Raw genomic sequence first — 56,812 nt, 5'->3', positions numbered from 1 at the left:
GCTGTCTTCTCCCCCGCCGGGAAGCGGCCTGGTGTGGACACCGGGCGTGGTCGCCCCGCTGGTGCTCGCCGCCGTTCTCGCCTTCCCGCTGCTCGGGCCGCTGCTCCACCTGGTTCTCTTCGTGGGTGTCGGGGCCGGTCTGGTCGGCCCGCTCTCCGCCCAGAGCGGGCTCGGTTGGTGGAGTGCCGCCGGTTGTGTCGCCGTCGCCGGGGCCGGGCTCGGTCTCGCCGTGGAGACCGTTCGGCGTGTCGTCGTGAGGATCAGCGCGACCGAGGCACAGGAGTCGATCGCATGAACGGTTTCCTGCTCTGGGCCTGCGTGCTCGGTGCTGCGCTGTTGGCCGAAGGCCTCCTGGCCCGCTACGAGTTGCTGGCCTACGGCGCCGGCTGGCGCACCCCTTCCGACGAGCTCCCGGACGGAGTTCCCTACGCCCGGGGTGCGGCCCCCGAGCGTCCCCCGGGTGCCTACCTGGTCTACCTCGACGGCATCGGCAAACGCCGCATCCGTGACAGTCGGGACGGTGGCCTGCTGGTCGAGGCCCTGATCGCCGGCGCGCCGGAACTCCGGGTGCTGGGACAGGTGCAGCCCTATTCACCCCTGGCCGACCCGCTCGCCGATCGGCCGGTGTGGGCCTGGCTGCGCCGCCACTTCGGGCTGCTGCTGTTCCTGCACAACGTCGTGCAGACCTTCGTCGCCGCCGACCATCGCTACCGGCCCCTGTACAACCGGGCCGTCGGTTCTCAGATCGCCACTCAGCTCCGGCTCGCCGGCTACCGGCCCGACAGCGGTGTGCCCGTGGTGCTGCTCGGCTACAGCGGCGGCGCCCAGGTCGCCACCGGAGCGGTCGAGGAACTGCACACCCGACTGCGCTGCCCGCTCCTGCTGATCACCCTCGGCGGGTTCCACAACGGAGCCAACGACCTCACCCACGCCGAGCACCTGCATCAGCTCACCAGCACGAACGACCGGATCGAGCAGATCGCCACCTGGATCTTCCCCCAGCGCCGGCGGCTCGTGCGTCACAGCGGATGGAACCGGGCCGTCCGCGCCGGGAAGATCACCGTCCATTCGCTCGACCCAGCCGCGCACTTCGGCCCGCGGAGCTACATCAGCCCGACGGCTCGGCTGCCCGACGGCCGCAGCCACCTCGACCGAACCGCCGACACGGTGATCGAGGTGATCCGCGCCCGCTCCGCGAGAGATCGCGAAAATGCTTCGTAGCCCCGATGAGAAGATCACCCTGCGGCTCCCAGGTCGACCCGCTCCGCTTCACGCCCAGCGTGCACGTGGCCGACCCTGATGTAGCGGGAGTACCTGCTCGACCGGGAGGGCGGCTCCCACGCGGCGGAATGGCCCGAAACGGCGGCACGCTTACGCAAGACTTTCGCACGCGCCGACCCCGCGTTCAGCTTCCAGTCGGCGTGAGCACCACGAAGTCCGCCTTCCACGGATCGAGGCACACCGCCAGCCTGCCCACGCCCTCCGCGTCCGCCGGTCCCATCTGCACGCTGCCGCCGTTCCCGGTGACCGCGGCGACGGCCGCGTCGCAGTCGGTGACCGCGAAGACCGGGTGCCAGTACGGGCGTCCGTCCGCCAGGGAGAGGTCTTTGGTGGTGAGCTGCATCAGGCCGCCCTGCATGCGGTCCTCGGACAGTCCGGCCGGGGTGATGAGGGTGTACGTTCCCCCGCCGCCCGGTAGCTCCATGTCGCCGAACTGCCAGCCCAGAACGCCGCCGTAGAACTCCCTCGCGGCCGCCGCGTCGGTCGTGTACAGCTCGGTCCAGGACAGCGAGCCCGGCTGGTCCACCAGTTCGGCGCCCTTGTTGGTGCCCGGCTGCCAGACGGCGAACTCGCCGCCCAGGGGGTCGCTGTACTGCGCCATTCGGCCCCACTCGCCCAGGTCCCGCGGCGCCACCCGCACTGTGCCGCCGAGCCGCTCCACGGCCCCGGTCGTGGCGTCCGCGTCGGTGACGCTGTAGTAGATCATCCAGGCGGGGCGCGCGCCGTCCTCGGTGAGCTTCCCGAGCCCGGCGACGACCTTGCCGTCCTTGCGGAACATCCCGCCTTCCATGTCCTCGTTCTCCCCATGGACTCGTAGTCCCAGCCGAGCACGGCGCCGTAGAAGGCCGCGGCGCCCCGGACGTCGGGGGCGCCGAGGTCGAGCCAGCAGGGGGACCCGGGGGCGAAGTCGGTGGTGATCACGGTGGTTCCCTTTCGCAGAGGTCGTACGAGTTCAGCCTGGCACCGAGTCCCGACCGGCGCCCGTCGGCGACGGTGGGCGACGGTGGGCGTCAACGGCCGGCCAGTCGCGGGCAAAGGCCGAGGCAAGAAACTCCGTCTTGACCAGCCCCTTGTGACTCAACGGCCTGCTGGAAACACAGCGTTCACCCAAAGTCCGCCGCGTAACGCCAGGGTGCCCCCGTCGACAGCTCAACAGCTTGTCCGGGAGGGGACCATGAGCGCACAGACAGGGACATCGGACGGCACACCGCAGGGGGCTGCCGAGGGGGTGGGCAAGGGGGTCAGCAGGCGTCACGCGCTCGGCCTGCTCGGCACCGCGGGGGCCGGCGCCGCCGTCGCGCCGATGCTGACGGCGGGGACGGCGCAGGCCGCACCGCTCGGCGCACCGGCCTTCCACATCACCCCGGACTCGGCGGGCGCGCCGCCCGTCCAGGGGCTGCATCTGACCTTCGGGGCCGATCCGAGCAGCCAGATGACGGTCTCGTGGATCACGGACAAGCCGGTGTCCAGACCCGTGGTGCACTACGGCACCGTGGAACACGGCTTCGGCTCCAGCGCGAAGGCCCGGACCGTGACCTACGTGGACGGCACCTCCAGCCGTACCGTGTACGTCCACCACGCCTCGCTCAACCGGCTCGCCCCGGGCACCGACTACCTCTACTTCGCCGGCCACGAGGGGACCACGCCCGACGCAGGCACCTTCCGGACGGCGCCCCGCGGGCGGCAGCCGCTCACCTTCACCAGCTTCGGCGACCAGTCCGCCCCGCAGGTGACCTGGGCGGCCGACGGCACGGTGGCGCTCGACGCCAACTCGACCCCGGCGACGAAGGACATCGTCACCGGCATCGAGCAGGTCGCGCCGCTGTTCCACCTCCTCAACGGCGACCTGTGCTACGCCAACCTGGACGTCGACCGGGTCCGCACCTGGAACAACTTCTTCGCCAACAACAGCCGTTCGGCCCGCTTCCGCCCCTGGATGCCGGCGGCCGGCAACCACGAGATCGAGAAGGCCAACGGCCCGCTCGGCCTCGGCGCCTACCAGTCGTACTTCACCCTCCCCTCCACCGAGACCGACGCCGAACTCGCCGGTCTCTGGTACGCGTTCACGGCCGGTTCGGTCCGGGTGATCGTGCTCCAGAACGACGACAACTGCCTCCAGGACGGTGGCGACATCTACATCAGCGGCTACTCCGGCGGCCGCCAACTCGCCTTCCTGGAGAAGGAGTTGAAGGCGGCGCGGGCCTCCCGCGACATCGACTGGATCGTCGTCGCCATGCACCAGGTGATGGTCAGCTCCTCGGACGCGAACGGCGCCGACCTGGGCCTGCGCCAGAAGTACGGTCCGCTGTTCGACCGCTACGGCGTCGACCTGGTCCTGTGCGGCCACGAGCACAACTACGAGCGCTCACTGGCCGTCCGCGGTGTGGTGGGCGGCAGCGAGACGCTCACCCCGAATCCGGTCTCGCAGGCCACCGACTCCATCGACACCGGCCTCGGCACCGTGCACATGATCCTCGGCGGCGGCGGGGTCTCGGGCACGACGAACCAGAAGTTCTTCACCGACGGCTCGGCCAAGGTGATCACCGCCGTGTCGGCGACCGCCGGCTCCAACGGCAAGCGCACCTCCACCTACGCCAAGGAGCAGGCGGTCTGGTCCGGCGTCCGGGACGTCGAACACCCCTACGGATTCGCCGCGTTCACGGTCGACCCCGGCCGCCACGCCGGTGACACCACCCGCATGCACGTGACCTACTACAACGTGAACAAGCCGCACGGCGAGCTGTCGGTCTTCGAGGAGTTCACCCTCCACCGCAAGCGCTCGGACGGCCACGCCTGACGACAGGATCGGGGATGCCCCACCGGTGTGGGGCATCCCCGGCAGCCGGCTGTCACCCCAACACGGCGAGCAACGCCTCCGCGGGCAGCGGGTGGCGGGTGTCCCCGCGCGGGCCCGTCGTGGCCGTGGCGGTCAGCAGCGAGTCGAGGACGGCTTCCTCCACGGCGTCGAGTACGGCGACGAAGAGTGCGTCGAGCGAGTCGTCGGGTACGACGGCGGGTCCGGCCGGCGTGCCGGGGCGCCGGGTGCCGAAGGCCAGGCCGTAGTCGCCGCTGCCGTGCGCGTAGGCGGCGCCGACCCTGCCCAGTGCGTAGACGGCGCGGCGGGCGAGCCGGGTCAGCTGGCGGGCGTCCAGGGGCGCGTCGGTGGCGGCCACGACCATGCAGGAGCCGTCGTCCGGGATGGGCTCCGGAGTGGGAAGCCCGACGTCCGACGGGGTGACCGTGCGGCCCAGGACCCGCAGGGTGCCGCCGAAGTTCGCCTGGACCAGGACCCCGAGGGTCGCCTCTTCGCCCGCGAGCCGCACGCGCCGCGACGAGGTGCCGATGCCGGCCTTGAACCCGAGGGCGACCGTTCCGGTGCCCGCGCCGACCGACCCCCCGGCGACCGGCCCGTCCGACGCGGAGTCGAGAGCGGCCCGTACGTGCTCCTCCCGCACCGGGCGCGACCGGATGTCGGACAGCAGCCCGTCGTTGCACTCCCCCACCACGGGATTCAGACTCCGTGCGCCCGCCCCCTCGGGCCGCTCCAGCATCCAGCCGACCAGCGCGTCCGCGACCCGGAACGCGGACAGGGTCGAGGTGAGCAGGACCGGGGTCTCGATCGTGCCCAGTTCGGCGATCTGGGTGGTGCCGAGCAGCTTGCCGTAGCCGTTGCCCGCGAACACGCCGGCCGGCAGCGGGCTGCCGGGACCGACCCCTGCGGGCACGATCGCGGTCACCCCGCTGTGCACGCGCGGCGGACGGCTCAGCGTGGTGTGCCCGACCCGGATGCCGGGCACGTCGGTGAGGGCGTTGTGCGGTCCGGTGGGCAGGTCGCCGACGGTCAGACCGAGTTCGCGGGCTCTGCGGGAAGCGGTGGGTGGGGCGTGCATGACCGGCACATTAGCCCCACCGTCCGACGCCGGCGCACCGTCCGTCAGTCGGCCGCGAAGTCCCGTAGCCCGTCGGCGGAGCCGTTGTACCGGTCGTGGTCGCCGACCGTCTGCCCGGACGAGGTGTACTGCCACATGGTGTACGACGACCAGCCCGCCGGGAGTGTCCCGACCGAGGAGGCGTACCGGGCGACCCAGAGGGGGTTGGTCGTCCCGAAGCCGGTGTAGCCGCCGGTGCAGCTGGTCCACCAGGAGGTGGAGGTGTAGATGACGGCCGCGCGGCCGGTGCGGGCCTTGTACCGGTTCAGGAAGTCGCGGATCCAGGCGACCATCTCGCTCCGGGACAGGTCGTAGCAGGAGTCGCCGTAGGGGTTCCACTCGATGTCGAGGGCGCCCGGCAGGGTGCGCCCGTCGCCGGACCAGGCGCCGCCGTGGTCGACGAAGTAGTCGGCCTGTGCGGTGCCGCTGCCGGAGTCGGGGGTGGCGAAGTGGTACGCCCCGCGGACCATGCCGGTGCCGTAGGCACCGTCGTACTGTCCGGCGAAGTACGGATTCGTGTACGACGTGCCCTCGGTGGCCTTCGTGTAGGCCCACCGGACCCCGCTGCTCCACAGGGTGGACCAGGCGACGTCGCGCTGGTAGCTGGAGACGTCGACGCCCTCAGTCTGGACGGCCCGGGCCGTCGGCGGTACGGCGTCGGGGCGGCCGCCGACCACTCCGTCGTGGGCCATCACCCCGATGCCCATGTAGGCGCTGCCGCGCTCGGGTATGGACTCGCCGGAGGCCGGGGTGGCCGAGAGTACGGACAGGACGGCGAGCAGGCCGGTGAGGGCCGCGGTCAGTCGCAGGCTCGCGCGACCGCGCTGCGGGGGTATGGATCTTTGCATGCACCCCATCTGACCCTCGGTCGGGCCTGTCCGCACGTCATGCTCAGCCGACCGGCAACCCCCAGCGCGGCGCGTCCCCGTTCGGCGGTACGGGCGCGACGGTGAGGTCGGGCCGGTCGCCCTTGGCCGTGATCAGCGCCGAGTCGCCCTTCCGCAGCGCGACCTCGATCGCACCGTCGCCGGCATCCGCGTACCGCAGGGGGCGGCCCCGTCCGTCCCGTACCTCGATCGGCCCCGCGATCCCGTGCCGTACGACGCAGGGCGCGCCCGCCTCGCTGACCAGCCGCACCCAGCGGGTGGTGCCGCCCTCGCGGCGCGCGCTGAGCAGGAAGGCGCCCTGGGTGCGGAAGTCGTGCACGGATGCGTCCGCCCAGGCGGCGGGCAGGGCGGGGAAGACCCGAACGATCCCGCCCCATGACTGGCAGACCATGTCGTGCAGTGACTGGGCCGCCGACAGGGGCGTCTCGATGACCGGCCCGGACTCCTTGTACATGGTGTTGGGCTGGATGAAGCGGGTCATCAGCTGGCCGAGGTAGTTCAGCGCGTCCTCGCCCTTGCCGAGCAGGGCCGACATCGAGGCGGCGCCGGTGAAGGTGTAGCCCTGGAGGGCGCCCTCGAAGCCGACCCAGTGAGCGAGTGACTTCTCGATCAGGGCGCGTTCGTCGGGGGTGCGGCCGGTCCTCTCGTACAGCGGGTAGACGGCGAGCAGGTGCGAGTAGTGGCGGTGGGACTTCGCGAAGGGGATGTCCGCGCCGATCATGAAGCCGTTCGCGTCCGTGGGATACGGCACCCGCTTCGCCAGCACCTCGCGCCAGCGGGGCGTCAACGGGTCGTCGATGCCGAGGAGTTCGGCGGCCTGGAGCAGCGTGGTGCAGCCCCAGGTCAGCAGCATCAGGTCGTAGTTGCAGTCGCGGGAGTTGCCGCCGTACTCCGGAGAGAAGGTGGCGGGCAGGTGGAGTCTGCCGTCGGGGCCGGGCTCCAGGAAGTGCAGGTAGTAGTTGATCGCCTTGCGCAGCAGGGGGAAGAGGACGTCGCGGAGGATCGACTCGTCCATGGTGTGCCGGTAGCTGAGCCAGACATTGTGCAACGCCCAGGTCAGGTCGCCGACTTCGGGGGTCGGCGGGTCCTGGCCGGGGATGCCGACGCCGTAGCCGGTGAGGGTGCCGGCCGCGCCGTTGACCAGGTGGGGGTCGGTGGTGCGCGGGATGCCGAGCGAGTCGGCGCGGTAGGGCTGGGCGACCTCCTTCGCGAGGTTGTCCCGGTACTCGCTCAGCGCCCGTGTGATCGCGTCGAGTTCGAGGTGGTTGGAGCCGTGGACGAGCCAGTACTCCAGCTGGGCGTTGAGGTTCCACCAGGTGTTGGGCCACGGCGTCGGTTCCAGCCAGGGGCCGCTGGTCGCCATCACGGGGGCGTCGCGGCGGGCGGCGGAGGCGGCCTTGTAGAGCTGGATCCAGTAGAAGCGCTGGATGCGGGCGTCGGGGAGCGAGAGGAAGCTCTTGCGGTAGTAGGCGTGCCACCAGGTGCGGTGGGTCGCCGCGAGTGCGGAGTACGGCAGCGCGGCGGCGGTGCGGACGGCTTTGAGGGCTCGGTTCAGGGCCGTGGTCTGCGGGTACGAGTGCGCGACATGCACGTACAGGGTCCGGGTACGTCCCTTTGACCGCTCCTGCCATGCGGTGACGTGCTGCCCGCCCGACAGCAGCGGCTGTACGGCGGCGCTCACCCCGTCGTGGTCGGCGACCTCGGCGGGCGGGTTGCCCTGGTAACCGTCGGGCAGTGGCTTGAAGGCGGCCCGGGGGCTGATCGCGTCCGCCGGGTGGAAGACCCAGCGGAAGTCGCGCTCGCCCTCGCTCGGTGTCACCTCGACGGCGAGGACCGAGCGGTCGTTGTGGACCAGGGCGCGCAGGGCGAGGGTGCCCTTCTCGGTGGTGAGCGTGCCGGTCAACTCGGCGTCCCGCAGCGACAGTCGCCAGTCGAGGCCGGTGATCGCGCCGACCGGCTCCAGTGTGAAGTACCCGATCGGCAGCCGGGCGAGCCCGAAGAGGGACCCGAACTCGGGGCGGTGGTCCTGCACTTCGGAGTGCTGGACGTTGAAGCGGACGGCTGTGGAGGCGGCGCCCGGCTCGGCGTAGATGCCGGAGCCGAGGAAGCCGTTGCCGAGGAACGGGCCCTCGTACCAGGCCGTCGGCATGCGCTGCCAGACGAGGTCGGCGTCGGCGAGGACGGTGCGCCAGGGGTCGGCAGGGGTCGGGCTCTCTTCGGCCGCCGTCGCCGGGGTGGGCAGACCGGACGTCAGAAGTGCTCCGCCCAGGGCGGTTCCGGTGGCGAGGACGGTGCGTCTGGACGGGTCGGGTACGGAGGGGCAGGACACGTTGCCTCCCGGCGGCTCTGTGATGCGTGATTCATCGGAGCTATCCCGCGATGCAACATAGAGATGGGGTCATGCCGCGTCAATGGAGCGGGAGAGATCCGATGTGTCAGGACAGCATCCAAGCCCGGGTACCGAAGGAGGCGCACGCCCGCGCGGCCACCTCGGCCGCACCCCGCAGCGCCGCCACGAAGCCGTCCGCCGTCAACTGCCCCTGTACGGCGAGGTGATGGGCAAGGGCTCCGTGGAGGACATCGCCCGCGCCGAGGGTGTCGACGACGTGGACGGACGGCACCTCCACGGTGCCGCCCCCGTCGGGCCCTTCCCACACGATGGGCTCCCCGCCCCGGCTGACCGCCGCCCACCCGACCCCGTGCGCCCGCAGGAACCGCAGCACGTCCACCGGCGTGCTCGCGCCGGGCGGGCGGAAGTCGGCCGAGCAGACGGCCACGTCGATCGACGGCAGCAAGGCCTGTGTGCCGTCCTTCCAACTGCCCGCGTCGAGCAGGGTCGTGCGACCGGCGGCACGCGCGGCGCGGGCGACGGCCGTCGCCAGTTCCATGTGGTGACCGTCGAGCTCGACGATGTCGCAGGCGGCCAACAACGCCTCCAGGTCGTCGGGCGGTGCGAGCCGGTGGGCGGTGGCGTTGGTCGAGGCGACCGCGCGCTCCCCGCTCGACGCGGTGACCAGGATGGACGACACGGCGGGCGGCTCGGCCGAGTCCGCCGCCAGGTCGGAGACGTTCACACCGAACCGGTCGAGGTCCGCGGCGGCGGCGAGTCCCAGTGGGTGTGCGCCGACGGCCGTGAGCAGCCGGGCCGCTCCGCCCAGGTGCGCGAAGGCCACGGCCGCGTTCGCCGCCGGTCCGCCCGCGGCGACGGACTGCTCACGGGCCGTCAGTTTCTCGTTGGACCCCGGCACATGGTCGACGAGCTGGATGACGTCCACCGTGCACAGGCCGACGAACAGCCCTTCCGGACGCCCCTTCGCCACTGCTTCAGCCATCTGCGCCCTCTCCCCCGGTGTGTTGCTCGCCCGGCAGCCAGCGCAGGGCGAACCAGAGCTCCATCCGCACGTCGAGATCGTCCAGGTCGACGGCGAGCAACTCCGCCGTCCTGGCGATCCGCCGCCGGACCGTGTTGCGATGCAGTTCCAGAGCGGCGGCCGTGCGGTCCCAGTTGCCGTGCTGGGCCAGCCAGGTGCGCAGCGTCTCCAGCAGTACGGCCGCCCCGGGCGTGGAAGCGTCGGCGAGCGGGGCGAAACGGGCCCGCGCCAGCGCCACGGCGTCACCGGCGCCGACCAAGGAGTGCAGGCTCAGGTCCTGGACCCGGTGCTGCGCCCAGGGCGCGCCGACGGCCACGGCGTGCCGCAGCATCCGTCCGGCCTGCCGGTCGGCGATCTCCAGGTCGGCGGCGGCGACGGGGGCACTGAGCCCGAGGGTCCAGCCCAGACGGGTGACCGGCGCGAGGTCGGGCAGCGTGGAGCCGGCCGGGAGCAGTCCGCGCAGGTCGATGCCGTCGACGTCCAGGTACGGCGTGGCCAACGCGGTACCGAGGGCGGCCAGTTGGACCGGGTCGGCGCCAGGACGGCCAACGGGACCGGCATGCGAAGTCGTCAGGCGGCCGTGGATCACGATCCAGCTGTCCGGGGTGGTCCGCGCCGCCGACGAGAGCAGCGGGGCCACCTCGACCGGGTCGTGGCCGAGCATGAGGCGGACCAGAGCGGCTGCCGAGCGGGTGTCGGTGCCAAGGGCGTGCCGGGGAGTGGTCAGCAGGGACAGCAGGACGAGCGCTGTGCCGGTGACGGAGCGGTGCACGACCGTGGGCGGGCGAGCGGCGGCGATCCCGAGGACGAACACCCCGTCTGCCGTCTCCGCCGGGAGGGTGTGCACCGTCAGGTGGAACTCCGCGTGGTGTTCGACCGCCGCCGTCGGCGGCTGCGGCTTCCCGCCGGTCCTGCCCGAACGTACGCGCCCCATGGTCTCGGCGGCGAGCGCGTGCAGTTGCTCGACGACGGACTCGGCCGGACGGCTCCCGGCGGTGAGGAGCTCCTGCCCGTCCGGGTCCAACAGGACGGTCCACGCGCCCAGTTGGGAGGCGAGCCGGTTGAGCACCGCCTTGAGCGCGTCCGGGCGTGCCGCAGCGGCCGCCAAGGCGGCCTGGGCCTCCGAGATCTGCCGCAGCTCCCGGTGCCGGGCCTCCGCCATGGCCTGGTGGGCGGCGTGGTTGACGGCCACGAAGGGCGTGCCGGGTGGGATACGGAGCAGCGGCAGCCGGTGCCGGTCGCAGGCCGTGCGCAGGGCGGGCGGGACCTCGTCGTGCACGGGCGCGACCCCGAAGCCGAGCGCGGCGATGTCCGCCTCGACGAGCCGCCGGACGTAGGCGTCGACGGCCTCCTCCGTCTGCGGGAGACGAACCCCGGCGATCAGCAGGAGCTCGTCGCCGAGGAGGTACGGACCCGGGTCCGCCAGCTCCGTGGTGCCGATCGTGCCGATCAGGCGGTCCTCCCGGGGGCCGGCGATCTGTTCCAGGCCCAGGCCGGGGTCGGCGAGCAGCGTGCTCAGCGGGACGGTGGCGGTGTCGGGAGTGACGGTGGGCGGCGGCATGAGCGGTTCCTTGGATCCATGGGCAGGTTGTTTCGTCCCTTCAGGGTCAGGATATGAGATGGATCCGATACTGGGGTGCCGTGGCAGGCCCGCATACGGTTGCCGGACATCGAGCCCGAGCCCCGCCCCCAGGAGCCGCCGTCCATGGCCGTCACGACCGCAATCGCCGCGCCTCAGGCAGTCACCGAAGAGCAGCGCCTTCGGCGCGAACTGGCCGCCGTCTACCGCCTCGTCGCCCACTTCCGCATGACCGACCTGATCTTCACGCACATTTCGCTGCGGCTGCCCGGCCCCGACCACCACTTCCTCATCAACCCCTACGGCCTGCTCTTCGAGGAGGTCACCGCCTCGAACCTCGTCAAGATCGACCTGCACGGCAACCCGGTCGAGCCGACCCCGTACCCGGTCAACCCGGCCGGGTTCGTCATCCACAGCGCGATCCACGCCGCCCGGGCCGACGCGCACTGCGTGCTGCACACCCACACGAAGGCGGGCTGCGCCGTCGCCGCCCAGCGGGACGGGCTGCTGCCGGTCAATCAGATGTCCCTGGAGTTCCACGGCCGCCTCGGCTACCACGACTACGAGGGTGTCGCCCTCAACCTCGACGAGCAGCGGCGCCTCGTCGCCGACCTCGGCGACCACAGCGCGCTCGTCCTGCGCAACCACGGACTGCTCACCGTCGGCGAGACTCCCGGTGAGGCCTTCCTGCGCATGTACTACCTGGAGAAGGCCTGCGAGATCCAGGTCACCGCGCAGGCCGCAGGCGCTCCGCTCACCCTGCCGCCCGCCGACGTCTGCGAGCGCGCCGGACGTCAACTGCGCGCCGAGGACCACGGATCCGACCTCCAGGACGACCAGGCGTACGACCTGGCCTGGCAGGCCCTGCTGCGGCTGGTGGACCGTATCGCCCCCGACCACGCAAACTGACACTCCCCGATCCCCTCCACCTCCTGAAGATGATCATCCTTTGGGCTGCTGTTCGGATGGACGTCGGCCTTCCGCTCCCGCCCGTTGGCGTTCGGCTCACACCGTTCTCCCGGCATCCGCGCCGCACCGGCCGGATGTGCCGAGCCGACGAAAGGCACCCATCGTGCGCCGTCCCTCTTCGCAGTCCGTTCGCCGCGCCTGCCTGGCCGCCACCGCGGCACTGCTGCCGGCCGTCTGCTCCACCCTCCCCGCGCACGCCGCGACCTACGGCACCCCGACCATCAAGCTGTCCACCGCCTACCTGTCGGGCGCCGTCGGCGCCACCGGCGACCCGACGGTCACCGTGACCGTCGCCCAGAGCGGTGCGGACGCGAGCGCCCTCACCGTCGCCGCGTCGAAGACCAGCAAGTCGGCGGTCGCGGGCACCGCGGACGTCTCCGTCACCGGTACCGGCACCACCCGTACCGTGGCGGTCGCCGCGCACGCGCAGGGCTACGCGGACCTCACCCTCAAGGTCACCGGCCTCGGCGGCAAGACCGCCACCACCACGCTCCACTTCGCGGCCTCGCCCTCGGTCCAGTACTCCGCGGACGCCCGCTACCTGACCGGCGCCAGCGACGCCTCCGCCGGCGTGGACGTCGGCGGCGGGTATGTCGTGGTCGCCAACGACGAGGACAACACCCTGCGCCTGTACGACGGTTCGGCCTCCGGCGCGCCGGTGAAGACCTGGGACCTCGACAGCGCGCTCGACGCGGACAAGGAGGTCGACATCGAGGGCGGCACGCTGGTCGGCAGCACCATCTACTGGACCGGCTCGCTCGGCAACAACAAGGACGGCGAGTACAAGGCGGACCGCAACACCGTCTTCACGACCACCGTCTCCGGCTCCGGCGCCGCCACCTCGCTCACCTTCGGCAGCGCCTACCACAAGCTCCGCGACAACCTGGTCGCCTGGGACGAGGCCAACGGCGACCGGTACGGCTTCGAGGCGGCGACCGCCGACGGCCAGGTGCCCAAGGAGATCAACGGATTCAACGTCGAGGGCCTGGAGTTCGCTCCCGGCTCCACCACCACCGCCTACGTCGGCTTCCGCGCCCCGCTGGTCCCGCCGCAGACCGGCGGCAAGGCCCTGATCGTGCCGGTGACCAACATGAACAAGGTCGTCACCGGCACCGCCGCCACCTTCGGCACGCCGATCGAGATGGACCTCGGCGGTCTCTCGATCCGCGACATCCGCCGGAACTCCCTCGACCAGTACCTGATCCTGGCCGGTTCCTGGGCCGCGGACGACAACAGCGACCCGTACGCCCTCTACTCCTGGGACGGCGTCGCCGGACACCAGCCGGTGAAGGTGCTGGACCTGCCCACGACCGACGCGGGCGGCTGGGAGTCGATCGTCTCCGTGCCCGACCTCACCCAGTCGGGAGCCCGCGTCCAGCTGATCACGGACGACGGGGCCGCCGACCTCTACGGCGACGGCACCGAGGCGAAGGACCTCACCCACCCGGAGTGGCAGAAGTCCCGCAGCACCTGGTTCACCCTGGGCTGACCCGGCGCCGGGTCACCGGACCGACAGTAGATTGACGCCCTCCCCTCCCTGCAGGGAGGGGATTCCTGGCTCAGGCTGCCTTCGGGAGTAGCGCCCCCGAAGGTCTTACGCCCTCGACACCAGCCGGGTTGAGACCAGCCCGGACGAGCATCACACGGGCGGAGTTCTTGTCCCTGGGCGAGACGGCTCCGCACGCGGTGCAGGTGTAGGTACGCTCCGACAGCGGAAGTGCGTGCTTGGTTCTCGCTCCGCACGATGCGCAGTCCGTAGTGGTGTGCGCGGGGTGCACGAGGCGGATGTCCCGCGCGTGCTTGCGACCCATCTCGATCAGCGCCGTCTTGGTGGCACCGATCGCCGCGTCAGCGGCTTTACGGGCCATGGTGGTCTTGGCGAGGAACTTCGGCCGGAAGTCCTCGACGGCGATCGCATCGTGGTCGGTCACGACGCGCTTGGCCCACTTGCGGGCGGTGTCCTGCCGCTGCCTGGCGATCTTGGTGTAGGCCTTGGCGCGCCACCTCTTCGCCTCGCGGTAGCCCTTCGACGACGCCTGTCCCTTCTTCGGCCTGCGGCGGGCCATCATCCGGTCGTACCGGGTCAGCTTCGCCTGCGCCTTCCGTCCGTGCTGTGGGTGGGAAAGGTCGTAGGCGCCGGATGTGGTGGTGGCGGTCTCCTTGACGCCCCAGTCCACGCCGAGCACCGCGCCGGTAGCGGGGAGCGGCTGCACCTCGGTGGCGACGACGAACGAGGCGTACCAGTGCCCGACCGCATCCCGATACACGCGCACGCTGGAGGGCGCGGACGGGAGTTCGCGGGACCACACCACCGTCACCTCGATGCCGCCCGCAAGGTGGAGGCGGCCGTCCTTCAGCCGGAACCCGCGCTGCGTGTAGTTCAGCGTCGGCAGCGCTTCGCGCTTCTTCTTCGGCCGTGGCATCCCCGCGCGCTGCCGCATCGGCAGGCGCTTTTCCATGTCCTTCAGCGCCTTGGCGCGGGACTTGGCGAAGTCGCGGATGGTCTGTTGCTGCGGCACCGAAGCGCCTTCACTCAGCCACGGCGTCTTGGCGCGGGCCTCGGTCAGCATCTTGTCGAGTTGGGCCGGGCCGCACGTCAGCTTGTCGCCGGGATTGGCCCGGTTGTGAGTATGCGCGGCACGGGACTTGGCCACGGCCTCGTTCCAGACCCAGCGGCAGCGGTCCCACTCTGCGCGCAGCAGGGTGCGAGCGGTCGACGACACACGCAGACGGTAGGTGTACCGGGCAGGCCCAGCGTCCTCCAGTGTCGTCACGCCACCATTCTGCCACTACGGTTGAGCTCATGGATCATGAAGTGCGCATCACGCTCCGGCTCCCCGCCGATCTGCACACATGGCTGACCGCTCAGGCCAAGTCCGCCCGCAGGTCCCTCAACTCCGAGATCCTTCACCGGTTGGAAGCCCCGCGCTGCGACGTCTCCGTGGACGACCAGTCACCCTGACGGCGATCGCCCTTTCCTTGCCCTGCTCCGCAAGGGTCCGATTCCTCCCTGGCCTCAAGGCCGGGGCATCCTCGAAGATTTCAGGTGAACGGTCCATGCCATACGGCCGATCGCATCCATCCAGGCCAGACCCGGTGAAGGAGACACGGTGACCCTGCGCGAGGACGATCCGCGGACCATCGGCGGATACCGGATCGAAGCGCGCATCGGCACCGGTGGCATGGGCGTCGTCTATCTCGGCCGGTCGGTGTCGGGGCGGGCCGTCGCGGTGAAGGTCGTGCACGCGAAGTACGCGGAGAACGCCGAGTTCCGGGCCAGGTTCCGGCAGGAGATCGCGGCGGCCCGGCGGGTGAGCGGCGCGTTCACCGCGCCGGTCCTGGACGCCGACCCGGATGCGGAACGGCCGTGGATGGCAACCGCGTTCGTGCCGGGCCGCACGCTCGCCGACCGCGTCACCGACGACGGCCCGCTGGACTGGCCGTCCCTGCGCCGCCTCGGCACCGAACTCGCCGAGGCGCTGCGGGAGATCCACCGCGCGGACGTGGTCCACCGGGACCTCAAGCCCGGCAATGTGCTGCTGCTGGAGGGCGGCGGCGAGGACGGGGCGGTGCGGGTCATCGACTTCGGCATCTCGCGTGCGGCCAGCAGCGATGTCCATACCCAGACCGGCATCGTGATGGGCTCGCCGCCGTTCATGGCGCCGGAGCAGTTCAGCAGCCCGCGCGAGGTCGGCCCGGCCGTGGACGTCTTCTCGCTGGGCGCGGTGCTGGTGTACGCGGCGACCGGGCGCAGCCCCTTCGAGGCGGAGAACGCCTATCTGGCCGCGTACAACACCGTGCACAGCGATCCGGATCTGGGTCAACTCCCCAAGCCGCTACGGCCGTTGGTGTCCCTGTGCCTGACGAAGGAGCCGACGGCGCGGCCGACCTCGGCCGAGGTGCTGGAGACACTGGCCGCCCTGCCGGTGGAGGTGACCGACGAGGAGCCCTCGGGCAGCCCGGCTCCCGTGGTCACGGAGACGGTGACGACGCTGCCGCCCGTGGCGGAGAAGAAGAAGCCCCGGAAGAAGACGCTTTGGCTCGCGGCGGCCGGTGCGGCGCTGCTCGGCCTCGCGGGGACGGTCGTCGGGGTCAACCTGGACGACGCCCCGGCGGCGAGCGACAGCCGGAACGGCGTACGGGCGACCGGGACTCCCGCTGTGCCGGTGGGCTGGAAGCCGTGGCACAACGCGCTGAAGCCGGACGAGGACGACCCGTTGAGCATGGGTATCGGGTCGTCCTGCACGCCGGACGCTCTCGGCGTGTTCTGCTCCTCCCCGCGGGTCGCGCTGATGCGGCTCAACCCCGCGACGGGCAAGGTCGACTGGAGCAGGCCGATGAGCGACAAACAGGTCGACGGCATGTCGCTCAACGATCCCGTCGTACGCGACGGCGCTGTCTACGTCAGCAGTGCCGACCGCAACGAGGGAGTGGACGCCTTCGACGGCCGGACCGGGAAGCGGCTGTGGCATCTGGACGGTCCGGTGGGGCAGTTCGACGCCATGGGCGGCGTGCTGCTCGTGCGGATGGACAAGCTCACGCTCAAGGAGTCGGACGACGCCGCGCGCTATGCGGCGTACGAGCCGCGCACGGGCAAGGAGTTGTGGCAGCGGACGCTGAAGGCGAAGTCGGGCCAGCCCTTCTACGAGGGCTCCGACGGCGTGCTGTACGCCGACCTGCGCGGCGGCACCGGCCAGATCGCGCGCATCGACGCCCGCTCGGGCAAAACTCTGGGCACGGTCACTCCGCCGAAGGGCGATCTGTGGCTGGCCACGATCCACGACGGCACGGCGTACTACGCGCGCTGGGAGGACAACACCGGCGTCTCCGCGGCCTTCTTCATCCAGGACCTCGACAGCGGGAAGACCCGTCGCATCGACTTCCCCTGGAGCGTGCAACCGGAGGCGCCGCCGCTCGTGCGCGGCGACACCATGTACATCTTCGACTACGGCAACGAGACCCTGCTCGCTCTCGACCTCAAGCGCGGCAAGCCGCTGTGGACCAGCTCGCGCGAGCTGCGCGTTTTCAGTGAACCGTCCCTGCACGACGGGCGGTTGTACGTGAACATGCCGGACACCAGCGTGATCGCCCTCGACCCGGGCACCGGCAGGGAGATCGGCCGCACCAAGCCGTCCTTCGACACGGAGGGAACCTCGTTCGAGGAGCTCTCCCCGAGCGGGACGCCGCCGCTGCTGGTGGGCCGGGTGCTGTACGGGGTCAGCGGGCCGGGCGTCTTCTCGGTGGCCGACGTGACCTGACCGGCTGCCTGCTCACGTGGCGGTCGCCGCGGCGGCCGCGCGGCCCGCAGCACGGCCGGAGAAGAGGCAGCCCCCGAGGAAGGTGCCCTCCAGGGAGCGGTATCCGTGGACGCCGCCTCCGCCGAAGCCGGCGACCTCACCGGCCGCGTACAGACCGGGTATCGGCGTGCCGGTGGCGTCGAGGACGCGGCCGGACAGGTCGGTCTGGAGGCCGCCGAGGGTCTTGCGGGTGAGGACGTTGAGGCGAACGGCGATCAGCGGCCCGGCACTTGAATCCATGATCTTGTGGGCCGAGGCCGTGCGGCTGAGGGAGTCGCCGACGTAGGTGAGGGCGTTGCGGATGCCCATGACCTGGACGTCCTTGGTGTACGGGTTGTCGATCTCCCGGTCGCGCGCGTCGATCTGGCGTTGCAGGTCGTCCAGTTTGATCAGGTTGTCGCCGGTGAGTTTGTTCATGCCGCGCACGAGCTCCGACAGGGTGGTCGCGACGACGAAGTCGACGCCGTTCTTCTTGAACTTCTCGATCGGCTCCGGGGTCTGCCAGATCCGGGACAGCAGCTGCCAGACGTCCTTGTTGGTGAGGTCGGGGTTCTGTTCGGAGCCGGAGAGGGCGAACTCCTTGGCGAGGATCTTCTGGGTGGTGACGAACCAGGAGTAGTCGTAGCCGGAGGCGGTGATCGAGCCGAGGGTGTGCAGGGTGTCGTAACCCGGGATGTCGGGTGTGCTGAAGCGTTTGCCGGTGGCGTCGAACCACATCGAGGACGGGCCGGGCAGGATGCGGATGCCGTGGTTGGGCCAGATCGGGTCGTAGTTCCTGAGGCCCTCGGTGTAGTGCCACATCCGGTCGGGGTTGACGATGCGTCCGCCCGCCTGCTCGGTGATGCCGAGCATCCGGCCGTCCACGTGCGCGGGCACGCCGGTGACCATGGACTTCGGCGGGGTGCCGAGGCGGGCCGGCCAGTTCTGCCGTACGAGGTCGTGGTTGGCGCCGATGCCGCCCGAGGTGACGACGACGACCGGGGCGTGCAGTTCGAACTCGCCGACGACCGTGCGGGAGCTGGCCTTGCCGCGGGCGGCGTCGCTGGGCTCCAGGATCGCGCCGCGTACGCCGGTGACGGTGCCGTTGGTGGTGACGATGCCGTCGACGCGGTGGCGGAACTTGAAGGTGACCTTGCCGGCCGCGACCGCCGCGCGGACCTTCTTCTCGAAGGGTTCGACGACGGCGGGGCCGGTGCCCCAGGTGACGTGGAAGCGGGGCACCGAGTTGCCGTGGCCGTCGGCGAGGCCGCCGCCGCGTTCGGCCCAGCCGACGATCGGGAACCACTGCACGCCGAGCCCGGAGAGCCAGGAGCGTTTCTCGCCGGACGCGAAGTCCACGTACGCCTCGGCCCACTTGTAGGCCCAGTAGTCCTGGCCGGTGGGGTCGTCGACGCCCCGGTCGAAGCCGGCCGTGCCGAGCCAGTCCTGCCAGGCGAGGTCCTGGGAGTCCTTGACGCCCATCAGGCGCTGCTCGTCGGAGTCGACGAAGAACAGCCCGCCGAAGGACCAGAACGCCTGCCCGCCCAGACTGGCCTCGGGCTCCTGGTCGAGGAGCAGCACCTTGCGGCCCGCGGCGGCCAGTTCGGCGGTGGCCACCAGGCCGGCGAGTCCGTGGCCCACCACGATGGCGTCCGCGTCCTGCGTCTCGGCGCCGAAGGCGGGCACGGTCTGGGCGAGGGTCGCCGCGGCGAGGACTCCGCCGGCCACCGTCAGGGCGTGGCGCCGGGTGATCGCGGCCGGGACCGCTGCGTTCTGCATGGGCTGCCTTCCGGAGGGGACGGAGGGGACCGGGGATGCACGAAGTGCCACAGGTGCCACCGTGACGACCAGGGGTTACCGACGGTAGCCCAGAGAGTCCGGCGCCGCCAGAGTGCGCTTTCTACGAACTCCGCGGCAGGGCAGGGGAATTGACCGCAACGGACGCCGACAGGCCTCGGTGCGGACGTGGTCGGGGAATCACCCGATGCCCGCGGACTCCTCCGGGGCGTGGCTGTGATAGCGCAGCAGGAGCATCGCCGCGTCGTCGTGGGGCGGGCCTGCGGCATGCCGGACGACGTCCTCGCGCAGGGTGTCCAGCGCGCTCTGGGCGTCCGCCTCCTTCAGCAGATACGCCCGTTCGCCGAGCGGATAGAAGGTGCCGTGCTCGTCGCGCGCCTCGCTCACGCCGTCGGTGTACAGCAGGAGTTGCTCACCGGGGGCGAAGCCGACGGGAAACGGCTTGGGGCTCCCGTCCCCGTACACGCCCAGGCCCAGCGGCAACCCGTAGGAGGGCGGGCGGGGGAAGTCCGCGGTGCCGTCCTCGTGGACCACCATGGGCGGCGGGTGCCCGTAGTTGAGGAAGACGACCTTGTGGTCGGCGCCCACCTCGGCGAGGACCGCGGTGACGAACTTCTCCCCCTCCAGCACGCGGTCCACGCTGCGCTCCAGGCGCTCACCCAGCCGCACCAGGTCGGGCTCCTCGTGTGCCGCCTCACGGAAGGCGCCGAGCACCACGGCGGCCGTCTCCACCGCCGCCAGCCCCTTGCCCTGCACATCGCCGACGATCACCCGCACCCCGTGCGGGGAGGCGACCACCTCGTACAGGTCGCCGCCGATGCGGGCCTCCGCGACGGCCGAGGTGTACGACACCGCCGCCTGAAGGGGCCCCGCGGTCAGCGGCACCGGCCGCAGCAACACCTGCTGCGCGACCTCCGCGATCGACCGCACACTGGCCAGCTCGGCCTCCCGGCGGCCGCGCATCACGGCGGCCGCTATGCCGGCGCCGGTCACGCCGACCACCGACACCATCGCCATGAAGCCCCGGCGTTCCTGGAACAGCCCGTCGTAGAGACCCAGTGCCACGCACAGCATCAGCGCGGCAGCGCCGAACATCGCGGTACGGCGCCAGCCGCCGACCAGTCCGGCGAAGGCGGGCCCCAGCGACGCCAGCGGCAGGAATCCCAGCCCCGGCCCGGTGAGGACGTCACCCAGCGCCACGGTCGCCATCACCGCGACCGGCAGCCAGGCCAGCACGGTGTGACTGCGCTGCGGCTTCGTTGCGGCCATGGCGTGCTCCAAGGCGTCCCTGCGCTCAGGAGCCACCAAGGGCCCCTTCCCCACCTCTCGACGTCGAACAGCCTGCCAGTCGGTGCTGTGAACCGGTCTTCGCTTTACCCAATTGAGGCCGAGAGAGGATATTTACCGACCAACCGTCGCCAGGGTTTCGAGCAGACCGGTCGCGGCCTGCCGGAGCCGAGGGGACCCTTCCGTGGCGAACAGATGCAGGCGTTCACGCACTCGCGCGTCGTCCGGCGGCAGCGTTCCGGAGGCTTTCACCCAGCGCTTGAGACGGAGGGCGGCTTGGTAGCGGACGGACTCGTGCGGGTCCTCCAGGCCGTCGAGGAAGCGGCGTACGTCCTCGTGGGCGCTCCGGTCTCCCGCCCCGTCCGTCCTGAGGAGCGAGAGGGCGGCGGCCCGTACCTCCGCCGAAGGTGCCCGGTCCACCAGGCGCCGTACGGCCGGAAGGGCCTGGGGCAGGTTGGCCAGCGCGTTCCGGGTCCGCCAGACCTCGTCCGGCACCGACGTGAGGTGGGCGACCAGCGACTTGGCGACCGCATGACGCTCCCACGGACGCAGCCCGCCGTCGACCAGTGCGCCCAGACCGTCCATGGCACCGGCTCTGAACACCGGGTCGGCGTCGTCGAGGTGCGGGAGCAGCAGCCATACGGCGTCCCAGGCGCCCGACTCCCCGACGGCCACCGCGGCGGCCGCCCGGGTGGGGCCGGAGAGGGTGCGGTCGTCGAGGGCGGTGCGCAGCTGCCTGGCGGCTTCGGCGGTGTCGATGCCGCCGAGGGCGCACGCGGCGGAGGGGCCGGCCTCCGGGTGGTGGAGCCAGCGCACGGCCGGGCCGGTCGCGCGCCGGTCGCCGCGGTGCCCGAGCCTGTTGAGCAGCTGTGACGCCACGCCCGGGTCCCGCTCGTCCACGAGGGCGGCGGCCAAGGCGTCGGCCACCGGTTCCCCGTCGATCCTGGACAGTCTCCGCGCCGCGGCGATCCGCACCGGTGGGGACTCGTCGCGCAGCGCGTCGACCAGCGAACCCTGGACCTGTGCGATGCGGCGGACCGGTAGTGCGTCCAGGGCACGGGCGCGGGTCGGACCCGTGCCCTCGCATGCCGTGCGGAGTACTTCCGCCTCGACGGCGGGGTCGCGGAGGTGTTTGCGCACCATGCGGTCGGCACGACCCCAGACCTGGGAGTCGGGGTCGCCGAGGAGTGCGACCAGCGCAGGGACGTCACCGGGCGTGCCCAGCGCGTACAGCGCGTCCAACGCGTTGATCCGCAGGTGACGCTCGGTGTCGCCCAGCAGTCGGGCGAGTGCCTCGGTCACCGACCCGCCGCTCAGGGCCAGCCGGATCGCGGCGCGCGATGCCCTGCGCCGCACGATCGGGTCGGCATCGGCCATCAGCGCCGGCAGCACCTCCGCGCCGGCCTCCCGGTCCCCGAGCCGGCCCAGGGCTTGAGCCGCGGCCGCCCGCACCTCGGGCTCGGGGTCGCGTGTGGCCCGTACGAGATGAGCGGTGTGCTCAGGGCGGCCGATCCTGCCGAGCCCCTTGGCCGCCGCCTCGCGCCGCCGCGGGTCCGTTCCCGGGGCGGCCAACTCCCGCAGGAAGTAAGCGATCTGGTGCTCGGCCTGCATCCCGTCCTCCGCGCTCGGCCCCGCGTCCTCACCGCCGGCGGCCTGCCCGCTGTCGCCCGGCGCGTGGACTCCGCCCCGCGACTCCCGCAGCCCACTCCGGCGCCGCGTCCGCCCTCGCGCCAAGTAGGACTTGCGGGGCGGCCGCAGGTCGTGCGGGGCACGGTCCCGGTCAGCCGTCCGACGAGAGCCGCGGCCGTTTCCCGGTAAGACTCCTCGGACGCCCGGAAGTTGTTCCCGTCGCGGCCCCGGTCAAGTGTCCCACCTCGCCGCGGCCGACACCGCAGCCGCACCCATGCCCCCCGGCAAAGCTCCTACTGCACCCGGAAGTTGCACCCGTCGCCCTCCCCTTCACCCCTCCCAACTCGCCGCGGCAAGCACCGCGGCCGCCGCCCCCGTGCCCAATACCGCGCCCGCGATGACGTCCCCCGGGTAGTGGACGCCGGTGTGGATGCGGGAGTAGCCCACCGCGCAGGCCAGCAGGCCCAGCGGGACCGTGGCGGCCGGGAAGGCGGGGCCCACGGCTGCCGCGAAGGCGACGGCGGAGGCCGTGTGGCCGGAGGGGAAGGACGCGGAGGCCGGCATGGGTACGTGGCGGCCCGGGAACGGCGAGTCCTCGGCGCGGTGCGGTCGCGGGCGGCGCAGGAGGCGCTTGCCGAGGAGGTTCGCGGTCGCCGAGGCCACCGCGACGGCCCCGACGCCGAGCACGGCCGCGTGGCGCGAGCGGCCGGGGCGCAGGGCCAGCAGACCGGCGATCGCGAAGGAGATCTTGGAGTGGTCGGCCGCCGCGGACAGCCGTCGCAGGGCGGTGTCCAGGGTGGGCGTCCGGGTGACCGTCACGGCCTCGTAGAGCGCCTGGTCGAGGGCGGCGAGGTCACGCAACAGACCTCGTTCTGCCGGGTGTTCGGGCAGCGGACGGTCAGGCATCGCTGTGCTCCTGATTCTTCGCGGTCTTCTTCTCGCTGGGGAAGGGGGTACGGCCGAGCGCGAGCCGGAGCACGCGCCGCCAGTCGACGGACGGCGCGGCGTACGGGGCGCCGGGCCGGTGCCGGGGCACCCGCACCCGCAGCGCACCGGGCCGCACGGTGCAGACGACGGGCGTGGGCAGGGTGAGCGCCTCGCCGTCGACGGCCACCGGGATGAGCTCTTCCTCGGCCTCCACGACGACCTCCCGTGACGTCAACGACGTGATGCCGCCCGCCCATTCGCCGAGCAGCACCACTTCGGCGGCCTGTGCCGGGCCCTCGACCCGGACGGCGATCACACCGAGCGTGCCGTCGTCGAGCCGCGGTCGGCGTCCGCCGCCGAGCGGGTCGGCGCGCGCGTACGGGTTGTTGCTGACGAGCACGGCCTGCGGTGCGGGCAGCTCTCTGCCGTCCGCGCGGACCTCCAGGGCGGTGCCGGCCTCCCCGGCGAGCAGGTCCGGGAGCTGGTCGAGGGCGGTGGCCGCCTTGGCGTCGCGGTAGTCGGGGCTCTGCACGATCTCCGCGTACGTGCCGAAGGAGACCGTGTTGACGAAGGGCCGCCCCGACACGTCACCGAGGTCGATACGGAGTTCCACGCCGTCCGTCAGGGCGTCCAGGCCGGTCGCCGGGTCCTCCCGGTCCAGGCCCAGGTCCATGGCGAAGTGGTTGCGGGTGCCGGCGGTCAGGAGCATGAACGGCAGCCCGTGTTCGGCCGCCACCCCCGCCACCAGGGCCTGTGTTCCGTCGCCACCGGCCACGCCGAGCAGGTCGGCGCCCTCGGCGATCGCCTGCCGGGCCAGCGCCACCGGGTCGGGGTCGGAGTCGAGGTCGAGCAGGATCACGCGGGCGCCCAGTCGTTGGGCCCGCTCCACCAGGCCGTACCGGCCGACCTTCCCGGCCCCCGAACGCGGGTTCATGATGATCACCGGCCGGCGCGGCGGCCGGCTCGAACGGGAGTGCATGCCGTGCGGCTTGCGCAGCCGGCGCAGCGCGCTCCTGGCGCAGGCCAGTGCCGCCGTCCAGGACGCGAGCGCGGCGATCGCCACCACCCACAGGCCCGACACCGCGTAGAGCACCAGGACGCCCACCGGCGCGGCCACGGCCAGCAGGGCGCCGAGCAGCCGCGCCGGTCCCCGGTGGGCGAGCGCCCACCAGAGGCCCGCACCGGCAAGGGCGAGCCCGACGAGACCGAGCACCAGGACCGCCCACTGGCCGGCGGCCGCCACGAAGGCGACGGCCCCGGCGAGGCACAGCAGCGCGAGCCGGGCCAGGGCCCGCGCCCTGCCGATGTCCCTGCCGGAGCCGTCCGGCTCCCGCTCTCTCCTCGTCCGAGTCACGTCCATGCTGCGACGGGCAATGCGCCCTGCCTCCCCCTCCATCGTCGTCACGGCCGACCGCTGCGGCATCCCGGCACCATGATCCCGGACCGACCGGAGCGGTGCCACAAGGGTGGCCCGCTCTTTCCGCACCAGCTTGTGCGCCCCCGAAGCGCCCCCGTCGTCCCGAAGCCGTGCGCCGTCGGAGTTCGGCCTTTCTGTCAGTCACAGTCAGGTGTTCGACCGGTCAGACGTGCGGGTTGACAGCGCCGGCGGCCGCGTCGGCCGAGCCCGCCGGCGGCCCGGGAACAGCCCTCCGACCTGCCGATGTCCCCACGGCGACCTCTCTCGGCCCGCGCCCCGGGTGGGTGCCGTACTGCCTGATGAGACGTCACCGACGAGTTCCGGCCGGATCGGGCATGGCGTGATGGCACGTGTCCCGTGGTGACCGAAGTGACATCGCCCCGTCACGGTGCGCTTCCATTTGTGCTCGATCCATGCAGACCGCAAGGAGTACCTGTGCTGAGACGGGACGCGTTCAGACTGCCCCGCCATCCGACCTCGGTCGCCTGTGCCCGGCGGCGGGTGCGGCACCATCTCGCGGCGTGGGGGCACAAGCCCGACGACCGGGTCACCGAGGAGGCCGTGCTGCTGGTCTCGGAGCTCGCGGCGAACGTGGTGCGGCACGCGCCCGCGCCGGCCCAGGAGTTCGAGATCGCGGTGACCGCACTGGCCGACGAGTCCTGCTTCATCGAGGTCTCCGACGAGAACCCCGCGCCGCCGACGCTGCGGGCCGTGCCCTCCTGGGAGGAGGAGAGCGGCCGCGGACTGCGGCTCGTCGACAGCCTCGCCCGGACCTGGGGCGTGCACCAGCGCGGCCGGCACGGCAAGACCGTGTGGGCGCTGGTGACTTCGGCACCCCCATAGCCGTACGCCCGCAGCCACGGACGAGGACCGCGAACCTGCGGCCCCGTATGCCCCACCGGAAGGAGAAGACCATCCAGGCGCACCGCCCCGCCTCCGTGATCGCGTTCTTCGACACGGACGAGACCCTGCTCGGCCTCGAGGCAGGCCAGTTGGAAGCCCTGGCAGCACTCGGCATCGACCCGCACGACCTGCTCCGCACGCACTACCGCCTCTACGCGGGAACCCCCTGGGCAGAGCTGATGGAACAAGGACGGCTCTGGTACGACGAGTTCCACCGCGGACACCGCACCGGCCCGCCGTTCGTCACTCCGGCCCTGACCGCGCTGCGCGCCCACCAGGAGGCAGGGCACCTGACCGCGCTGGTCTCCGACTCCTTCGCCCCCCGTCTGACCCCGCTCCGCCGCGACCTGGGCGCCGACCTCGTCCTGTGCACCGAGCCCGTGCTGGACTCCGACAGGCGCCTGACCGGTGAGATACACCGGCCGATGGCGGCCAGGGCCTGCTGGCCGGCGTCGGAAACCCCACCGCCGTACGGTGGATCCGGAAAACGCCGAGGGCGCGGACGCCGACTGCCCGGCGCTCCCTGAACACACTCACTCCTCCGCGCAACACCCGCCCCCGGACACCGACTTCGCGGCCGTTTCCAGTCGGCAGAAGCAGGACGCCTCGATCGGTACGTCCGCCAGGGCCGTGGCGATCTTCAGCTGCTGGGCCACGATCCGGGCCTCGCCGTCCTTGCCGAGCCGGACGAGGCATTCGTGGAAGCCGTGCAGGGCCCAGACGTTGCCCGGATGCTGCTGGGCGCGCGGGAGTGTGCCGTCGAGGCCGAGGTCTGCGCGGTAGACCGCCTCGGCCTCCGTGACCCGGCCCTGTTCGAGGAGGAGGGCTCCGTAGGCGTGCCGGGTGGGCTGCATCCAGCCCCACGGCTCGTCGTAGGGAAGGCCGTCGTCGAGCTCGATCGACCGGCGCAGGGCCGCGAACGCCTCCTCGTAGCGGCCCTTGCGGTACTCCAGCTCTCCGTCGAGCATCGCCGCGGCGATCGCCAGCAGGTCGGCGCAGGTGTTGTTGAACAGCATCCGCGTCTCGGGCACCCGGGCGGCCGCCGCCCGGAACAGCTCGCGCTCGGCGTCGGCCTCGTCGACGCGGCCGGTGGCGGAGAAGGCGACTCCGCGCGCGTAGTGCTGCATCGCGGTGGTGACGGCGTAGAGGCGTGGGTCGGCGGGGAGCGGAAGGCGCAGGAGGTCGTCCCAGCGGCCGAAGCGGATGAGCGCGTGCACCCGCATGGCGAGGAAGCCCTCCAGCCAGTCCGCCATCGGCGGGCTCTGCACGCGCAGCAGCTCCTCGGGTACGGCGGCTTCGAGCCGGTCCACCGAGTCCATCGCGACCTGGTGGCGGCCGAGGAACATCGCGCCGTAGATCTTGAAGTGGTGGTTGTGGCATCGGTAGAGGGTGTAGAAGTTCATCGCCCCGGCCCTGGCGAGGTACTTCTCGTCGGCTTCGATCGCGTCGGTGTTGTCGGAGATCACCCGCCGGTAGTCCCCGCAGAGCACCTCCAGGTGTGACGGCATGTGCTGGAGGTGCCCGGCGTCCGGCACCAGACCGCGCAGCCGGTCGCCGGCCGGGAGGGCGGCCTCGGGGGTCGGGGACATCTCCATCAGGTGGATGTACAGGTGGAGCAGGCCCGGGTGGAGGGCGCCCGCGTCCGTGGCGATCGCCCGCTCCAGCACGGCCCTGGCCTCGGTGGTGCGCGAGCCCGGTGCCGGAGTGCCGGTGCGGATGTCCCACAGCTGCCAGGGGGTGAGGTTCATCATGGCGTCCGCGTACAGGGTGGCCACGTCGAGGTCGTCGGGGGCCAGCAGGTGGACGTCCCGCATGCTGTCGGCATAGGAGGCGTTCCAGACGGAGCATGTCTCGACGGCCGGGGCCCGCTCCTGCGGGTACCGGGCGCGCAGGGCGCCGATGAGGGCCTGCTCGACCGGCGTGGCGCCGGCCGCCTTCGCGTGGGCGCGCTCGACGGCCGTGTGGGTGCGCTCGACGGTCCGCGACAGCTCCCGCTCGTCGAAGAACTCCCAGGGCTTGTTGTAGTTGGGGCCCAGCGCGTAGGCGATCCCCCAGTCGGCCATGGCGCAGTCGGGGTCCGCCGCGGCGGCCGCCTCGAAGCAGCGCACGGCCTCCTCGTGGTTGAAGGCGTACGTCCAGTTCAGCCCCCGGTCGAACCACGTCTGCGCCTCGGCGGACGAGGTCGTCACGTGTCGGGTGTGGCTGCCGAGGTCGTAGTAGTTCATCGGGACTCCTCAAGGCCGCGCCCGCGACTTCGCACCATGCCTCAATCATGCCTTTCAGCCACTACGGCGACTCGGCGGACGAGGGCCCGGGCGGGGCGCGCGTCGGTGTGGGCGCCGTCGGCACGCTCCGTGGGCGCGCGCCGTGCCGCAGTGAGCCCTGTGTGCGCCTCCACCACAGTGGGGAAAATGCGCCATGTCGGCGGTCTTTGGCCGGGACATGGTGTGGTTCGGTTCCAACTCGTATGGAAAGCAGGTCTCCTCCCGTGCTGTTGCGTCTTCCCGAGTCCGTGTCCGAAGCACAGGAGTGCCTGGCGGAGGGAGCGGTGCCCATCGGCGGGGCGACGCTCGTGTGGGCCGGCTGGCAACGGGACGGATTCCCCGAGCAGGCCATGTCGCTGCGCAACCTCCCGGCGGCGAACGTCGTCGAGCGCGACACGCTGGGCTCCGCCGTGGTGCTGCACCGGATAGACGACCGCGTGCCCGAGGTGCTGCGGCGGGCCGCCGGCTCGGTGGGCACCGGCGCGGTCCGCCGGACCGCCACCGTCGGCGGGAACATCGTCGGCAGCACGCTGCGCTGTCTGCTGCCCGCCGCCCTGGTGCTGGACGCGCGCGCCACGGTGCTGGAGCGGGACCGGGTCTTCGAGACCGACCTCGCCGAGCTCCTCGCCAAGCACCACCTGCTGCTCAGCCTCCGCTGGACCGACCCGGTCACCAGCAGCTACCGCAAGCTCGACGCCGATGCCGGAGGGCCGCCGCCGTTCGTCGTCGCCGCCGCGGTGCACGACGTCGGGGACGGGGACCGTCGGCTGCGCGTCGCGGTACGCGACGGGTACGAGGTGCTCGCCGACAGCACCCCCTGCGGGGCCGGGACCGAACAGGCGGTCACCACGCTGCGCGACACCGCGGTCGGCACGCTCCACGACACGGCCTGGGACGTGGTGCGCGAGCACGTCACCGAGCTGCTGGACCGCCCGGACTCCCGCTGACGCCGTCCGGAACCAGGAACGCCCTCAGTACGGCGAGCAGCTCGTCGGGCGTCTCCTCCGCGGGATAGTGCCCGCAGCCGGGGATGACGACCGTCTCGACGTCGTCGGCGGCGAGCCGCATGGTCGCGCCGACACCCTCCCCCAGGTTCTCCCCTCCCCCGATCGCGAGAACGGGCACTCGAAGTCGCCGGGTCCGGCGCCGCTCGTTCTGCGCGACGGTGGTGTCGAGTGCCCGGTAGAACTCGAAGCTGGAGCGCAGGGCGGACGGGTCCTCGGCGAGGGTGTCGACGTAGTGCCGTATCGCGTGATCGGGCAGCGGCTTCGCCGCCTTGGTGGCGAACTGGCGGCCGAAGTAGAGGTCTTCGCGACCCCGCACGAGTTCCTCGTTGAGATCGGGGAGCCGGTTGAAGGCGAAGTGCCAGAGCCGGTCGTTGGTCTCGCCGGAGCCGAAGAGCGGTGGGGACGGCGACAGGCCGGGGATGGCGGCCTCGGCGACCGCGAGGCGTTCGACGCGGTCCGGGTGGTCGGCGGCCAGGGCGTAGCCGACCCACATGCCCACGTCGTGCCCGACCAGCGAGAACCGCTCGTGCCCGAGCGCCGCCATCAGCGCCACGGCGTCGCTCGCGAGCGTCCCGGTGTCGTAGCCGCCGAGCGGCTTGTCGGACAGCCCGACGCCACGCGGGTCGAGAGCGACGACGTGGAAGTCCCGGGCCAGCGCCGGCATGAGCAGGCGCCACGCGTACCAGGTCTGGGGCCAGCCGGCGTGGAGCAGCAGGGCTGGACCTTCCCCGCCGGTGACGGCGTGCAGCCGGACGTCCCCGGTGTCGACGTAACGACTGGTGAAGGTGCGTGCGAAGCCGGCCGGGAGGTGCGGCGCCTGCGCGACGGAGCCCCGCCCTCGGGGGGCGGACGGGCTGGTTGCAGCGGAACTCACCATCATCCTCGTTTCGTCGGTCGCCGCGGGTGACCATCACGCTAGCCATCTTGGATCGATCGGTCAAAGATGATTGGGTGACACTGGGACCGATCGATCCAGGAGCGAGAGGTGGGCGGGCATGTCCGGCCGGAAGCAGTTCGACGTCCCCACGGCCCTGGACCAGGCCATGCGCGTGTTCTGGCAGCACGGGTACGAGGGCGCCTCGCTCGAGGCGCTGAGCTCCGCCACCGGTCTCGGCCGCGGTTCGCTGTACGGCGCCTTCGGCAACAAGGACGCGCTGTTCCGCCAGTGCCTCGACCGTTATGCCTCGGTCTACGCGGCCCGGCACGAGGAGGCGCTCGCGGCGCACGCCGGCGATCCGGTGCGTGCCGTGGCGGCCTTCTTCGACGCGACACTCGCCCGCATCGCCGATCCTTCGGTCCCGGACGGCTGTCTCATCGCACAGTCCGCCGCCCAGTCACCGGAGCTGAAGGAGGAGAACGGCGCCCATGTGCGCGCCCTGGTCGACGCCCAACGGCGCCGGGTGCGCGGGGCGTTGGACGGCGCCGACCCCCTCGTACTCGACGAACTGGCCCTCTACGTCGTCGCCGTCAACCAGTCCCTCGCCGTGCTCAACCGGGCCGGCACACCGGTCGACGAACTGCGTGTCGTCACCCGCCTGGCCTGCGGCACGGTCGCGGGCACCCTCGCCGAAGGAGCGTGAATGCGTCTCGGAGTGGTCGTCGCCGTTCTGTACTGCACGCAGTTCAGCCGGGAGTTGGACGACTCGGAGGTCGAACGCCTCGCGGGCATGGTCCTGGAGCGGCCCTTCTACGACCTCACGGTGGAGGAGCAGTACGCGGGCATTCAAGCCGCCCTCGCCGCCGAGGTCTGGGACGAGGACCTGTCCTGGCAGCCCCACGACGAGACGTCGGTACGGGACTTCCTGCGCCGCCTGCTGGAATGTCTGGACGCCCGACGCCCGTGGCAGGAACCGCCGATGCGCGCACTGGGCTTCGACCGCTGGGAGGAGTACAAGCACGGGGTACTGCTGGCACACATACGCCTGTTCGCACCCTCCCAGGACCGGCTGCACTCACGCCTGCGAACCGTGCCCAGGGACGCGGACGGGCTGCGCGGGGTCGTGCTGCGGCTGAGGTCCGGAGACGAAGTCGCCGTGATGGCACCGCCGTTGCCGGACGGGTACGACGCGGTACTGATGACGGTGTCCCCGCACCGGAGCGCGGCACAGGTGATCGACGCGTTCGTCACGCACGTACCGTACGAGCGGGACCGCGTGTCACCACCGGCGCGTGGATGGCCCTGGCGCCGGAGCACGCCGCTGCCTCCCGGGGTGCGGCCCGCCCGCGGATGAGGCCGCTTCAGCGGACCAGGTCGTCCGCGTCCAACACGTCGGCCGTCTTCGGCGCGCGAACGTCGAGCGCTTCGTCGAACTCGCCGAACGAGGTGGTGGTGTGGAAGTCGCTGCCCTTGTAGACCGTCTTGAGCAGGTACGGCTTGCCCTGTGTCGCCACGTAGAAGGTGTACGTCCCCTCCTTGACGGCCTTGTCGGTGACGGTGACCGCGACGGCATCCTTGCCGTCGACGCGGGTGGACTTCCCCTTCGTCGCCGTACCGAAGGAGTCGAAGGGCCGCTCGCAGGAGGTGAGGTCCTGCTCATCCTCCTGTCCCGCTTCGACCGGCGTCTTCATCCACAGCTTCTGTTCCGACTTCACGCTGGTGTCGCCGTTCCACTTCTGGAGGTACGCACGGTCGGGGCGGACGTAGTCCGTGTCGCCGATGCGGATCTGCTCGAGAGTGCCGCCCTCGGACCAACTGGTCCTGGCCCGGCACCGCTTGTCGAGGTCGGTCACCACGTGGCTGGTGACCGTGCCGCCCTTCGCCGAGGTGGTGGTGGCGTCGACCGTCACCGACGTCAGCGAGCGCATGGTGGCGTTGGCCTCGTCGAGCACTTCCTCCCCCGAACGCTCCTCGGCGCCACCCTCACCCGCGCACCCGGACAGCGCGGCACCCGCGAGCAGGCAGGTCAGCGCGGCGGTCACCGCGGCAGGCGTGTTCCGCATGAAAGGCTCCCCGTTCCGGCCAAGATCAACCCGGGGAGCCTACCAAGTCGCCTTCTCCTGGCCGACTCAGTCGGCCGTCTTGCGGGCCAGTGCGTTGTTGTCTATCGAGTTGTGCACGCTGAAGCTCACGGCGTCCGAGCGATAGCGGTCGTCCGACCATTCCACCGGGCGTCCCTCGCGCGTCGTGGTGACGCGGCGGACGCGCAGGAGGGGGCTGGTGCGGCGGATGCCGAGGAGGTCGGCGTCCTGGGCGCTCGCCGCGACGGCGTCGATGACGTGCTCGCCGTAGGCGAAGACGAGGCCCGTGCTGTCGAACAGCTGCTGGGTGACCGACGGGGCGTCGGGGTCGACGACCTCGACGGCGGGTGAGATCCAGTCGGCGTACACCGTGCGCTCGACCAGCACCGGCTCGCCGTCCAGGCCGCGCACCCGCAGGACGTGCAACACGCTTGTTCCCTCGCGCAGTTGGAGCCGGGCCGCGTCCTGCGCGGTGGCCGGCAGGTACTCCTGCGCCACCACGTGCCCGGTCGCCTCGCGACCCATGGCACGGGCCCACTGGGCGAAGCTGCGCAGTTCGGCGAAGCTCTGGCTGCGGCGGCTCGCGAGGACGACCCGACGGGCGCCCTGGCGGGAGCCGATCAGCCCCTCCGCGGTGAGCGCGGCGACGGCCTGGCGGACGGTACCGCGCGAGACGCCGTAGTGCCCGGCGAGCTCCGTCTCGGCGGGCAGCCTGCTGCCGACCGCGTACTCCTCGCGGTCGATCGCCCGCCTTAGCTCGTCGGCGATCTCCTCGTGTCGCGTCGCCACCGTTCCCCTCCGAGTCTGCTGCTGTGCACAGCGTGACCACCCTAATCGAGACCGGTCGGTGACTGCGCTTGCCCGCAACTGTGCAGGGAATGGGAGGTCACAATTTCGCCACTGTTTACGAACGCGTCACCACAGGCAGCCTTACTGAGGCCAACTTGTTCAGACAAGTTCTGAGTCTTGAGCGTCCCCGCGCCCCCTTCAGGAGTCACCGTGTCCCAGTCGAGAACAGCCGTCCTGACCGGCTCCCTCGCCGTCGTTGCCGCACTCGCCCTGAGTGCCTGCGGCGCCGCTCCCGACAACGCGTCGACGACGGCCGACGGCAAGAACGCCGCGACCGCCACCTCCGCTGCCGACTTCGGCGGCCTCGACGCCCTGGTGAAGGCCGCCAAGAAGGAGGGCACGCTGCACGCCATCGCGCTCCCCCGCGACTGGGCGAACTACGGCGCCCTGCTCGACGGCTTCACGAAGAAGTACGGCATCAAGGTCACGGTGGAGAACCCGGACGGCTCCAGCCAGGACGAGATCAACGCCGTGACCTCGCGCAAGGGCCAGGACCGCGCCCCGGACGTCCTGGACCTCGGCTCCTCCTTCGCGCTCAGCGCCGCCCAGCAGGGCCTGCTGGCGCCGTACAAGGTGGCTTCGTACGCCGACATCCCGACCGCTCAGAAGGACGCGCAGGCCCGCTGGTACAACGACTACGGCGGCTACATCTCCATCGGCTGCGACGCCAAGCGGGTCAAGACCTGCCCGACGACCTTCGCGGACCTGCTCAAGCCGCAGTACAAGGGCCAGGTCGCGCTCAACGGCAACCCCACCAAGTCGGGTTCGGCCTTCGGCGGCGTGTACGCGGCCTCGCTGGCGAACGGCGGTTCCTTCGACGACATCCAGCCCGGTCTGGACTTCTTCGCCAAGTTGAAGAAGAACGGCAACTACACGCCCGTCGAGTCGACTCCGGCGACCGTCGAGAAGGGCGAGACGCCGATCAGCATCGACTGGGACTACCTCAACGCCGGGTACGCCGAGGAGTTCAAGTCCAAGGGCCTGGACTGGAAGGTGTCGGTGCCCGGCGACGGCCAGTTCTCGCAGTACTACTCGCAGGCCATCAACAAGGACGCCCCGCATCCGGCGGCCGCCCGGCTGTGGCAGGAGTACCTCTACAGCACCGAGGGCCAGAACCTGTGGCTCAAGGGATTCGCCCGGCCGGCCCTGATGACCTCGATGGAGAAGGCCGGCACGCTCGACAAGACGGCCGCCGCCGCGCTCCCGCAGGTCTCCGGCACGCCGTCCTTCCCGACCGAGGCGCAGCAGAGCAAGGCCAAGACGGTCATCGCGCAGGGCTGGGCGAAGGCCGTATCCGGATGACGACCACCCTCCCGAGGGCAGACGTGGTGCCCGCCGCTTCCCGGAAGCGGCGGGCCCGCGCCGGCGGCTGGCTCGCCGTCGTACCTCTGCTCGTCTTCACCGCGGTCGCCTTCGGAGTCCCGGCGATCGCCATGCTGAACGGCGCGTTCAGCGTCAAGGACCAGGCCACGGGCGCCAGTTCGTACAGCACGGAGAACCTGACGAGCTCGCTGCAGGGCGCCTACCTCACCGCGCTGCTCGGCAGCGTGAAGCTGTCGGCCGTCTCCGCCGCCATCGGCACCGTCCTCGGGCTGCCGCTCGCGCAGGTCGTCGTGACCTCCCGCTTCCGGGTGCTGCGCGAGGCCGCGCTCACCGCGTCCGGTGTGCTGGCGAACTTCGGCGGCATCCCGCTGGCCTTCGCCTTCGTCGCCACGCTGGGCAACGCCGGTGTGCTGACCCGGCACCTGGGCCTGACGGACGCGGGCTGGGACCTCTACAGCTTCTGGGGTCTGGTCATCGTCTACCTGTACTTCCTGATCCCGCTGATGGTGCTCACCATCACGCCGGCCCTGGAGGGCCTGCGCTCGCAGTGGCGGGAGGCGGCGCAGAACAACGGGGCCACTGCCGTGCAGTACTGGCTCCACGTCGCCCTGCCGGTGCTGCTGCCGTCGCTGCTCGGTGGTTTCGTGCTGCTCTTCGGCAGCGCGTTCGCCGCGTACGCCACCGCCGCGGCCATGGTGGGCAGTTCGGTCCCGCTGGTCACCCTGCAGATCGCCGACGCCATCTCCGGCAACGTGCTGGTCGGCCAGGAGAACGTGGCCCTCGCCCTCAGCCTCGACATGGTCCTGGTCGCGGGGCTCGTCATGGCCGTGTACCTGCCCCTGCAACGACGGAGCGCGCGATGGCTCGACGCCTGAACCCGTGGCGGTGGGTCGTCCTCGGCCTGGCCGCCCTGTACTTCCTGGTCCCGCTCGCCGCCTCCGTGATCTTCACGGTGGATGTGCCGGGCCAGGGCGTCACCTTCGACGCCTACTCGCAGATCGTCTCCACCGAGGGCTTCGGCTCCAGCCTCCTGCTCTCGCTGGAGCTGGCGGCCGCGACCATCGCGCTGGTGCTGCTGCTGATGGTGCCCGCCATGGTCGCACTGCGGCTGGGCGCGCCCCGGCTGCGGCCGGTGGTGGAGATGCTGTGCTCGCTGCCGCTGGTCGTCCCGCCGATCGCGTTCGTCGCCGGGATCGCCACGGTCCTCAAGTGGGGCCCGGAGTACCTGTCCCGCACTCCGCTGTTCGAGACGTTCGTGGCCATCCAGAACCCGAGCTTCCCGTTCGTGCTGGTCCTCGCCTATGTGGTGATGGCGCTGCCGTTCGTGTACCGGGCGCTGGACTCCGGGCTGCGCGCCATCGACGTGCGCACCCTCGTCGAGGCCGCCCGCAGCTGCGGGGCCGGCTGGCCGCAGGCGCTGCTGCGAGCCGTGCTGCCCAATCTGCGCGGGGCGCTGCTGAACGCGTCCTTCCTCACCCTCGCCCTGGTGCTGGGCGAGTTCACGGTGGCCCAGCTGCTGGGGTTCCAGCCGTTCGCCGTGTGGATCTACAGCGTCGGCGGCTCGCAGGCCCAGCTGTCCGTCGCCGTGTCCGTGCTGAGCCTGCTCGTCACATGGGCCCTGCTCCTCGCGCTCGCCGGTCTCGGCGGGCGTGACCGTACCGCTTCGTCCCGGGGATGAACCATGACCGCCACCACGCTTGAGAAGACGGCCGTCGACAAGGCCGCCACCGTCGAATTCCGCGGTCTGCGCCGGGAGTTCGGGGCGACCGTCGCCCTCGACGGCCTCGACCTGACCGTGCGGCCGGGCGAGTTCCTGGCGCTCCTCGGCCCGTCCGGGTGCGGCAAGACGACGGCGCTGCGCATGCTCGCCGGGTTCGAACACCCCGACTCCGGCCAGGTGTTGGTCGACGGCGAGGACGTCACCCGGGTCCCGGCGCACCGCCGTGACGCCGGGATGGTCTTCCAGTCGTACAGCCTCTTCCCGCATCTCGACGCCCTCGACAACGTGGCGTTCGGACTGCGGATGCGCAAGGTGTCCAAAGCCGAACGGCGATTTCGCGCCAACGAGTTGCTGCACCTGGTCGGGCTCGGCGACAAGGGCGCGAGCTTCCCGCACCAGCTCTCCGGCGGTCAGCAGCAGCGCATCGCGCTCGCCCGCGCCCTCGCGCTGCGCCCGCGTGTCCTGCTCCTGGACGAGCCGCTGTCCGCGCTCGACGCGAAGGTGCGGCTGACGCTGCGCGAGGAGATCCGCCGTCTCCAGCAGGAGCTCGGCATCACCACACTCTTCGTGACGCACGACCAGGAGGAGGCCCTCTCCGTCGCCGACCGGGTCGCCGTGATGCGCTCGGGCCGGCTCGAACAGTGCGCCGAACCCGCCGAGTTGTACGGGCGGCCGGCCACCGCCTTCGTCGCCGAGTTCGTCGGCACGATGAGCCGGATCCCGGGGCGGCTGTCCGGGGACACGGTGGAGGTGCTCGGCCTGCGGCTGCCCGCGGACGGAACGCTCCCCGCCGACGGCGAGGTCGACGTGCTGGTGCGGCCCGAGGCCGTCCTGGTCACCGCGGACGACACCGGCGACGCCCGGGTGATCGCCGCCGCCTTCCTCGGTGCGGCAACCCGCCTGACCGTCCTGCTCGCCGACGGCACGGAGGTGAAGGCCGACCTGCCCACGCACGAGGCCGCCGCGCTGGGCGTCGGGACCGCCGTACGGGTGTCGCTGCCCGAACGGCCGGTACTGGTCGCCGAACGAACGGCCTGACGCCCCCCACCCCTCGTCACCGATCCATCCCCCACCCGAAAGTAGTGACCGTGACCCACCCCCCGCTCCAGGCAGTCCTGTTCGACATGGACGGCACGCTCGTCGACACCGAGCGCCTGTGGTGGGAGGCGGTGCAGGACGTCGCCACGGACCTCGGCCGGCCGCTGACCGACGCCGACCAGCCGGAGGTGCTCGGCAGGCCGGTCGAGCACACCGCCGGCTGGCTGGCGGCGAGCACCGGGAACCCCGCCGGGTGGCTCACTGAACGACTGCACCTGGAGTTCGCCGACCGCGTCCGCACCGGCATCGTGCCGCGCCCCGGCGCGCTCGCCCTCCTGGACGCCCTGGCCCGCGACGGCGTACCGACCGCGCTGGTCACCGCCTCGCCGCGGGCGGTCGCCGACAGCGTGCTGGCCGTGCTCGGGGCGGATCGCTTCCGGGTGTCGGTCACCGCGGACGACACACCGGCCACCAAGCCCGACCCGGACCCCTACCTCGCCGCCTGCCGGGCGCTCGGCGTCGACCCGGCCCGCTGCGTCGCCGTGGAGGACACCCCCACCGGTGTCAGCTCCGCCGAGGCCGCCGGGTGCGCCGTCCTGGCGGTGCCCTCGCTCGCGCCCATCGCCCCTGCCCCGGGCCGGACGGTCGTGGCGAGCCTGGAGGAGGTGACGCCGACCCGGCTGCGGGACCTCGTCCAGCCCCGGCTGCGGGTGCTGAGCTGGAACCTCTGGTACGGCGGTACGAAGGTCGACGACCACCGCGCCAAGCAGCTCAAGGTCATCCTGGACACCGAGGCCGACGTCGTGGGCCTCCAGGAGACGGCCGGTACGTCGGCCCGGGAACTCGCCGAGGCGCTGGGCTGGCACCACCACGAGGCCGGCGAGAACCTCGGCATCATCAGCCGCCACCCCGTCACGGCCCGCCTCGGCGACCCCGACGTCGGCTTCTACGGGGCGGCCGGCGTCCGCGTTCTTGTCGACGGCTCACACGAGGTGGACGTATGGACGGCGCACCTCCACTACACGCCGTACGGGCCCTACGAGGCCGCCTTCGACGGCCTGCCGCCGGCCGAGCTGATCGCCCACGAGGACGTACGGCTGGCGCAGATGCGGGAGGCGCTGCGGTGGATCGCCGAGTCGGCCGGCGCCTCGACGCCCGTCGTCCTCACCGGGGACTTCAACTGCCCTTCCCACCTTGACTGGTCCGAGGTGGCCTGGCCGGTGACCCGGGCCGCCGAGGAGGCCGGCCTGCGCGACTCCTACCGGGAGGCGCATCCCGATCCGGTCCGTGCCCCGGGGCACACCTGGTCGCCGATCCACACCGCGCACGAGGACGACCCCACGCGCCGGGAGCCGCAGGACCGCATCGACTATGTCCTGCACAACGGCCGCGGCCTGGAGGTCCTGGACTCGCGCACGGTCGTCACCGGTGTCCCGCGCCCGTGGCCCGATGTCGCCGGCAACGACTGGCCGTCGGACCACGCGGCGGTCCTCACGACGTTCGCCCTCACCCCTCCGGAGTGACCGTCAGCTCGCCGAGCGCCTCGGTCGCGGCCCGCAGGAAGCGCTGCCGCGCCGACTCCACGTCCGTGGCCCCGTCCCACGACCCCTGGTAGAGGATCCGCTCGGCGATCCGCACCATGCGTTCCCGCAGGGCGGGGTCGCCGGTCTCCCGGTAGCGGGCGTTGACCTCGTCGAACTCCGCGCGCGCCCCGTCCGGGAGATGCATGGCGGTCACGGCGGCGAGGGCCTCCTCCGCGACGACCGCCACGCTCCTCGGGCCGACGATCCGGATGCGGAAGACGGTGGTGAACAGCCGTCCGCCGAGGTCCTGCACCTGTCGCCAGTTCTCGTACTCCGGCGGGAGCTCGCTGTGGAACCGCCCCCGGGCCAGGGTGTATTCGTGCCAGGCCGTGAGGAACTCGGCGTACGCCGTGCTGCGTTGGCCGCGCACCCACTGCTCCTGCTCGGCGTGCGTCTGGTGGCGGATCTGGTGCAGGAGGGCCGCCGCGTTGCGGTCCGCTCCGACCTTCGCGCCGAGGATCGCGGCGAGCCCGCCAAGGCCCGCGCCCAGTACCCCGACCGCCCCGGACACGATCGCGGCGACTCCCTCGTCCATGGAGACATCCTCACCAAGATCCCGGCCGGGCAACCCTGACGGATCGTCGCCCGGCACGCGCGAGGCGGCCGGGCGACGGTTGTCGTCGTGCGGGAGGTCAGGGGATCAGGTACCACTTCTCGATGTAGCCGACGTCGATCGACGCCTTGTCCTGGACGCGCAGCTTCCAAGTGCCCGAGGCGGGCTGGTCGGAGGCGTCGACGACGAAGGTCTGGTCCACGTTGTCGGCCGAGCCGCCGCTCCGGTTGAGCAGGGAGTAGACCTTGCCGTTCGGGCCGACCAGGTCGACGGTGAGGTCTCCGCGGTAGGTGTGGACGATCTTGACGTAGACCTCGGTGGTGGCGGAGGCGTTGCCAGTGCGGTCGGGGACCGTGACCGGGGACTCGACCGCGGCTCCGGCGTCGGGGATGTCGACCCGGGTGGCGTTGGCGTACAGGTTCGCCACCCGCCAGGTGAAGGTCCGGGTCGCGGTCGAGCCGGTGTCGTCGGTGACCGTCACCGTCACGTCCTGGGTGCCGACGGTGGTCGGCGTGCCGCTGATCAGGCCGGTGGGGCCGATGGTCAGGCCGTCCGGCAGGCCGGTCGCCGAATAGGTCAGCGCGGAGCCGGAGTTGGTGGTGTAGGCGTCCACCTGGAGGGAGACCTGGTCGCCGACTCCGCTGGTCTGGTTCGCCGGTGCCGCGATGTTGACGCCCGGTGCGATGCGCGGGCCCACGTTGATTGCGGCCCAGGCGTCGGAGACGGCCAGGTAGGTGGGGCTGTATGCGCCGAAGAGGTCGGCGGCGGCCTGGAGGGTGGCGGTGCGTGCGCCTGCGTAGTTCGTGGTGGAGGTCATGTACGTGGTGAGGGCCCGGTACCAGATCCGCTGGGCGTTCTCGATGCCGATGCCGGTGACCGGGAGGCCGTCGCGGGTGGGGCTGTCGTAGGCGACCCCGTTGACGGTCTTCGCGCCGCTGCCCTCCGACAGCAGGTAGAAGAAGTGGTTGGCGGGGCCGGAGGAGTAGTGGACGTCGATGTTGCCGAGCGAGGAGTCCCAGTAGTCGCGGGAGGTGCCGTCGCTGGACGGCTTGTCCATGTAGCGCAGCGGGGTGCCGTCGCCGTTGATGTCGATCTTCTCGCCGACCAGGTAGTCGGGGACGTCGGCGGGCAGGTTCGCGTGGAACTCGACGGCGGCGGCGAAGATGTCCGAGGTCGCCTCGTTGAGGCCGCCCGACTCGCCGGAGTAGGTCAGGCCGGCGGTCGCGCTGGTGACGCCGTGGCTCATCTCGTGCGCGGCGACGTCCAGGGCGGTCAGCGGGTGCGTGTTGCCGGAGCCGTCGCCGTAGGTCATGCAGAAGCAGGTGTCGGACCAGAAGGCGTTGACGTAGTTGTTGCCGTAGTGGGCGCGGCTGTAGGCGGCGACGCCGTCGTTGCGGATGCCGTTGCGGCCGAAGACGTCCTTGTAGTAGTCCCAGGTCGCGGCGGCACCGAAGGCGACGTCCACGCCCGCGGTCTGGCGGTCGGCCGGGGTTCCGTCGCCCCAGACATCGTTGTCGTCGGTGAACAGGGTGCCGGTGCCGGAGGTTCCCTGGTTCAGGTCGTAGGTACGGTGACCCGCACGGTCACCGTCGACGAGCTGGTACGTCGAGCCGGCGAGCGTGGTGCTCAGCGGCACGGTTCCGTTGAACTGGCCGGTGCCGGTGCCGGTCTCGATGCCCTGGTAGCGGAAGAGTTCCTTGCCGGTTCCGGCGTCGGTGATCACATGCAGTTCGCTGGGCGTCCCGTCGTGCTGGAAGCCGCCGACCACCGACTCCCAGGCCAGGGCGGGTTTCCCGGTGGCGGCCCAGACGACCCGGCGCGGCGCGCCGTCGAGCTCGGCGGTCTTCGCTCCGGCCTTCCTGGCGGCGGCGAGCGCACGGCTCTTCGCGGTGGCGGCGGTGAGCCTCGGACTGGTGGTCGGGACGGCGAGCGTGGCGCGGGTCGCCGCCGTGCTCGTGGTCCGGCCCTTCCCGGCGTGCACGACCAGGTCGCCGCCGAGGACCGGCAGTCCGGCGTACGTCCGCTCGTAGCGGGTGTGGGTCGTGCCGTCGGCGTCCCGTACGACGTCCTTGACGACCAGCTTCTCCTTGGCGCCCAGGCCGAGGGTCCGGGCGGTGGCGGCGGCCTTCCCGGTGGCGTTCGCGACGAGTGCGGCGCGTCGAGCCGGGGTGAGCGGGACCTGGGCCGCGCCCGCCCGCGGCGTGGCGAGGATCTTTCCGTGGTCGCGCGCGGCGGGGGCAGCACCGGCGGTGCCGGTCTGGACTCCGGTGGCCAGCAGCGTGCTCATGGCCGTGAGGGCGAGGGCGAGGGTGTATCTGGATCGGTGCGAGGAAGGGTGTTGCCGCGACAAGTCGTTCTCCTTCTGCGTGGGGGAGAGCAGGGAACGAGAAGAGTTGCGGAAGTTGTGCATGTTGTGAACATGCAGTGAATCCGCGGACAGCAGACTGACACCCCGCCCACAGATTTGTCATGGATGTGCCAACAGAACGGCTGGAACTGGTGCTTCCCGTTCGCCGTCAACTTCCGCCCGCATCAGGCCAGTTCCGGCTCCGCAAGCGAACGTCGAACGTCGGTCTTCGTCCAGCTTGTGTCAGTCCCAGAGACACTCCCCCGGCACTGCTCCCCCGGACCTACGGTCCCCATCGGACGGACCGGCGGCCGCCGGTCCGCCGCAGCCGACTACCAAGGGGAGGCGTCATGGCGAGTGTCGAAGTGTCGCTGAAGGAGATGATGACGGGGGTCGAGGGATCGTTGGGGGCCGCGGTCGTCGACTACACCAGCGGCATGGCCCTGGGCACGCTGGGCGGGGGCAAGGACCTGGATCTGACGATCGCCTCGGCCGGCAACACGGACGTCGTGCGGGCCAAGGTGCGCACGATGGAGACGCTGGGGCTCAAGAGCCGGATCGAGGACATCCTGATCACCCTGGCCGGCCAGTACCACCTCATCCGGCTGGTGACCGGCCGCAACGGGAACGGGCTGTTCCTCTACCTCGTACTGGACAAGGACCGCTCGAACCTCGCGATGGCCCGCCACCAGCTCAAGCGGGTCGAGGAGAAGCTCGAGGTCTAGGCCGGCCCGAGACCGGGGTTTCGTGCGCCCACGATGTGAAGACTTCTTCAAGTCACCACATCAGCATGATCCCAATACGTGCTTGGTCACGGCCCCGGACGACCAGGATCGGTTCATCAAGCGCACGTGCGGCGGCACCTCCCGGCGCCGCCGCACGTGGCCCTCCACCCGACCGGCAGGGAGAGAGCACTCATGCAAGTCCCCCTCTACCAGGCCAAGGCGGACTTCTTCCGCATGCTCGGGCACCCCGTGCGCATCCGGGTCCTGGAACTGCTCCAGCACGGGCCGGTCCCGGTACGGGACCTCCTCGCCGACATCGAGATCGAGCCGTCCAGCCTGTCGCAGCAGCTGGCGGTGCTCCGACGGGCCGGCATCGTGGTGTCCATCCGGGAGGGCTCGACCGTCAGCTACGCGCTCGCCGGCGGCGACGTCGCCGAACTCCTGCGCGCGGCCCGCCGGATCCTCACCGAACTGCTGGACGGGCGGAACGAACTCCTCGCCGAGCTGCGCCGGGCCGACGCGCCCGCGTCGCAGGTGCCCACCAGCAGCCGCGGCTGAGCCGGGGCCGTACGAAGCGAGCACCGCGGGGTGGCTCGCGTTGCTCCGCCCGAGTGGTGCCCGCCGCCACCCGGTCGTAGCGTCGTCAGAGGGACGACCGCACAGGAACCGCAGCCGGGGAGCGGACATGCGCGCACATGCACTCACCACAGCCGTCACACTCTGCCTCGCCGCGTCGCTCGCGGCCGCCGCGAGCGCCCCCTCGTCGGCGAGGCCGGTGTCATCGCACACCGCGCAGGCAGCGGCGCAGCAGTCCGCGCTCCCCGTGCTCGTCGACTGCTTCTGGCATCCGGAGGTGCGCCCCAGCGCCTTCATGCTCGCCTGCGGCGACGGCAACAGCCGTCTCACCTCGCTCAAGTGGTCCCAGTGGGGGTCGGCATCGGCGACCGCGCAGGGCATCAACGTCGTCAACGACTGCAAGCCCTACTGCGCGGCGGGCACCTTCCACTCGTATGCCGTCACCGTGCGGCTGGATCACCCGCGGTCCTGGAAGAAGCAGCCTCAGGTGCGGCACTACACCCGCATGACCCTCGTGTTCTCCGGCAGCAGGCCGGACACGTATCCGCCGACGGTGACCTACCCGATGTGGGACTGACGTCATCCGCCGGAGATCATCCGCGGTCGTCCGCGTCCAAGGGCGGCCGGCCCTGCGGGTACTCCCCCGCGGTGAGGTGTTCCAGTACCTCGACCAGTTCCTGGCAGGCCTGTTCCACCGAGCGTCTGGTGTTGAGCTGCTCCGTGATCACGGCGGACAGCAGGAGGGCGGTCAGGGCCATCGCGCCGTTGAAGGCCTGGAGCTTGATCATCACCTGGACACCGGTCAGCCCGGCGAAGGCGCCGGTCCGGTCCGTCGCCGCGATGGTGGCCATCACGGAGGCGAAGAGGGCGCACAGCATGCTGCCCGTGAGCTGGAAACGGAGGGCCGCCCAGATGAGCAGCGGATAGACGAGGAACAGCAGACTGACCGAGGACTGGGTGACCAGGGGTATCACCCCGCCGGCCACGACGGCGAGCCCGACGGCTTCCTTCCAGCGGCGGGGGTACGGCGGCCAGGGCGCCGCGGACAGCGCCAGCAGGACCGGGGTGACGATCAGGACGCCCATCGCGTCGCCCGCCCACCACGCCGACCAGACCAGCCAGAAGCCGCTCGGGGCGAGCTTGCCGGTGAGGACGAGCAGGCCGGCGCCCGCGGTGGCGCTGATCAGCATGGCGGCGAGGGCGCCGAGGAAGACCAGGGCGACACAGTCCCGCAGCCGCGCGAGGTCGGTACGGAAGCCGACCTTGCGCAGCATGAAGTAGGCGGCGAGTGGGGCCGCGGTGTTGCCGAACAGGGTGCCGAGCACGGCGACCTGGGGCGTGGTGATCGACATGACGACGAGCAGGGACCCGATGGCGATGCCGAACCAGGAACTGAGCCCGAACAGCAGCAGACAGGTCAGCGCCACGCCGGTGGGCGGCCAAATGGGTGTGACCACGGCCCCGTCGACCACGAGCTGCCGCAACAGCCCCAGCCGCCCGGCCGCGAAGTAGCAGGCAGCGACGGCCAGTGTCCTCAGGGCGAAGAGGCCCGGTCGGCGCAGATCCTGGGTAGCCACCACGATTGCCATCAGACACCGAGGGGGGCCGGTCGGCGAGGCGAGAGGGGTGAGGCACGGGTGGCCGGGGGACGCGGACAAGCCGGACGGACAACCGGGCCGCCGTGTGTACCCCTCGCCCTGCTCGCCGCCTACCTCCGCGCCTCCGGCCCGTCGTGGCCCACCACAAGCACCGCCGCGTCGTCCTCGTGCCCGACCCGCTCCGCCACCTTCATCACCGCGGCGGCCAGTGAGCTCGCCTCCATGCCCGCGACCGCGGCGATGCCCGCGAGGCGTACGACCTGGTCGAGGCCCTCGTCGATGCTCAGGGACGGGCCCTCGACGACTCCGTCCGTGAGCAGGACGAAGACTCCGCCCGTGGTGAGCCGGTGGCGGGTCACCGCGTACTCCATGCCCTGTTCGATGCCGAGCGGCGGTCCGCCCTCGTCCTCGGCGATGCCGGACCGGCCGTCCTGGGTGGCCCAGATGTGCGGGGTGTGTCCGGCCCGGGCGCTCTCCAGGACCCCGGTGGCCGGGTCGAGCCGCATGAAGGTGCAGGTGGCGAAGAGGTCGGTGCCCAGGGAGAGCAGCAGGTCGTTGGTGCGGGAGAGGAGCTCACCGGGCTCGCTGGTGACGGAGGCGAGCGCGCGCAGACCGACCCTGACCTGGCCCATGAAGGCGGCCGCCTCGATGTTGTGTCCCTGGACGTCGCCGATGGACAGTCCGATCCGGCCGTCCGGCATGGTGAACGCGTCGTACCAGTCGCCGCCGACGTTGAGGCCGTGGTAGGCGGGCGCGTAACGGACGGCGAGGTGGACGCCGGGGGCGGCGGGCAGGTCCCTGGGCAGCATGCCGCGCTGCAGGGCGACGGCGAGCTCGACCCGCGAGCGCTGGAGCTCCGCGAGCTCGCGCGCCTGCGCGGTCAGCGACCCGAGTCGGGCGAGCAGCTCGTCGCCGTCCTCCGGTGGACGCGTCAGGGACATTGATCACTCCGGCGGGGCCGTGGGCCGTGGCCCCTTCAGGGCAAAAACCCAGATTATGGGTTTAAGAGGATGATAGCGACACGAGCTGCCTCGGCCCCGGATCCGCAGTCCCCGGGGCTCACCCTCGTCGTCCACGGCCCCTCGCCGGCCGGTCAGCCCCCGAGGGCCGCCATGACCACGTCCTTGGCCTCCTCCTGCACCTGGCGGAGGTGGTCCGGGCCCCGGAAGGACTCGCCGTAGATCTTGTACACGTCCTCCGTGCCGGAGGGCCGGGCGGCGAACCAGGCGTTCTCGGTGGTCACCTTGATGCCGCCGATGGCCGCGCCGTTGCCCGGAGCCTCGGTGAGCACGCCGGTGACGGCCTCCCCGGCCAGGGTGTCCGCGGTGACCTGGGCGGGCGAGAGCTTGGCGAGCAGCGCCTTCTCCTCGCGGGTGGCGGGGGCGTCGATGCGCGCGTAGGCGGGCTCGCCGAATCGGGCGGTGAGGCCGGCGTAGTGCTCGGACGGCGTCTTCCCGGTGACGGCGAGGATCTCGGAGGCGAGCAGCGCCAGGATGATGCCGTCCTTGTCGGTGGTCCACACCGAGCCGTCCCGGCGCAGGAAGGAGGCGCCGGCCGACTCCTCGCCGCCGAAGCCGATCGCCCCGTCGACCAGCCCGTCCACGAACCACTTGAAGCCGACGGGCACCTCGACCAGGCGGCGCCCGAGATCGGTGGCGACCCGGTCGATCATGCTCGACGACACCAGGGTCTTGCCGATGCCCGCGCCTGCGGGCCACTCCTTGCGGTGGGCATAGAGGTAGGCGATGGCGGCCGCGAGGTAGTGGTTGGGGTTCATCAGGCCGGCGTCCGGTGTGACGATGCCGTGCCGGTCGGCGTCGGCGTCGTTCCCGGTGGCGATCTGGAAGCGGTCGCGCTTGTCGATGAGCGAGGCCATCGCGTACGGCGAGGAGCAGTCCATGCGGATCTTGCCGTCCCAGTCCAGCGTCATGAACCGCCACGTGGGGTCGGCGAGGGGGTTGACGACGGTCAGGTCGAGCCGGTGCTGTTCGGCGATCCGGCCCCAGTAGGCCACCGAGGCCCCGCCCAGCGGGTCGGCGCCGATCCGGACGCCGGCGGTGCGGATCGCGTCGAGGTCGAGGACGCCGGGCAGGTCGGCGACGTAGGCGCCGAGGAAGTCGTGCCGGCGGGTCGTCTCAGCGGCGAGCGCGCGGGCGTACGGGATGCGCCGTACGTCCTTCATGCCGCCCGCGATGATGGTGTTGGCGCGGTCCTGGATCCAGGACGTGGCGTCGGAGCCGGCCGGGCCGCCGCTCGGCGGGTTGTACTTGAAGCCGCCGTCGGCGGGCGGGTTGTGCGACGGGGTGACCACGACGCCGTCGGCGAGCCCGGAGCTGCGGCCGCGGTTGTGGGTGAGGATGGCGTGCGAGACGGCCGGGGTGGGAGTGTAGCCGTCGGCGCTGTCGATGAGCACGGTGACGCCGTTGGCAGCGAACACCTCCAGGGCGGTGACCCGGGCGGGCTCGGACAGGGCGTGGGTGTCGGCGCCGAGGAAGAGCGGGCCGTCGGTGCCCTGTTCGGTCCGGTACTCGCAGATCGCCTGGCTGGTCGCGGCGATGTGGTCCTCGTTGAACGCGGTCGCCAGGGACGACCCGCGGTGTCCGGACGTACCGAAGGTCACCCGCTGGCCGGGGTCGGACGGGTCCGGGTGCAGCGCGTAGTACGCGGTGACCAGCCGGGCGACGTCGACGAGATCCTCGGGTCCGGCAGGCTGACCCGCTCGCTCGTGCTGCATGTGCCCGCTCCTCCACATCGGTTGACCAAAAGCCTTTGCCGCGCCCATCCTCCCCCGTCACGGCGCGGGTTCGCGAGTGTGCGCACCTCGCGCGAACGTGGCGCACACTCCCGTACGGCCGTCCGCTTCCGCAGGAGCGCGCAGACGAAGTTCTCCGTCGGACGGTGGACGAGGGTGCGCGGCAGTTTCTCGTACGAGGTGCTGGTCGACCAGGCTCAGCCTTTCCCTCACCCGGAGCAAGAGCTTCCGGTGCTGTGGCAGCCGGCGGAACACATCACGGGTCGACCGGCATCACCTTGGTCACCTTGCCCTGCGGGGTGACCACCAGATAGCCCGTCTCGCCGTACTCGTTGTTCAGGTAGATGTTGATGGAGACGGGTGTGCCGAAGACGCTGCGGGGCGGTTGCAGCCACAGGTACGCCTCCGTCGGCTTGTCGACCTTCAGTTTCTTCTCGCCGAAGGCGATCAGGCTGGGCAACGCGTCCCAGTTGTAGCCCTTCAGGCTCACCGGCTCCTCGCCCGACAGCGTGCCCTTGATGATTCCCTTCTCCACGCCGGTGCCGGGCCGGTACGTGTACGTGTCGTAGCGCGTCTTGCTGCCGGAGACCATCGCCTCCACCGATATGTACGAGGTGTAGACCCTCAGGTCGCCGAAGGTGTGTCTCCCGGTCTCGTCCTCGATGGCCTTGAGCGCGGTGCGGATGCCTTTGGGGGTGAGCATGCCGGTGGCGAGCTTCGAGGTGCCGCTGGGCACCGCTGATCCCGAGCGCTCCGTCGCGGACGCCGAGGGCTCGGTCGACGTGGAGGAGCCGGTCTGCTGCGTGCTGCTGTGCCGGGTCGGTCCCGAGGCCCCGGTCGCCTTGTTGTCGTCGCCGCCGTTCACCGCCAGCCAGGTTCCCCCGCTCACGAGCACGACGCCCGCGACGGCGGAGGCGATCACCGCGCCGCCGCGTCGCCGGGGCGGCCGGGGTACGACGGTGTCGGCGGCCGACGGCACCGGGGGCGGCGGCTTCGGGGGCGCCAGAGGGTAGGACGTCGTACCGGAGTCCTGCACGGCCTCCGCCGCCGCGGCCAGCAGCCCGTCGACGGTCTGTGTGTCGGGGCGCGCGGCGGGATCCCGTACCAGCACGCGCGCCAGTACGGGCGTCAGGGGCCCGGCCTGTTTGGGCGGTGGCACGTCCTCGTGGAGTACGGCGGCCAACGTGGCCAGCGTCGTTCCGCGCTGTAGCGGGTGGTGGCCCTCGACGGCGACGTACAGCATCATCGCGAGCGACCACAGGTCGGCCGCGGGGCCGCCCTCGCCGCCGGTGACGCGTTCCGGGGCCATGTAGTCGGGGGTGCCGATGATGGAGCCGGTGGCGGTCAGGGCGGTGGACTCGCGGATGGCGGCGATGCCGAAGTCGGTGAGCACGGGCCGGCCGTCGGTGCGCAGCAGGACGTTGGCGGGTTTCACGTCGCGGTGCTGGACGCCCATGGCGTGGGCGGCGCGCAGGGCGTCGAGCACGCCGCGGCCGACGCGGGCGGCCTCGGCGGGCTTCATGGGGCCACGGGCCAGCCGGTCCGCGAGGGAGCCGCCCTCGACGAGTTCCATGACGATCCACGGATAGGTGCCCGTGCCGCCGTCGACGATGTGGTGGATCGTCACGACGTTCGGGTGCTGGACCCGGGCCAGGGCGCGCGCCTCGCGCAGCACCCGCTCGCGCAGCATCCGCGCGCTGTCCGGGTCGTACTCGGCGAGGTCCGGGTCCGCGGGCCGGACCTCCTTGACCGCCACACTGCGGTGCAGCAGCAGGTCGCGGGCGCGCCACACCGTGCCCATACCGCCGCCGCCCAGCCTGGACTCCAGCTCGAAACGGTCGTCGACGACCCGTCTGCCGGTCTCCCCGTCGTTCATGGCGAGGAGCTTAGGGGACAAGTGTTCATGGTCCGGACGGTGGCCCTTGCAGCCGGCGCCCGTCGGGCAGGTTCGACGGCAGGGTGAAGTGGGCGCTCACACCGGCCGGTTCGGGTGTGGGGGCGTGCCTGCGGTGTTTCGGCCGGGCGGGAACCGTCGCGGCAGGGGGCTCGGTGCTCCGCCGCCAACCCGCTGGGGCTTCCGCCATGACCACGGCCACCACGCACCAGAACAGGACGTCGATCCGGTCCAGGTTGGCCGGGTGGTCCAGCATGCTCATCAGGAAGAAGCCGGTCAGGGCCGCGAGGCCGACCGTGCCGACGACCGACTTGGCGCGGGCGGCACGGGCCGCGGAGGTCCAGGCGACGACGGTGACCGCGGCGATGGCGAGCAGGCCCGACGGGCCGGTCTCCACCAGCCAGTTGAGCCAGAGGTTGTGGGCGTGCACGAAGACCCGGTCGCCGGGCGCGGTGGCGGTGATGACCGCGCCGGACCGGCCGAGGCCGACGCCGAGGGGGTTGTCGGGGGCGAGGTCGAGGGCGGCGCGCCAGGCCTGGCCGCGTATGCCCAGCGAGTTCCCGGCCCGGGATGCCAGCCAGATCGCGGCGGACGCGGCCAGCAGGCCGCCCACGCCCACCCCTGCCACCAGGCGCCGTCGGGTGCGGTCGACGAGCCGGGGCGCGAGCCAGTAGGCGGCGCCCAGCACGAGCAGGCCGGCGGCACCGGCGACGTACCCGGCGCGGGAGAAAGTGGTGAGCAGGGCGCCGTACCCGATGACGCCCAGGACGACGATCGCCGTACGGGCCGTGCGCTCGTCGACCGCGACGGCGGCGAGGAGGGTGAACGGCAGGAGCAGCACCAGGAAGGCGGCCAACAGGTTGGGGTTGGCGAAGGTGCCGGTGGCCCGGACGAGCACGTCGTCGCCGCCCGCGTCGCAGGCGATGTCGGTGAGCAGGCCGGTGCGGCAGAAGCCGGTCGGGGTGTCGTTGGTGAACTGGGCGAGGGCGCTGGTGCCGGCCGCCGCGACTCCGGCGAGGGCGAGGAGGCCGACGGCCCGCCAGGACTCGGGCTGGGTGCGGCGCAGGCCGACGACCAGGTAGTAGCAGGCGACGACCGTGAGGAGGCCGCGCAGGGGGGCGGTGGGGTGACCGCCGCCGTACGTGGCAAGCACCGACGCGCCGAGCAGCAGGCCGATGGGCAGGTCCAGGCGGGTGCGGAAGTCCCGCAGCCGGGCCCGCGGGCGGCCCGGCGCCGGTACGGCCATGGCGGCCAGGCCGATCAGGAGTACGAGCCGGGTCGGGGTCAGGACGCCCGTGATCGGGTCGTCGGGGAAGAAGTCGGTCGCCGCGTCCAGGAGCAGGACGGCGACCGCGCCCAGCGGGACGAACAGCATGGACTTGGCTGCCGCCGACGGCTGCCCCGCCCCCGCCGATGCCCGTCCGCCGGCCGGTGCGCGTCCGTCGGAAGTCGATGCCATGGCACCCGAGCCTGGGCCCCGAGCGCGAAGGGCGGGCGTCGGACGGGCGAACGAGGCGAATCGGGTACGGAGACGGGGCTTGGCGTTCTCCTCACGGGGCCGGCGCGTCCTCGGCGGACCCGGTGAAGTGCACTGCGGTTCGGCCGTGCCCCGAAGGGGCGCGGGGAACTGCGCGACCGGCCACGACGGCGCTGCAGCCGATCTACGGCCTGTCGCCGCACTTCCGGCGGAGCGCTTGGCGGAGCGCCTAGTCGACGCCGACGAGCGCGCGGACCTCGAAGTCGGCGTATGTCTCCGGTGGTTCGGGCCGGCTCAGGACCGTGCCGAGCCAGCCGAGGAGGAAGCCGGCCGGGATGGAGACGATGCCGGGGTTCTGCAGCGGGAACCAGGCGAAGTCGGAGGACGGGTAGAGCGAGGCGGGGGTGGAGGAGACGACGGGTGAGAAGACGACCAGGAGGACCGAGCAGACCAGGCCGCCGCACAGGCTGAGCAGGGCGCCGGTGGCGGTGAAGCGGCGCCAGAACAGGGTGTAGACGAGGGTGGGCAGGATGGCGGAGGCGGCGATCGCGAAGGCGAGGAAGGCGAGGGTCGCGGTGTTGGCGCCCCAGGACACGAGGGCGAGCAGGATGCCGAGGACGCCCATGACGGCGGCGGCGAGCCGGGCCACCAGGAGTTCCTCTGTCTCCTTCGCCCTGCCCTTGCGGATGACCTCGCCGTAGAGGTCGTGGGCCAGGGAGGAGGCCGCGGCGAGGGTGAGTCCGGCGGCCACCGCGAGCAGCGTGACGAAGGCCAGACAGGACAGCAGCGCGGTGAGGATGCCGCCGCCGAGGGCGTGCGCGAGGAGCAGGACGGCGGCGTCGCCCTTGTGGTCCATGCCGGAGATGGTGTCCCGGCCCACGACGGCCGTGGCGCCCAGGCCGAGGATCCCGGCGGCCAGGCAGACGAGGCCGACCAGGCCCATCGCCCAGATGACCGAGGTGCGCAGGACCTGGCGGGAGCGCGGGGCGAGCAGCCGCATCATGACGTGCGGGAGCGCGGCGAGGCCGAGCACGATCGCCAACTCCAGGCTGAAGAAGTCCAGTTTGCTGGTGGTGCTGCCGCCGTAGCGCAGGCCGGGTTCGAGGAAGCGGGTCCCGATGCCGCTGTTGTCGGCGGCGGCGGTCAGCAGAGCGTTGATGTTCCAGTGGTAGTGGTGCAGCACCATCACCGCGGTCACGCTCACGCCGGCGACGATCATGACGGCCTTGACGATCTGGATGAAGGTGGCTCCGGGCGCGCCGCCGAGGGCCGCGTACACGATGACGATGGAGCCGATGACGACCACGCACAGGGTGCGGGTGGCGGCGCTCGGTTCGCCGGTGAACTGGGTCAGCAGGGCGACGCTGCCGACCAGTTGGGCGACCAGGTAGAGGGTGGTGACGGCGAGGGTGCACAGGGCCAGGGCGAGCCGGACCGGCCGCTGGCCGCGCGGCATGCGCAGGGCGATGGTGTCGCCGAGGGTGAACCTGCCCGCGTTGCGCAGGGGTTCAGCGATCAGCAGCAGGACCATCATCCAGGCCACCGCGGTGCCGCCGAGGTAGAGCAGTCCGTCGTAGCCGGTGAGGGCGACCAGGCCGGTGCTGCCCAGCAGGGTGGCGGCGGACAGGTAGTCGCCGCACATCGCAAGGCCGTTGCGCAGGGGCGTCATGGTGCGGTTGCCGAGGTAGAACTCGCTGATCTCGTCGCGCTGCGGGGCGATCAGCAGCGCGGTGAACAGGGTCACCACGACCACGGCGGTGAAGAGCAGGAAGGTCAGCTGCAGGCTGAACCGGTCCGTGACGACAGCGGCGATCATCGCCATGTGCGGTACCCCCCGCTCTGGTACGGAGCGGCGGAGCGCGCACGCTGCTCCCGCTGATCGGTCTGCTGCTTGTGGGCCTGGGTGCGGAAGCCGCGGGCGATCGGATCGACCCGGGTGCGCATGTGCACGAGGTGGCGCCGCGCGACCAGGGCCATCACCACGAACTGTCCCAGCCCGAGGGCCAGTCCGAGCGTGAGGTGACCGGCCAGCGACGTGTTCATGAGAGCGGGCATGAAACTCGACAGCAGGACGTACACCAGGAACCCGCCGACGGCGAGAGCCGTCATCCGTACCCCCGATCGCAACTGCACTCGACGCAGCTGCCGGAATTCGGGGTTGTCGGATATCTCGCGCCGTTTCGCCTGCTCGACATTCAAGTCGGCACCTTCTTCGCTTTCTGGTGTCGCGGCGGAGATTCGTCCGGTCGGTCCAAAAAACAGATCGAACACGCGGACAGGGCGTGCCGGAGTCGATCACCGTGCGAACATTGTGGGGGTTCGTGAATCTGGAATCGCCGCTTTCCGGATTCCTGCGGGCCCGCCGGAGGGTGAGGCGGCACCGGATGCCGGAGTATTGCAGCGCCACGGTTGAACTATCAACCGGGCAGACGGGTGAATTTATCGGGCTGGCTCATTCACACATCAGGATCGGGCCCGGTCGACATCGCACGGCCTGCGAAAAGCGGTGCACCCATGAATAGTCCATACCTATTCCATCGCAAGGCTGTCTCAAATGCAGCGCACAGGAAATGCGGCCCCGGCCCGCCGGCGGGGCGGCGACCTAAGTGAACGTTTAACCACCCGTTGACACCCCTGGGCTCCGAGCGCCCAATGGGCCCGGACAGGGCGCCCGGCGGGCAGCCGGGCGGGACAGGGGGATGTGGCGATGCAGGTTCCCGCTCCGTTCGAGTACCAGCGGGTGCACAGCGTGGACGAGGCGGTCGCGCTCCTCGACCGCCTCGGCGACACGGCACGGCTGGTAGCCGGCGGGCACAGTCTCATCCCGATGATGAAGCTGAGGCTGGCCAACTTCGAGTACCTGGTCGACATCAACGAGCTGCACGACGAGCTGGGTTACGTCCGCGTCGAGCCCGGGCTGATCCGGATCGGCGCCATGACCCGCCACCGCGAGCTGCTGGAGTCCGACGAACTCGCCGCCGCCTTCCCGATCTTCCGCGACGCGGAACGGGTCATCGCCGACCCCGTGGTCCGCAACCGGGGCACACTGGGCGGCTCGCTCTGCCAGGCCGACCCGTCCGAGGACCTGTCCGCCGTCTGTACGACGCTGGGCGCCTCCTGCGTGATCCGGGGTGTCGACGGCGAACGGGTCGTGCCGATGGAGGAGTTCCACCAGGGCCCGTACGAGACGGCGGTCGGTGACGCGGAGATCCTCACGGAGGTCCGCTTCCCGATCCGTCCGGGCGGGTCCAGCGCCTACGAGAAGGTCGAGCGGCGGGCCGGCGACTGGGCCGTGGTCTCGGCGGGCGCGGCGGTCTGGCTCGACGCCGGGCTTGTCACCGACGCCCGCGTGGGACTCGCCGCCGTCGGCCCGAACACCGCGGGGATCCCCGGCATCGCCGACATCCTGCGCGGCCGGCCGCCCGGCGAGGAGCTGTACGCGCATGCCGGGGATCTCGCGGCCCAGGCCTGTTCGCCGGTGACCGACCGGCGGGGCAGCGCGGAGTACAAGCGCCATCTGGCGCGCGAGCTGACGGTGCGGGTGCTGCGCCGGGCGGTCGCCCGGGCCGGCGGACAGGAGGCGTGAGCGTGCAGGTCACCATGACCGTGAACGGCGAAGAGGTCACCCGGGAGATCGAGGGCAGGCTGCTCCTCGTCCACTTCCTCCGCGACCACCTCCGGCTGACGGGCACCCACTGGGGGTGCGACACGAGCAACTGCGGTACGTGCGTGGTCTGGCTGGACGGCGAGCCGGTCAAGTCCTGCACGGTGCTGGCCGCCATGGCGGGCGGCCACGAGGTGCGCACCGTCGAGGGCCTGGAGCAGGACGGCCAACTGGACGCCGTGCAGCGGGGGTTCGTGGAGTGCCACGGCCTGCAGTGCGGCTTCTGCACGCCGGGCATGATGATGACCGCGCGTGCCCTGCTCGACCGTAATCCGGACCCGTCCGAGCAGGAGATCCGCGAGGCGATCTCCGGCCAGATCTGCCGCTGCACCGGATACGCCACCATCGTCCGCTCCGTGCGCTGGGCGGCCGCGGAGGAAGCCGGAACACGGACCACCGAAGCGCCCGCATCGGCCGCCGAGGTGAGCGCGTCATGACCACCACCGCCTCGAACGGCCACCTCACCTCCTTCGTCGACAACGACCGGAAACCCTGCGGTCACGGCCGGATGCTCCGCAAGGAGGACCCGCGTTTCGTCCGCGGCAAGGGCCGCTATGTCGACGACATCCAGCTGCCCGGCATGCTGCACCTGGCGATCCTGCGCTCGCCGCTCGCCCACGCGCGCGTGCTCTCCGTGGACACGACCCTCGCCGAGGCGCACCCGAAGGTCCGTCTGGTGGTGACCGGCGCGATGCTCGCCGAGAAGGGCCTGGCCTGGATGCCGACCCTCTCCAACGACGTCCAGGCCGTGCTCGCCACCGACAAGGTCCGCTTCCAGGGCCAGGAGGTCGCCTTCGTCGTCGCCGAGGACCGCTACTCGGCCCGCGACGCACTGGAGTTGATCGACGTCGAGTACGAGGCGCTCGACCCGGTGATCGACGTACGCACCGCGCTGGCGCCCGACGCGCCCGTCATCCGGGACGACCTGGAGGACAAGCGGGACAACCACTGCTTCGACTGGGAGACCGGGGACGCGGCCGAGACCGACGCCGTCTTCGCCCGGGCCGATGTCGTGGTCAGGGAGGACATCGTCTACCCGCGCGTGCATCCTGCGCCCATGGAGACCTGCGGCGCGGTCGCCGACTACGACGCCGTCGACGGCAGGCTCACCCTCTGGTCCACCACCCAGGCCCCGCACGCCCACCGCACCCTGTACGCGATCGTCGCCGGGCTGCCCGAGCACAAGATCCGGGTGGTCTCCCCCGACATCGGCGGCGGCTTCGGCAACAAGGTGCCGATCTACCCGGGTTACGTGTGCGCGATCGTCGGCTCCCTGCTGACCGGCAAGCCCGTGAAGTGGATGGAGGACCGCGCGGAGAACCTGATCAGCACCGGCTTCGCCCGCGACTACATCATGCGCGGCGAGATCGCGGCGACCCGCGAGGGGCGGATCCTCGGCATCCGCACCCATGTCCTGGCCGACCACGGGGCGTTCAACGGCACGGCGGCACCGGTGAAGTACCCGGCGGGCTTCTTCGGCGTCTTCACCGGCAGCTACGACATCGAGGCCGCCCACTGCAAGATGACGGCCGTCTACACCAACAAGGCCCCCGGCGGGGTCGCCTACGCCTGCTCCTTCCGTATCACCGAGGCCGTGTACCTGGTCGAGCGGATCGTGGACTGTCTGGCGTACGAACTGGGCATGGACCCGGTCGAGTTGCGGTCGAAGAACTTCATCCGACCCGAGCAGTTCCCGTACCGGACCAAGACCGGCTGGGTGTACGACTCCGGGAACTACGCGCCCACCATGGAACTGGCGAAGTCGATCGCCGGATACGACGGACTCCGCGCCGAGCAGGCCGAGAAGCGGGCCCGCGGTGAACTCATGGGCATCGGGGTGTCGTTCTTCACGGAGGCGGTCGGCGCGGGGCCGCGCAAGGACATGGACATCCTCGGCCTGGGCATGGCCGACGGCTGCGAACTGCGGGTGCATCCCACGGGCAAGGCGGTCGTACGGCTGTCCGTGCAGAGCCAGGGGCAGGGTCACGAGACGACGTTCGCGCAGATCGTCGCCGAGGAACTCGGCATCCCGCCGCAGGACATCGACGTGGTGCACGGCGACACCGACCAGACGCCCTTCGGGCTCGGCACCTACGGCAGCCGCTCCACCCCCGTCTCGGGCGCGGCGGCGGCGCTGGTCGCCCGCAAGGTGCGCGACAAGGCCCGGCTGATCGCCTCCGGGATGCTGGAGGTGTCGGTCGCCGACCTGGAGTGGGAGAAGGGCTCCTTCCGGGTCGCCGGCGATCCCAAGGCCTCGGTAACCATCCAGGACATCGCGATGCGCGCGCACGGAGCGGGCGACCTGCCCGACGGTGTGGAGGGCGGCCTGGAGGCGCAGATCTGCTACAACCCGGAGAACCTCACCTATCCGCACGGCGCCTACATCTGTGTCGTCGACATCGACCCCGGTACGGCCAAGGTCACCGTCCGCCGGTTCGTCGCGGTCGACGACTGCGGAACCCGTATCAACCCGATGATCATCGAGGGGCAGGTGCACGGCGGGCTCACCGACGGCGTCGGCATGGCGCTGATGGAGATGATCGCCTTCGACGAGGACGGCAACTGCCTGAGCGGCTCGCTGATGGACTACCTCATCCCGACCGCCCTCGAAGTCCCCGACTGGGAGACGGGGTTCACGGTCACCCCGTCGCCGCACCATCCCATCGGCGCCAAGGGGGTCGGCGAGTCCGCGACGGTCGGCTCGCCGCCCGCGATCGTCAACGCCGTCGTCGACGCACTCAAGCCCTTCGGTGTCCGGCACGCCGACATGCCCCTCACGCCATCGCGGGTGTGGGAGGCCATGCAGGGCCGGCCCACCCCGCCGATCTGAAGGTGGTCGCGATGTCGGGCAAGGTGAGCGCCCGGGCGCTCGAACTCGCAGAGCGGCGCGTGCCGTTCGTGCACGCGCGCGTGGTGCGCGCCCAGGCTCCGGCGTCCGCGCATCCGGGCGACGAGGCGATCGTGCACGGCGACGGCACGATCGACGGATTCGTCGGCGGGCACTGCGCCGAGGGCTCGGTGCGTACGGCGGCGCTGGGCGCCCTCAGCGGTGGCGCGCCGCTGCTGCTGCGGGTGCTGCCGGCGGGCGAGGAGGAGTTCCCGGAGACGCCGGGCGCGCAGGTCGTGGTCAATCCCTGCCTGTCCGGGGGTGCGTTGGAGATCTTCCTGGAGCCCGTCCTGCCCCCGCCGCTCGTCGAGGTCGTCGGCGACACGCCCATCGCCGAGGCCTTCC

The 56,812-nt window shown here is 71.5% G+C and carries 48 protein-coding genes and 1 pseudogene (2 of these 49 only partly in view); 24 read left to right on the top strand and 25 right to left on the bottom strand.

Features of this window, described 5'->3' with window-relative positions; genetic code table 11:
* Both ACQEWB_RS47900 and ACQEWB_RS47895 read left to right on the top strand, forming a co-directional pair.
* Positions 1–295, top strand: the 3' portion of a protein-coding gene (locus tag ACQEWB_RS47900; protein ID WP_432842944.1) for a hypothetical protein. It extends 194 nt beyond the left edge of the window; 295 of the gene's 489 nt are visible here — the last part of the coding sequence; its start codon lies beyond the left edge, outside the window; its stop codon occupies positions 293–295.
* On the top strand, positions 292–1,221 hold the full coding sequence (locus ACQEWB_RS47895) for a hypothetical protein (RefSeq protein ID WP_432842942.1): 930 nt from the start codon (positions 292–294) through the stop codon (positions 1,219–1,221). Before ACQEWB_RS47900 ends, ACQEWB_RS47895 begins: the two co-directional genes overlap by 4 nt.
* Before the next feature lie 184 nt (positions 1,222–1,405).
* On the opposite strand, the pseudogene ACQEWB_RS47890 reads toward ACQEWB_RS47895, so the two are convergent.
* Positions 1,406–2,202, bottom strand: a pseudogene (locus ACQEWB_RS47890) (VOC family protein).
* Positions 2,203–2,455: 253 nt separating this feature from the next.
* Here ACQEWB_RS47890 and ACQEWB_RS47885 point away from each other — a divergent pair.
* The gene (locus ACQEWB_RS47885; RefSeq protein WP_432842940.1) at positions 2,456–4,078 is read left to right on the top strand and encodes a purple acid phosphatase family protein; all 1,623 of its coding nucleotides are present in this window, start codon (positions 2,456–2,458) and stop codon (positions 4,076–4,078) included.
* A gap of 52 nt (positions 4,079–4,130) precedes the next feature.
* Here the strand turns inward: ACQEWB_RS47885 and ACQEWB_RS47880 are convergent, their stop codons facing one another.
* From ACQEWB_RS47880 to ACQEWB_RS47860, 5 genes are all read right to left on the bottom strand, one after another.
* A complete protein-coding gene (locus tag ACQEWB_RS47880) occupies positions 4,131–5,171 on the bottom strand; it encodes a P1 family peptidase (protein WP_432842938.1) in 1,041 nt (346 codons plus the stop codon).
* Between the two features lie 44 nt (positions 5,172–5,215).
* Positions 5,216–6,067, bottom strand: a complete 852-nt coding sequence (locus ACQEWB_RS47875) for a lysozyme (protein WP_432842936.1) — start codon at positions 6,065–6,067, stop codon at positions 5,216–5,218.
* A gap of 34 nt (positions 6,068–6,101) precedes the next feature.
* On the bottom strand, positions 6,102–8,426 hold the full coding sequence (locus ACQEWB_RS47870; RefSeq protein ID WP_432842934.1) for a glycosyl hydrolase family 95 catalytic domain-containing protein: 2,325 nt from the start codon (positions 8,424–8,426) through the stop codon (positions 6,102–6,104).
* A 106-nt stretch (positions 8,427–8,532) separates the two neighbouring features.
* Positions 8,533–9,429 carry a PfkB family carbohydrate kinase gene (locus tag ACQEWB_RS47865; RefSeq protein ID WP_432842932.1) on the bottom strand — a complete coding sequence of 299 codons (897 nt, stop codon included), beginning with the start codon at positions 9,427–9,429 and terminating at the stop codon, positions 8,533–8,535.
* Positions 9,422–11,029: a PucR family transcriptional regulator ligand-binding domain-containing protein gene (locus tag ACQEWB_RS47860; protein ID WP_432842930.1), complete on the bottom strand. Its 1,608-nt coding sequence runs from the start codon at positions 11,027–11,029 to the stop codon at positions 9,422–9,424. The genes ACQEWB_RS47865 and ACQEWB_RS47860 overlap by 8 nt, the downstream gene beginning before the upstream one ends.
* A 144-nt stretch (positions 11,030–11,173) precedes the next feature.
* Between ACQEWB_RS47860 and ACQEWB_RS47855 the strand changes: the two genes are divergently transcribed.
* Both ACQEWB_RS47855 and ACQEWB_RS47850 read left to right on the top strand, forming a co-directional pair.
* A complete protein-coding gene (locus tag ACQEWB_RS47855) occupies positions 11,174–11,956 on the top strand; it encodes a class II aldolase/adducin family protein (RefSeq protein ID WP_432842928.1) in 783 nt (260 codons plus the stop codon).
* A gap of 163 nt (positions 11,957–12,119) precedes the next feature.
* Positions 12,120–13,505 (top strand): DUF3616 domain-containing protein, encoded by a 1,386-nt coding sequence (locus ACQEWB_RS47850; RefSeq protein ID WP_432842926.1) that lies wholly within the window; start codon positions 12,120–12,122, stop codon positions 13,503–13,505.
* Positions 13,506–13,575: 70 nt separating this feature from the next.
* On the opposite strand, the gene ACQEWB_RS47845 is transcribed toward ACQEWB_RS47850, so the two are convergent.
* Positions 13,576–14,739: an RNA-guided endonuclease InsQ/TnpB family protein gene (locus tag ACQEWB_RS47845; RefSeq protein ID WP_432842924.1), complete on the bottom strand. Its 1,164-nt coding sequence runs from the start codon at positions 14,737–14,739 to the stop codon at positions 13,576–13,578.
* 80 nt (positions 14,740–14,819) lie between these two features.
* Here ACQEWB_RS47845 and ACQEWB_RS47840 point away from each other — a divergent pair, with 80 nt between their 5' ends.
* Both ACQEWB_RS47840 and ACQEWB_RS47835 read left to right on the top strand, forming a co-directional pair.
* The gene (locus tag ACQEWB_RS47840; protein WP_432842922.1) at positions 14,820–14,978 is read left to right on the top strand and encodes an Arc family DNA-binding protein; all 159 of its coding nucleotides are present in this window, start codon (positions 14,820–14,822) and stop codon (positions 14,976–14,978) included.
* A 148-nt stretch (positions 14,979–15,126) separates the two neighbouring features.
* Positions 15,127–17,274 (top strand): protein kinase domain-containing protein, encoded by a 2,148-nt coding sequence (locus ACQEWB_RS47835; protein ID WP_432842920.1) that lies wholly within the window; start codon positions 15,127–15,129, stop codon positions 17,272–17,274.
* Positions 17,275–17,286: 12 nt separating this feature from the next.
* Here ACQEWB_RS47835 and ACQEWB_RS47830 read toward each other — a convergent pair whose 3' ends face one another.
* The 5 genes from ACQEWB_RS47830 to ACQEWB_RS47810 form a co-directional block, all read right to left on the bottom strand.
* Positions 17,287–19,071 (bottom strand): FAD-binding dehydrogenase, encoded by a 1,785-nt coding sequence (locus tag ACQEWB_RS47830; protein ID WP_432842918.1) that lies wholly within the window; start codon positions 19,069–19,071, stop codon positions 17,287–17,289.
* Positions 19,072–19,269: 198 nt separating this feature from the next.
* Entirely contained in the window at positions 19,270–20,358 is a 1,089-nt protein-coding gene (locus ACQEWB_RS47825; RefSeq protein WP_432842916.1) for a PP2C family protein-serine/threonine phosphatase, read from the bottom strand.
* Positions 20,359–20,490: 132 nt separating this feature from the next.
* On the bottom strand, positions 20,491–21,987 hold the full coding sequence (locus ACQEWB_RS47820; RefSeq protein WP_432842914.1) for a HEAT repeat domain-containing protein: 1,497 nt from the start codon (positions 21,985–21,987) through the stop codon (positions 20,491–20,493).
* A 348-nt stretch (positions 21,988–22,335) separates the two neighbouring features.
* Positions 22,336–22,911 carry a phosphatase PAP2 family protein gene (locus ACQEWB_RS47815; RefSeq protein ID WP_432842912.1) on the bottom strand — a complete coding sequence of 192 codons (576 nt, stop codon included), beginning with the start codon at positions 22,909–22,911 and terminating at the stop codon, positions 22,336–22,338.
* Positions 22,904–24,292, bottom strand: coding sequence for a diacylglycerol/lipid kinase family protein (locus ACQEWB_RS47810; protein ID WP_432842910.1), 1,389 nt, complete (start codon positions 24,290–24,292; stop codon positions 22,904–22,906). Before ACQEWB_RS47810 ends, ACQEWB_RS47815 begins: the two co-directional genes overlap by 8 nt.
* 492 nt (positions 24,293–24,784) lie before the next feature.
* Here ACQEWB_RS47810 and ACQEWB_RS47805 point away from each other — a divergent pair, with 492 nt between their 5' ends.
* Entirely contained in the window at positions 24,785–25,192 is a 408-nt protein-coding gene (locus ACQEWB_RS47805) for an ATP-binding protein (protein ID WP_432842908.1), read from the top strand.
* Between the two features lie 47 nt (positions 25,193–25,239).
* Positions 25,240–25,779 carry an HAD family hydrolase gene (locus tag ACQEWB_RS47800; protein ID WP_432842906.1) on the top strand — a complete coding sequence of 180 codons (540 nt, stop codon included), beginning with the start codon at positions 25,240–25,242 and terminating at the stop codon, positions 25,777–25,779.
* A gap of 6 nt (positions 25,780–25,785) precedes the next feature.
* On the opposite strand, the gene ACQEWB_RS47795 is transcribed toward ACQEWB_RS47800, so the two are convergent.
* Positions 25,786–27,477, bottom strand: coding sequence for a hypothetical protein (locus ACQEWB_RS47795; RefSeq protein WP_432842904.1), 1,692 nt, complete (start codon positions 27,475–27,477; stop codon positions 25,786–25,788).
* 263 nt (positions 27,478–27,740) lie between these two features.
* Here ACQEWB_RS47795 and ACQEWB_RS47790 point away from each other — a divergent pair, with 263 nt between their 5' ends.
* On the top strand, positions 27,741–28,463 hold the full coding sequence (locus ACQEWB_RS47790) for an FAD binding domain-containing protein (protein WP_432842902.1): 723 nt from the start codon (positions 27,741–27,743) through the stop codon (positions 28,461–28,463).
* Here ACQEWB_RS47790 and ACQEWB_RS47785 read toward each other — a convergent pair.
* Entirely contained in the window at positions 28,429–29,400 is a 972-nt protein-coding gene (locus ACQEWB_RS47785) for an alpha/beta fold hydrolase (protein ID WP_432844383.1), read from the bottom strand. The genes ACQEWB_RS47790 and ACQEWB_RS47785 overlap by 35 nt on opposite strands.
* 118 nt (positions 29,401–29,518) lie before the next feature.
* Between ACQEWB_RS47785 and ACQEWB_RS47780 the strand changes: the two genes are divergently transcribed.
* Entirely contained in the window at positions 29,519–30,103 is a 585-nt protein-coding gene (locus ACQEWB_RS47780; protein ID WP_432842900.1) for a TetR/AcrR family transcriptional regulator, read from the top strand.
* Complete coding sequence (locus ACQEWB_RS47775) at positions 30,104–30,754, top strand: hypothetical protein (protein WP_432842898.1); 651 nt, start codon at positions 30,104–30,106, stop codon at positions 30,752–30,754.
* Between the two features lie 7 nt (positions 30,755–30,761).
* On the opposite strand, the gene ACQEWB_RS47770 is transcribed toward ACQEWB_RS47775, so the two are convergent.
* The gene (locus tag ACQEWB_RS47770) at positions 30,762–31,463 is read right to left on the bottom strand and encodes a hypothetical protein (protein ID WP_432842896.1); all 702 of its coding nucleotides are present in this window, start codon (positions 31,461–31,463) and stop codon (positions 30,762–30,764) included.
* Between the two features lie 66 nt (positions 31,464–31,529).
* Positions 31,530–32,270: a GntR family transcriptional regulator gene (locus ACQEWB_RS47765; RefSeq protein WP_432842894.1), complete on the bottom strand. Its 741-nt coding sequence runs from the start codon at positions 32,268–32,270 to the stop codon at positions 31,530–31,532.
* Positions 32,271–32,480: 210 nt separating this feature from the next.
* Here ACQEWB_RS47765 and ACQEWB_RS47760 point away from each other — a divergent pair, with 210 nt between their 5' ends.
* Genes ACQEWB_RS47760 through ACQEWB_RS47740 form a run of 5 tightly spaced genes read left to right on the top strand, consistent with a single transcriptional unit; the run spans position 32,481 to position 37,934 of the window.
* Positions 32,481–33,632 carry an ABC transporter substrate-binding protein gene (locus ACQEWB_RS47760; RefSeq protein ID WP_432842892.1) on the top strand — a complete coding sequence of 384 codons (1,152 nt, stop codon included), beginning with the start codon at positions 32,481–32,483 and terminating at the stop codon, positions 33,630–33,632.
* Positions 33,629–34,528 carry an ABC transporter permease gene (locus ACQEWB_RS47755; RefSeq protein ID WP_432842890.1) on the top strand — a complete coding sequence of 300 codons (900 nt, stop codon included), beginning with the start codon at positions 33,629–33,631 and terminating at the stop codon, positions 34,526–34,528. Before ACQEWB_RS47760 ends, ACQEWB_RS47755 begins: the two co-directional genes overlap by 4 nt.
* Positions 34,513–35,331: an ABC transporter permease gene (locus tag ACQEWB_RS47750; protein WP_432842888.1), complete on the top strand. Its 819-nt coding sequence runs from the start codon at positions 34,513–34,515 to the stop codon at positions 35,329–35,331. The genes ACQEWB_RS47755 and ACQEWB_RS47750 overlap by 16 nt, the downstream gene beginning before the upstream one ends.
* A 3-nt stretch (positions 35,332–35,334) precedes the next feature.
* Positions 35,335–36,411 (top strand): ABC transporter ATP-binding protein, encoded by a 1,077-nt coding sequence (locus ACQEWB_RS47745; RefSeq protein ID WP_432842886.1) that lies wholly within the window; start codon positions 35,335–35,337, stop codon positions 36,409–36,411.
* Positions 36,412–36,461: 50 nt separating this feature from the next.
* Positions 36,462–37,934: an HAD-IA family hydrolase gene (locus tag ACQEWB_RS47740; protein ID WP_432842884.1), complete on the top strand. Its 1,473-nt coding sequence runs from the start codon at positions 36,462–36,464 to the stop codon at positions 37,932–37,934.
* Here ACQEWB_RS47740 and ACQEWB_RS47735 read toward each other — a convergent pair.
* Entirely contained in the window at positions 37,918–38,529 is a 612-nt protein-coding gene (locus ACQEWB_RS47735) for a hypothetical protein (RefSeq protein WP_432842882.1), read from the bottom strand. The genes ACQEWB_RS47740 and ACQEWB_RS47735 overlap by 17 nt on opposite strands.
* A gap of 97 nt (positions 38,530–38,626) precedes the next feature.
* Entirely contained in the window at positions 38,627–40,834 is a 2,208-nt protein-coding gene (locus ACQEWB_RS47730; RefSeq protein ID WP_432842880.1) for a M4 family metallopeptidase, read from the bottom strand.
* A 410-nt stretch (positions 40,835–41,244) separates the two neighbouring features.
* Between ACQEWB_RS47730 and ACQEWB_RS47725 the strand changes: the two genes are divergently transcribed.
* The 3 genes from ACQEWB_RS47725 (at position 41,245) to ACQEWB_RS47715 (ending at position 42,772) form a co-directional block, all read left to right on the top strand.
* Complete coding sequence (locus tag ACQEWB_RS47725; RefSeq protein WP_432842878.1) at positions 41,245–41,619, top strand: hypothetical protein; 375 nt, start codon at positions 41,245–41,247, stop codon at positions 41,617–41,619.
* A 192-nt stretch (positions 41,620–41,811) separates the two neighbouring features.
* Positions 41,812–42,177 carry an ArsR/SmtB family transcription factor gene (locus ACQEWB_RS47720; protein WP_360833803.1) on the top strand — a complete coding sequence of 122 codons (366 nt, stop codon included), beginning with the start codon at positions 41,812–41,814 and terminating at the stop codon, positions 42,175–42,177.
* 127 nt (positions 42,178–42,304) lie between these two features.
* Entirely contained in the window at positions 42,305–42,772 is a 468-nt protein-coding gene (locus ACQEWB_RS47715) for a hypothetical protein (RefSeq protein ID WP_432842875.1), read from the top strand.
* 16 nt (positions 42,773–42,788) lie between these two features.
* Here ACQEWB_RS47715 and ACQEWB_RS47710 read toward each other — a convergent pair whose 3' ends face one another.
* The 7 genes from ACQEWB_RS47710 to ACQEWB_RS47680 form a co-directional block, all read right to left on the bottom strand.
* Positions 42,789–43,784, bottom strand: coding sequence for an MASE1 domain-containing protein (locus ACQEWB_RS47710; RefSeq protein WP_432842873.1), 996 nt, complete (start codon positions 43,782–43,784; stop codon positions 42,789–42,791).
* 119 nt (positions 43,785–43,903) lie between these two features.
* On the bottom strand, positions 43,904–44,734 hold the full coding sequence (locus ACQEWB_RS47705; RefSeq protein ID WP_432842871.1) for a PP2C family protein-serine/threonine phosphatase: 831 nt from the start codon (positions 44,732–44,734) through the stop codon (positions 43,904–43,906).
* Positions 44,735–44,886: 152 nt separating this feature from the next.
* Complete coding sequence (gene pgm / locus ACQEWB_RS47700) at positions 44,887–46,527, bottom strand: phosphoglucomutase (alpha-D-glucose-1,6-bisphosphate-dependent) (protein WP_432842869.1); 1,641 nt, start codon at positions 46,525–46,527, stop codon at positions 44,887–44,889.
* A gap of 274 nt (positions 46,528–46,801) precedes the next feature.
* On the bottom strand, positions 46,802–48,421 hold the full coding sequence (locus ACQEWB_RS47695) for a serine/threonine-protein kinase (protein ID WP_432842867.1): 1,620 nt from the start codon (positions 48,419–48,421) through the stop codon (positions 46,802–46,804).
* Positions 48,422–48,446: 25 nt separating this feature from the next.
* Positions 48,447–49,898, bottom strand: coding sequence for an O-antigen ligase family protein (locus ACQEWB_RS47690; RefSeq protein WP_432842865.1), 1,452 nt, complete (start codon positions 49,896–49,898; stop codon positions 48,447–48,449).
* Between the two features lie 247 nt (positions 49,899–50,145).
* Positions 50,146–51,738, bottom strand: a complete 1,593-nt coding sequence (locus tag ACQEWB_RS47685; RefSeq protein ID WP_432842863.1) for a solute symporter family protein — start codon at positions 51,736–51,738, stop codon at positions 50,146–50,148.
* Positions 51,729–52,115, bottom strand: a complete 387-nt coding sequence (locus ACQEWB_RS47680) for a DUF485 domain-containing protein (RefSeq protein WP_432842861.1) — start codon at positions 52,113–52,115, stop codon at positions 51,729–51,731. The genes ACQEWB_RS47685 and ACQEWB_RS47680 overlap by 10 nt, the downstream gene beginning before the upstream one ends.
* Positions 52,116–52,623: 508 nt before the next feature.
* On the opposite strand from ACQEWB_RS47680, the gene ACQEWB_RS47675 reads away from it, so the two are divergent.
* The 4 genes in view from ACQEWB_RS47675 to ACQEWB_RS47660 are tightly spaced (at most 11 nt apart) and all read left to right on the top strand, a layout consistent with a single transcriptional unit that may run on beyond the window.
* Complete coding sequence (locus ACQEWB_RS47675; protein ID WP_432842859.1) at positions 52,624–53,502, top strand: FAD binding domain-containing protein; 879 nt, start codon at positions 52,624–52,626, stop codon at positions 53,500–53,502.
* The gene (locus ACQEWB_RS47670) at positions 53,499–54,017 is read left to right on the top strand and encodes a (2Fe-2S)-binding protein (RefSeq protein ID WP_432842857.1); all 519 of its coding nucleotides are present in this window, start codon (positions 53,499–53,501) and stop codon (positions 54,015–54,017) included. Before ACQEWB_RS47675 ends, ACQEWB_RS47670 begins: the two co-directional genes overlap by 4 nt.
* On the top strand, positions 54,014–56,410 hold the full coding sequence (locus tag ACQEWB_RS47665) for an aerobic carbon-monoxide dehydrogenase large subunit (protein ID WP_432842855.1): 2,397 nt from the start codon (positions 54,014–54,016) through the stop codon (positions 56,408–56,410). The genes ACQEWB_RS47670 and ACQEWB_RS47665 overlap by 4 nt, the downstream gene beginning before the upstream one ends.
* Positions 56,411–56,421: 11 nt before the next feature.
* Positions 56,422–56,812 carry the 5' portion of an XdhC family protein gene (locus ACQEWB_RS47660; RefSeq protein WP_432842853.1) on the top strand. 473 nt of this gene lie beyond the right edge of the window, so only the first 391 of its 864 coding nucleotides appear in the window; its start codon is at positions 56,422–56,424; its stop codon lies off the right edge, out of view.

Origin of the sequence: Streptomyces sp. CA-249302 (assembly GCF_050936785.1) — a bacterium.
In the GTDB taxonomy this organism is placed as follows: Bacteria; Actinomycetota; Actinomycetes; order Streptomycetales; family Streptomycetaceae; genus Streptomyces.
Note: the sequence above shows the minus strand (reverse complement) of the source record. Positions and strands in the feature narration are given on the sequence as shown.

Coding starts and splice junctions, on each gene's coding strand:
- ACQEWB_RS47895 (WP_432842942.1), top strand. CDS start 292: ATGAACGGTTTCCTGCTCTGGGCCTGCGTGCTCGGTGCTGCGCTGTTG.
- ACQEWB_RS47885 (WP_432842940.1), top strand. CDS start 2,456: ATGAGCGCACAGACAGGGACATCGGACGGCACACCGCAGGGGGCTGCC.
- ACQEWB_RS47880 (WP_432842938.1), bottom strand. CDS start 5,171: ATGCACGCCCCACCCACCGCTTCCCGCAGAGCCCGCGAACTCGGTCTG.
- ACQEWB_RS47875 (WP_432842936.1), bottom strand. CDS start 6,067: ATGGGGTGCATGCAAAGATCCATACCCCCGCAGCGCGGTCGCGCGAGC.
- ACQEWB_RS47865 (WP_432842932.1), bottom strand. CDS start 9,429: ATGGCTGAAGCAGTGGCGAAGGGGCGTCCGGAAGGGCTGTTCGTCGGC.
- ACQEWB_RS47860 (WP_432842930.1), bottom strand. CDS start 11,029: ATGCCGCCGCCCACCGTCACTCCCGACACCGCCACCGTCCCGCTGAGC.
- ACQEWB_RS47855 (WP_432842928.1), top strand. CDS start 11,174: ATGGCCGTCACGACCGCAATCGCCGCGCCTCAGGCAGTCACCGAAGAG.
- ACQEWB_RS47840 (WP_432842922.1), top strand. CDS start 14,820: ATGGATCATGAAGTGCGCATCACGCTCCGGCTCCCCGCCGATCTGCAC.
- ACQEWB_RS47830 (WP_432842918.1), bottom strand. CDS start 19,071: ATGCAGAACGCAGCGGTCCCGGCCGCGATCACCCGGCGCCACGCCCTG.
- ACQEWB_RS47825 (WP_432842916.1), bottom strand. CDS start 20,358: ATGGCCGCAACGAAGCCGCAGCGCAGTCACACCGTGCTGGCCTGGCTG.
- ACQEWB_RS47820 (WP_432842914.1), bottom strand. CDS start 21,987: ATGCAGGCCGAGCACCAGATCGCTTACTTCCTGCGGGAGTTGGCCGCC.
- ACQEWB_RS47815 (WP_432842912.1), bottom strand. CDS start 22,911: ATGCCTGACCGTCCGCTGCCCGAACACCCGGCAGAACGAGGTCTGTTG.
- ACQEWB_RS47810 (WP_432842910.1), bottom strand. CDS start 24,292: ATGGACGTGACTCGGACGAGGAGAGAGCGGGAGCCGGACGGCTCCGGC.
- ACQEWB_RS47800 (WP_432842906.1), top strand. CDS start 25,240: ATGCCCCACCGGAAGGAGAAGACCATCCAGGCGCACCGCCCCGCCTCC.
- ACQEWB_RS47795 (WP_432842904.1), bottom strand. CDS start 27,477: ATGAACTACTACGACCTCGGCAGCCACACCCGACACGTGACGACCTCG.
- ACQEWB_RS47785 (WP_432844383.1), bottom strand. CDS start 29,400: ATGGTGAGTTCCGCTGCAACCAGCCCGTCCGCCCCCCGAGGGCGGGGC.
- ACQEWB_RS47780 (WP_432842900.1), top strand. CDS start 29,519: ATGTCCGGCCGGAAGCAGTTCGACGTCCCCACGGCCCTGGACCAGGCC.
- ACQEWB_RS47775 (WP_432842898.1), top strand. CDS start 30,104: ATGCGTCTCGGAGTGGTCGTCGCCGTTCTGTACTGCACGCAGTTCAGC.
- ACQEWB_RS47770 (WP_432842896.1), bottom strand. CDS start 31,463: ATGCGGAACACGCCTGCCGCGGTGACCGCCGCGCTGACCTGCCTGCTC.
- ACQEWB_RS47755 (WP_432842890.1), top strand. CDS start 33,629: ATGACGACCACCCTCCCGAGGGCAGACGTGGTGCCCGCCGCTTCCCGG.
- ACQEWB_RS47750 (WP_432842888.1), top strand. CDS start 34,513: ATGGCTCGACGCCTGAACCCGTGGCGGTGGGTCGTCCTCGGCCTGGCC.
- ACQEWB_RS47745 (WP_432842886.1), top strand. CDS start 35,335: ATGACCGCCACCACGCTTGAGAAGACGGCCGTCGACAAGGCCGCCACC.
- ACQEWB_RS47735 (WP_432842882.1), bottom strand. CDS start 38,529: ATGGACGAGGGAGTCGCCGCGATCGTGTCCGGGGCGGTCGGGGTACTG.
- ACQEWB_RS47730 (WP_432842880.1), bottom strand. CDS start 40,834: ATGAGCACGCTGCTGGCCACCGGAGTCCAGACCGGCACCGCCGGTGCT.
- ACQEWB_RS47725 (WP_432842878.1), top strand. CDS start 41,245: ATGGCGAGTGTCGAAGTGTCGCTGAAGGAGATGATGACGGGGGTCGAG.
- ACQEWB_RS47720 (WP_360833803.1), top strand. CDS start 41,812: ATGCAAGTCCCCCTCTACCAGGCCAAGGCGGACTTCTTCCGCATGCTC.
- ACQEWB_RS47715 (WP_432842875.1), top strand. CDS start 42,305: ATGCGCGCACATGCACTCACCACAGCCGTCACACTCTGCCTCGCCGCG.
- ACQEWB_RS47710 (WP_432842873.1), bottom strand. CDS start 43,784: ATGGCAATCGTGGTGGCTACCCAGGATCTGCGCCGACCGGGCCTCTTC.
- ACQEWB_RS47705 (WP_432842871.1), bottom strand. CDS start 44,734: ATGTCCCTGACGCGTCCACCGGAGGACGGCGACGAGCTGCTCGCCCGA.
- pgm (WP_432842869.1), bottom strand. CDS start 46,527: ATGCAGCACGAGCGAGCGGGTCAGCCTGCCGGACCCGAGGATCTCGTC.
- ACQEWB_RS47695 (WP_432842867.1), bottom strand. CDS start 48,421: ATGAACGACGGGGAGACCGGCAGACGGGTCGTCGACGACCGTTTCGAG.
- ACQEWB_RS47690 (WP_432842865.1), bottom strand. CDS start 49,898: ATGGCATCGACTTCCGACGGACGCGCACCGGCCGGCGGACGGGCATCG.
- ACQEWB_RS47685 (WP_432842863.1), bottom strand. CDS start 51,738: ATGGCGATGATCGCCGCTGTCGTCACGGACCGGTTCAGCCTGCAGCTG.
- ACQEWB_RS47675 (WP_432842859.1), top strand. CDS start 52,624: ATGCAGGTTCCCGCTCCGTTCGAGTACCAGCGGGTGCACAGCGTGGAC.
- ACQEWB_RS47665 (WP_432842855.1), top strand. CDS start 54,014: ATGACCACCACCGCCTCGAACGGCCACCTCACCTCCTTCGTCGACAAC.